Origin of the sequence: Desulfovibrio sp. X2, assembly GCF_000422205.1 — a bacterium.
Classification (GTDB): domain Bacteria; phylum Desulfobacterota; class Desulfovibrionia; order Desulfovibrionales; family Desulfovibrionaceae; genus Alkalidesulfovibrio.
Window position 1 is genome coordinate 55,029 of the sequence record NZ_ATHV01000065.1, and the last position, 57,289, is coordinate 112,317.

At 67.7% G+C, this 57,289-nt stretch carries 46 protein-coding genes, 1 tRNA gene and 1 pseudogene (2 of these 48 only partly in view); 22 read left to right on the plus strand and 26 right to left on the minus strand.

Annotated elements, in window-relative coordinates; all coding sequences use genetic code 11:
• The 5 genes from DSX2_RS17775 to DSX2_RS15990 all read right to left on the minus strand — a co-directional run.
• On the minus strand, positions 1 to 1,388 hold the start of the coding sequence (locus DSX2_RS17775) for an ATP-binding protein (RefSeq protein ID WP_052014819.1). Its footprint begins 1,531 nt before the window's first position; only the first 1,388 of its 2,919 coding nucleotides appear in the window; it begins with the start codon at positions 1,386 to 1,388; its stop codon lies beyond the left edge, outside the window.
• A 696-nt stretch (positions 1,389 to 2,084) separates the two neighbouring features.
• A complete protein-coding gene (locus DSX2_RS15975; protein ID WP_020882037.1) occupies positions 2,085 to 2,870 on the minus strand; it encodes a PolC-type DNA polymerase III in 786 nt (261 codons plus the stop codon).
• 34 nt (positions 2,871 to 2,904) lie between these two features.
• A complete protein-coding gene (locus DSX2_RS15980; protein WP_020882038.1) occupies positions 2,905 to 4,824 on the minus strand; it encodes a putative nucleotidyltransferase substrate binding domain-containing protein in 1,920 nt (639 codons plus the stop codon).
• Positions 4,825 to 4,903: 79 nt separating this feature from the next.
• Positions 4,904 to 6,679: a sodium:solute symporter family protein gene (locus DSX2_RS15985; protein WP_020882039.1), complete on the minus strand. Its 1,776-nt coding sequence runs from the start codon at positions 6,677 to 6,679 to the stop codon at positions 4,904 to 4,906.
• Positions 6,680 to 6,682: 3 nt separating this feature from the next.
• Entirely contained in the window at positions 6,683 to 6,934 is a 252-nt protein-coding gene (locus DSX2_RS15990) for a DUF4212 domain-containing protein (protein ID WP_020882040.1), read from the minus strand.
• Between the two features lie 361 nt (positions 6,935 to 7,295).
• Here DSX2_RS15990 and DSX2_RS15995 point away from each other — a divergent pair, with 361 nt between their 5' ends.
• From DSX2_RS15995 to cmk, 6 genes are all read left to right on the plus strand, one after another.
• On the plus strand, positions 7,296 to 7,832 hold the full coding sequence (locus DSX2_RS15995; RefSeq protein WP_020882041.1) for a CvpA family protein: 537 nt from the start codon (positions 7,296 to 7,298) through the stop codon (positions 7,830 to 7,832).
• Positions 7,833 to 7,926: 94 nt separating this feature from the next.
• Complete coding sequence (gene mazG / locus DSX2_RS16000; RefSeq protein WP_020882042.1) at positions 7,927 to 8,727, plus strand: nucleoside triphosphate pyrophosphohydrolase; 801 nt, start codon at positions 7,927 to 7,929, stop codon at positions 8,725 to 8,727.
• Positions 8,728 to 8,824: 97 nt separating this feature from the next.
• Complete coding sequence (locus DSX2_RS16005; protein WP_020882043.1) at positions 8,825 to 9,241, plus strand: ferritin family protein; 417 nt, start codon at positions 8,825 to 8,827, stop codon at positions 9,239 to 9,241.
• A 19-nt stretch (positions 9,242 to 9,260) separates the two neighbouring features.
• A complete protein-coding gene (locus DSX2_RS16010; RefSeq protein WP_020882044.1) occupies positions 9,261 to 9,584 on the plus strand; it encodes a hypothetical protein in 324 nt (107 codons plus the stop codon).
• 84 nt (positions 9,585 to 9,668) lie between these two features.
• On the plus strand, positions 9,669 to 10,781 hold the full coding sequence (gene hisC, locus DSX2_RS16015; protein WP_020882045.1) for a histidinol-phosphate transaminase: 1,113 nt from the start codon (positions 9,669 to 9,671) through the stop codon (positions 10,779 to 10,781).
• Positions 10,774 to 11,460: a (d)CMP kinase gene (cmk, locus tag DSX2_RS16020; protein ID WP_020882046.1), complete on the plus strand. Its 687-nt coding sequence runs from the start codon at positions 10,774 to 10,776 to the stop codon at positions 11,458 to 11,460. Before hisC ends, cmk begins: the two co-directional genes overlap by 8 nt.
• A 143-nt stretch (positions 11,461 to 11,603) precedes the next feature.
• Here the strand turns inward: cmk and DSX2_RS16025 are convergent, their stop codons facing one another.
• The 9 genes from DSX2_RS16025 to murJ form a co-directional block, all read right to left on the minus strand.
• Positions 11,604 to 12,356: a hypothetical protein gene (locus tag DSX2_RS16025; RefSeq protein ID WP_020882047.1), complete on the minus strand. Its 753-nt coding sequence runs from the start codon at positions 12,354 to 12,356 to the stop codon at positions 11,604 to 11,606.
• Positions 12,353 to 13,228, minus strand: coding sequence for a CPBP family intramembrane glutamic endopeptidase (locus tag DSX2_RS16030; RefSeq protein ID WP_020882048.1), 876 nt, complete (start codon positions 13,226 to 13,228; stop codon positions 12,353 to 12,355). Before DSX2_RS16030 ends, DSX2_RS16025 begins: the two co-directional genes overlap by 4 nt.
• On the minus strand, positions 13,225 to 13,566 hold the full coding sequence (locus DSX2_RS16035) for a hypothetical protein (RefSeq protein ID WP_020882049.1): 342 nt from the start codon (positions 13,564 to 13,566) through the stop codon (positions 13,225 to 13,227). The genes DSX2_RS16030 and DSX2_RS16035 overlap by 4 nt, the downstream gene beginning before the upstream one ends.
• Complete coding sequence (locus tag DSX2_RS16040; RefSeq protein WP_035043198.1) at positions 13,556 to 14,539, minus strand: metallophosphoesterase; 984 nt, start codon at positions 14,537 to 14,539, stop codon at positions 13,556 to 13,558. Before DSX2_RS16040 ends, DSX2_RS16035 begins: the two co-directional genes overlap by 11 nt.
• 50 nt (positions 14,540 to 14,589) lie before the next feature.
• The gene (locus DSX2_RS16045; RefSeq protein WP_020882051.1) at positions 14,590 to 15,969 is read right to left on the minus strand and encodes an ATP-binding protein; all 1,380 of its coding nucleotides are present in this window, start codon (positions 15,967 to 15,969) and stop codon (positions 14,590 to 14,592) included.
• Positions 15,969 to 16,424 carry a DUF3795 domain-containing protein gene (locus DSX2_RS16050; protein WP_020882052.1) on the minus strand — a complete coding sequence of 152 codons (456 nt, stop codon included), beginning with the start codon at positions 16,422 to 16,424 and terminating at the stop codon, positions 15,969 to 15,971. The genes DSX2_RS16045 and DSX2_RS16050 overlap by 1 nt, the downstream gene beginning before the upstream one ends.
• Entirely contained in the window at positions 16,421 to 18,052 is a 1,632-nt protein-coding gene (locus tag DSX2_RS16055) for a glycosyltransferase (RefSeq protein ID WP_020882053.1), read from the minus strand. The genes DSX2_RS16050 and DSX2_RS16055 overlap by 4 nt, the downstream gene beginning before the upstream one ends.
• Before the next feature lie 72 nt (positions 18,053 to 18,124).
• Positions 18,125 to 18,961, minus strand: a complete 837-nt coding sequence (locus DSX2_RS16060) for a methyltransferase (protein ID WP_020882054.1) — start codon at positions 18,959 to 18,961, stop codon at positions 18,125 to 18,127.
• On the minus strand, positions 18,958 to 20,499 hold the full coding sequence (murJ, locus tag DSX2_RS16065; RefSeq protein ID WP_035043076.1) for a murein biosynthesis integral membrane protein MurJ: 1,542 nt from the start codon (positions 20,497 to 20,499) through the stop codon (positions 18,958 to 18,960). Before murJ ends, DSX2_RS16060 begins: the two co-directional genes overlap by 4 nt.
• A 478-nt stretch (positions 20,500 to 20,977) precedes the next feature.
• Here murJ and DSX2_RS16070 point away from each other — a divergent pair, with 478 nt between their 5' ends.
• Positions 20,978 to 22,972, plus strand: a complete 1,995-nt coding sequence (locus tag DSX2_RS16070) for a methyl-accepting chemotaxis protein (RefSeq protein WP_020882056.1) — start codon at positions 20,978 to 20,980, stop codon at positions 22,970 to 22,972.
• Between the two features lie 241 nt (positions 22,973 to 23,213).
• Here DSX2_RS16070 and DSX2_RS16075 read toward each other — a convergent pair whose 3' ends face one another.
• The 7 genes from DSX2_RS16075 to DSX2_RS16105 form a co-directional block, all read right to left on the minus strand.
• Positions 23,214 to 24,437, minus strand: coding sequence for a tetratricopeptide repeat protein (locus DSX2_RS16075; RefSeq protein ID WP_020882057.1), 1,224 nt, complete (start codon positions 24,435 to 24,437; stop codon positions 23,214 to 23,216).
• 9 nt (positions 24,438 to 24,446) lie between these two features.
• Positions 24,447 to 25,283 (minus strand): bifunctional DNA-formamidopyrimidine glycosylase/DNA-(apurinic or apyrimidinic site) lyase, encoded by an 837-nt coding sequence (gene mutM, locus DSX2_RS16080; RefSeq protein ID WP_020882058.1) that lies wholly within the window; start codon positions 25,281 to 25,283, stop codon positions 24,447 to 24,449.
• A gap of 27 nt (positions 25,284 to 25,310) precedes the next feature.
• Positions 25,311 to 26,507, minus strand: coding sequence for a ChaN family lipoprotein (locus DSX2_RS16085; RefSeq protein ID WP_020882059.1), 1,197 nt, complete (start codon positions 26,505 to 26,507; stop codon positions 25,311 to 25,313).
• Between the two features lie 165 nt (positions 26,508 to 26,672).
• Positions 26,673 to 27,938 (minus strand): phenylacetate--CoA ligase family protein, encoded by a 1,266-nt coding sequence (locus tag DSX2_RS16090; RefSeq protein ID WP_020882060.1) that lies wholly within the window; start codon positions 27,936 to 27,938, stop codon positions 26,673 to 26,675.
• A 183-nt stretch (positions 27,939 to 28,121) separates the two neighbouring features.
• Positions 28,122 to 29,825 carry a glycosyltransferase gene (locus DSX2_RS16095; RefSeq protein ID WP_020882061.1) on the minus strand — a complete coding sequence of 568 codons (1,704 nt, stop codon included), beginning with the start codon at positions 29,823 to 29,825 and terminating at the stop codon, positions 28,122 to 28,124.
• A gap of 13 nt (positions 29,826 to 29,838) precedes the next feature.
• A complete protein-coding gene (locus DSX2_RS16100; RefSeq protein ID WP_020882062.1) occupies positions 29,839 to 30,714 on the minus strand; it encodes an ABC transporter permease in 876 nt (291 codons plus the stop codon).
• Between the two features lie 16 nt (positions 30,715 to 30,730).
• Entirely contained in the window at positions 30,731 to 31,735 is a 1,005-nt protein-coding gene (locus DSX2_RS16105; RefSeq protein WP_020882063.1) for an ABC transporter permease, read from the minus strand.
• A gap of 541 nt (positions 31,736 to 32,276) precedes the next feature.
• On the opposite strand from DSX2_RS16105, the gene DSX2_RS16110 reads away from it, so the two are divergent.
• From DSX2_RS16110 to DSX2_RS16120, 3 genes are all read left to right on the plus strand, one after another.
• The gene (locus tag DSX2_RS16110; RefSeq protein ID WP_020882064.1) at positions 32,277 to 32,918 is read left to right on the plus strand and encodes a TetR/AcrR family transcriptional regulator; all 642 of its coding nucleotides are present in this window, start codon (positions 32,277 to 32,279) and stop codon (positions 32,916 to 32,918) included.
• Between the two features lie 125 nt (positions 32,919 to 33,043).
• Entirely contained in the window at positions 33,044 to 33,562 is a 519-nt protein-coding gene (locus tag DSX2_RS16115; RefSeq protein ID WP_020882065.1) for a carboxymuconolactone decarboxylase family protein, read from the plus strand.
• A gap of 239 nt (positions 33,563 to 33,801) precedes the next feature.
• A tRNA-Ala gene (locus tag DSX2_RS16120) sits at positions 33,802 to 33,877 on the plus strand.
• A 153-nt stretch (positions 33,878 to 34,030) separates the two neighbouring features.
• Here DSX2_RS16120 and DSX2_RS16125 read toward each other — a convergent pair.
• The 4 genes from DSX2_RS16125 to DSX2_RS16135 form a co-directional block, all read right to left on the minus strand.
• Positions 34,031 to 35,155, minus strand: coding sequence for a site-specific integrase (locus DSX2_RS16125; RefSeq protein WP_020882066.1), 1,125 nt, complete (start codon positions 35,153 to 35,155; stop codon positions 34,031 to 34,033).
• Between the two features lie 237 nt (positions 35,156 to 35,392).
• Positions 35,393 to 35,617, minus strand: coding sequence for a helix-turn-helix domain-containing protein (locus tag DSX2_RS18945; protein WP_152512994.1), 225 nt, complete (start codon positions 35,615 to 35,617; stop codon positions 35,393 to 35,395).
• Positions 35,618 to 36,334: 717 nt separating this feature from the next.
• Positions 36,335 to 37,288 (minus strand): phage integrase N-terminal domain-containing protein, encoded by a 954-nt coding sequence (locus DSX2_RS16130; RefSeq protein WP_020882067.1) that lies wholly within the window; start codon positions 37,286 to 37,288, stop codon positions 36,335 to 36,337.
• Positions 37,289 to 38,312: 1,024 nt separating this feature from the next.
• Positions 38,313 to 38,579 (minus strand): hypothetical protein, encoded by a 267-nt coding sequence (locus tag DSX2_RS16135; protein ID WP_020882068.1) that lies wholly within the window; start codon positions 38,577 to 38,579, stop codon positions 38,313 to 38,315.
• Positions 38,580 to 38,929: 350 nt separating this feature from the next.
• Between DSX2_RS16135 and DSX2_RS16140 the strand changes: the two are divergent.
• Positions 38,930 to 39,325: pseudogene (locus DSX2_RS16140) on the plus strand (serine hydrolase); the annotation flags it as partial.
• 123 nt (positions 39,326 to 39,448) lie between these two features.
• Here DSX2_RS16140 and DSX2_RS18120 read toward each other — a convergent pair.
• Entirely contained in the window at positions 39,449 to 40,570 is a 1,122-nt protein-coding gene (locus DSX2_RS18120; RefSeq protein ID WP_020882070.1) for an acyltransferase, read from the minus strand.
• 878 nt (positions 40,571 to 41,448) lie between these two features.
• Between DSX2_RS18120 and DSX2_RS16150 the strand changes: the two genes are divergently transcribed.
• The 11 genes from DSX2_RS16150 to DSX2_RS17795 all read left to right on the plus strand — a co-directional run.
• On the plus strand, positions 41,449 to 42,270 hold the full coding sequence (locus DSX2_RS16150) for an ABC transporter permease (RefSeq protein ID WP_020882071.1): 822 nt from the start codon (positions 41,449 to 41,451) through the stop codon (positions 42,268 to 42,270).
• 1 nt (position 42,271) lies between these two features.
• Positions 42,272 to 43,735, plus strand: a complete 1,464-nt coding sequence (locus tag DSX2_RS18435; protein ID WP_020882072.1) for an ATP-binding cassette domain-containing protein — start codon at positions 42,272 to 42,274, stop codon at positions 43,733 to 43,735.
• Positions 43,736 to 43,840: 105 nt separating this feature from the next.
• Complete coding sequence (locus tag DSX2_RS16160; RefSeq protein WP_020882073.1) at positions 43,841 to 44,971, plus strand: acyltransferase family protein; 1,131 nt, start codon at positions 43,841 to 43,843, stop codon at positions 44,969 to 44,971.
• 185 nt (positions 44,972 to 45,156) lie between these two features.
• Positions 45,157 to 46,017, plus strand: coding sequence for a hypothetical protein (locus tag DSX2_RS16165; protein WP_020882074.1), 861 nt, complete (start codon positions 45,157 to 45,159; stop codon positions 46,015 to 46,017).
• Positions 46,018 to 46,281: 264 nt separating this feature from the next.
• On the plus strand, positions 46,282 to 47,712 hold the full coding sequence (locus DSX2_RS17785; RefSeq protein WP_020882075.1) for a methyltransferase domain-containing protein: 1,431 nt from the start codon (positions 46,282 to 46,284) through the stop codon (positions 47,710 to 47,712).
• A 16-nt stretch (positions 47,713 to 47,728) separates the two neighbouring features.
• On the plus strand, positions 47,729 to 52,390 hold the full coding sequence (locus tag DSX2_RS17790; RefSeq protein ID WP_020882076.1) for a B12-binding domain-containing radical SAM protein: 4,662 nt from the start codon (positions 47,729 to 47,731) through the stop codon (positions 52,388 to 52,390).
• Positions 52,390 to 53,499: a glycosyltransferase gene (locus DSX2_RS16180; protein ID WP_020882077.1), complete on the plus strand. Its 1,110-nt coding sequence runs from the start codon at positions 52,390 to 52,392 to the stop codon at positions 53,497 to 53,499. Before DSX2_RS17790 ends, DSX2_RS16180 begins: the two co-directional genes overlap by 1 nt.
• 61 nt (positions 53,500 to 53,560) lie before the next feature.
• Entirely contained in the window at positions 53,561 to 54,484 is a 924-nt protein-coding gene (locus DSX2_RS16185; protein ID WP_020882078.1) for an NAD(P)-dependent oxidoreductase, read from the plus strand.
• A 44-nt stretch (positions 54,485 to 54,528) separates the two neighbouring features.
• Entirely contained in the window at positions 54,529 to 55,515 is a 987-nt protein-coding gene (locus DSX2_RS16190) for a GDP-mannose 4,6-dehydratase (RefSeq protein ID WP_020882079.1), read from the plus strand.
• A 33-nt stretch (positions 55,516 to 55,548) separates the two neighbouring features.
• Complete coding sequence (locus DSX2_RS16195) at positions 55,549 to 56,268, plus strand: sugar phosphate nucleotidyltransferase (RefSeq protein WP_020882080.1); 720 nt, start codon at positions 55,549 to 55,551, stop codon at positions 56,266 to 56,268.
• Positions 56,269 to 56,414: 146 nt separating this feature from the next.
• A protein-coding gene (locus tag DSX2_RS17795; RefSeq protein ID WP_020882081.1) for a glycosyltransferase family 2 protein crosses the window boundary here: on the plus strand, positions 56,415 to 57,289 show its 5' portion. The gene runs 97 nt beyond the window's last position; only the first 875 of its 972 coding nucleotides appear in the window; the start codon lies at positions 56,415 to 56,417; its stop codon lies beyond the right edge, outside the window.

The window sequence follows — 57,289 nt, forward strand, 5'->3', positions numbered from 1 at the left end:
CGCAGCTCATGGCTCATGTTGGCCAGGAACTCGGTCTTGGCGCGGTCCGCGGCCTGGGCTTCGTCGCGCGCCTGGGTCAGCTCCCGCTCCATGCGCATGCGCTCGGTGAGGTCCTGGATGATGCCCACGACCACGCTCTCGCCGGACAGGGGCAGGTCGGCCGCCCCCTTCCTGATGAAGAGATGGCGCGTGCGGCCCTCACCGTCCTCGACCTCGGCGTCGTAGCCGAGCGGCAGCCGCGTGGACAGGACCTGCATGTCCTTCTTGCGGAAACGGTCGGCGAGCTCGGCGGGCACGATGTCGAAGTCGCTGCTGCCGATGATGCGCTCCCGCGGCATGGCGAAGAGCGTGCAGAAGGCCTCGTTGACGAGGACGAAGCGGGATTCTGCGTCCTTGACGAAGACCGGCAGGGAGATGGTCTCCAGGACCTGGCGCACGAACTCCGAGCTGCGCGTGCTGGCACGTTCCGCGGCGCGGCGCTCGGAGATGTCCATGATCGAGACGATGACCCGCGCGAGGCTCTGCTCGTAGCCCTGGGGCACACAGACCTGCACCTGGGTCTCGAAGACTCGCCCCCTGCGGCTGCGGTGCCTGGCCTCGCCCGAGAACACCGTCGCGCCCGAGGCCAGGGCGGTCATGCGCGCGGCGAAGCCCGCCATGGAGGGCTCGTCCAGGAGGCGGTGCAGCCTGCCGCGCAGCTCCTCGCGGCTTTCTGCCTCGAAGATGGCGAGCGAGGCCTGGTTGGTGTCCAGGACCACGCACAGCCGCGCGCAGTGGCGCAGGTCCTCCGGATGGGCCGTGAAATGCGCCGCGAAATCGCGCACGCCCCGGCCGCGCAGCTCGTCGAAGAATTCCTTGACCGCCGAGAGGTCCTCCTCCCACAGCGAGATGGGGCTGTGCTCGAAGAGGCTTCGGTAGCGCGCCTCGCCCTCCGCGAGGGCGGCCTCGGCCCGGGCCTCGGCGGTCACGTCGAGGATCACGCCCTGCAGCAGGCCGACGCTCTCGCCGCTTTCCGGGTCCTGGACGGTGGAGCCGTCGAAAGGGGGCCAGATCTGCAGATGCGCGTGGCGCACCTCTCCGTTGCCGGCCAGGAGGCACAGGCGCAGCGTCTGCTCCTGGCCGCCGCGCGCGTGGCCCAGGGCCTGTTCGAGCCTCGTCTTGTCCGGGGGCGCGACGATGTCCATGAAGCGCAGGCCGTCGGGACCGAAATCCGCGCGGCAGTAGCCGAAGCGCGAGACGTTGCCGCTCACCAGGCGCACGGGCAGGTCGGGCCGGTCCTCCCAGAGAAAGGCCACGGCCGGTCCCTTCTCCATGATCTCCCGAAGCCCCTTGGCCCGGAGCCCGCCTGCGGAAGCGGACTCGTCCGGCGTGTCGCTGCGCTCTGCCATCCCTTCATCCATGAGAGTGTCCCTGGAAGTGTCTGCGGAAATGTCCGGGGGACGCGGGGGATCGGGCAGGCCCTCCGCCTGCCGGAAAATCCCTCCCGTCGGCCATTACCGATCCCCGCGGCGCTTGTCCACAACGCACGGAGGTCATCTCCGGCGCCCCCGGGCGAGGCCGCGCCGCTCGGCGCCGCACAGGTCGCGCAGCACGCGGGCAAGAGCCCCGGGCCGCAGGGGCATGGGGGAGGCAGGTCGGCGCGCGGCGGACACGCTCGCCGTCGTAGGAACTGAACCGTGATTCAACGACTATATCCTCGCCTCGAAGGCATCTGCCGAGGGGATCGGCAAAGAGCTCGGAGAAGTCCTCGAGCCCTGGGACATCGAACAGTCTCCGGCCCACGACCTGCTCGCAACCAAGTTCGATGGCCGAGCAGAACATGCTGTCAACATCCTGGAATACAAAATTTTCATCGAGAATTGCGGAGATTTCCACGTCCCCTTTCCGGGGATCTGGCTCCGCTGTTTCAGCGGCATCCGCGACGGCGGAAGGCATTCCCGCGGCAACCGAATCCTGTCCAGTGGTGTGTGATCCGGCAGCCTGTGCGGATCGCAGATCACTCTTCATCCTCCCCCCCAGGAAGACACGAACGGCACAAGAAATGAACAGATGTTCAAATCAACTACACGAGATCGGAAAGCGTGTCAAAAATACCAGCGCCAGGCGCGCCCGGCCTCGAACAGCTGGCGCAGGGTGGTGATGCCGCCGCCCGAGAGCTTGCGCACCAGGAAGACGAAGAGGTAGGCGGTCTGCAGGGCGTCGGTCAGGGCGTTGTGGGCGGGAAAGCGCGGCAGGCCGTGTTCCGCGGCCAGGTCGGCCAGGGAGTAGGAGACGCGCAGGTCGTAGCGGTCGTAGAGGTTCTCCCAGTTCTGCGCGCGCAGGATGCGGGCCATGTGCATGGTGTCCAGGCAGGGATTGCGCAGCCTGCCGCCCATGAGCGAGAGGCAGGCCCTGTTCAGGAAGCCCATGTCCAGCCCCACGTTGTGGCCGATGATGAGCGAGGTGCCCAGGAACTCCACGAACCCGGGCAGGACCTCGGGCAGGGGGGCGGCCTCGCGCACCTGGGACGGGGTCAGGCGATGGATGAGGGTCGAGGCCTTGGGCAGCTCCCTGCGCGGACGGACCACGCAATAGAAGGTCTCCTGCGTGCGGATGGAAAGGCCCGCGAGGCGCACGGCGCCCAGGGAGACGATCTCGTCGCCGCGCGGATCGAGCCCGGTCAGCTCCGTGTCCAGCACGGTGAAGGAGCACTCGGACAGGGGAATGTCGTGGTCCACCCGGGCAAAGGCGTCGCGGTTGGCGCGCAGGAGCGGGTGCTCGCGCGCGGCCCCGGGCAGGGGAATGCCCAGCGCCCCGCACAGCCCGGCCATGCGCCGCGCCCAGCCGCTCCCGGCTCCGCCGCTTCCGTGGTCAGGTGCCATCGCCGTCATGACGTCCTCCTCATCCGCCCTCTGTCCGCCCGCATCAGCCGGGCAGATGGAACTCCTCGCGCACCAGCGACTGCATGGCGCCCACGAGGCCGAAGGCCTCCTTGAGCGTGCGGCGCTCGAGCTCGCTGAGCGAGGCGGGGTCCACGTGGTTGTCCGGCTGCCTGCCCTGCTCCATGAGCCGCAGCTGGTGCACCAGCCGCACCTGGGAGAGGAACTCGAAGGCCTGGGAGAGGTCGGCGTGCAGGCCGGTGGAAACGAGCCCCGCGTCGCGCGCCAGCGCCAGGCGCGAGAGGGTGTTGCTCTCCACGGCCCCGAGCTTCAGGGCCATGAGCCGCGCGAAGTCCACGAAGGGCAGGATGCCGCGCTCCTTGATGTCCAGGGTGTTCTTGTGCTCGCCGTTCTTCTCCACCAGGAAGCCGCGGAAGAAGGAGAGCGGCGGCCGGGCGCGCAGGCAGTCGCGCGCCATGAAGCCCAGGAAGACCTCGTTGGCCGCCGCGGCGCGGCAGGCCGCCTCCTTCACGGACTCGCCCAGCTCGAGGAAGCCGAAGCCCGCGCGCATGTCGAAGAAGATGGTCGCCTCCATGACCTGCTCGGGCTCGGGCGCCGCGATGATGCGCCTGAAGAAGGCGTCCCAGTCCGTCGCGCTCCTGTTGCAGCGCGGCTCCGAGGCCATGATCCCGAAGGGGCACGGCGGGAAGCCGCAGCGCTTGAGGTGCGTTATGGCCGCGCGCCCGAAGTTCAGGAAGTAGTCGCGCGCCAGGGCCGCCGCCTCCGCCCCTCCCGCTGCCCCCTCGGGCGGCTTGTAGACCAGGGCGTTGTCCTGGTCCGTGCGGAAGGTCTGCTCGCGGCGGCCCTCGCTGCCGAGCAGGAGCCAGGAGAAAGGCGCGGGCGGCGGCCCCAGCTCCTCCTGCAGCAGGCTCAGGATGCGGTCGAGCAGGGCCTCGTTCAGGAGCGCGATCATGCGCCCCACGCTGCCCGCCCTGGCCCCCTCCTCCACGAGCGGCCGGATGACCAGGGGCACCTTGGCCGCGAGCTGGTAGAGGCCGTCGAAGCCGCGCTCGCGCTCTATCTCGCTGAACAGCCCGAAGGGCGAGCGGCCCTGCAGGACCATCAGGTCGTGCGAGGTGATGACGCCCGTCACGCGGCCGCCCTGCTCCACGGCCAGATGGTGGATCTGGTGCTTCATCATGGAGAGCAGGGCCTCGAAGCAGTCCTGCTCCGCGGGCACGGTGCGCACGGGCGCGGACATGACCTCGGACACGGGCCAGTTGTAGTTGAGCCCCTGGGCCACGACCTTGTAGCGCAGGTCCTTGTCCGTGACGATGCCCGCCACCCCGCCCTGCGCGTCCACGGCCAGGATGGAGCCCACGCCCTCCTCGGCCATGACCTCGGCCGCGCGGCGGATGTCCGCCGAGGCGGGCAGGGTGACCGGCGCGCGGCGCACGGCGTCGCCCACGCGCACGGCGAAGAGCGGCAGGCTCGACTCCGCGCGCGGCGGCAGGCGGCGGCGCCTGAGCTCCGCAAAGGCCTTGGCCACGTAGGACTCGGAGAAGTTCTTGAGGAAGTACCTGGCCATGGCGGGCTGCGTGGCCAGGAGGTCGCGGAAGACCTGGGCGGGCAGGCGGAAGACGAAGGTGTCCTCCACCGCGGCGGCCGAGAGATGGGCCGGGCCGCCGCGCACGGCCGAGAGCACGCCCACCACGCCGCCCTCCCCCCTGAAGTCCGCCAGGGTCTCCACGCCCGCGTCGTCGGCGAGGAAGATCTTCACCGCCCCGCTCTGGATGACGTAGACGTCGTCCGGCGCCTTCTGGCCCCGGCTGAGCAGCACGGAGCCGGAGGGAAAGAAGTCCACCGCGCACTGCGCGGCCGTGCGGGCGAGCACGTCCGCGGGAAGCTCGGAAAAGGGCAGGGTCCTGCCCAGGAATTCGGCCGCCACGTTGCTGTCGTCGCTCACGCTGCACGCTCCTTGCGGACCGGGTTCCCGCGCCCGCCGTCCCCCTTCCGGAAGACGGCGGAGCGGGCACCCTCCCGTGCTAGTGGTCCACCGCCGTGCCCGCGCCCCTCGGGATGCGCACGGACTCGACGAGCTCCTGGATCTCCTGCGGCGGGGGCGGCGTCACGGCCGAGACGAGGAAGGTCACGGCGAAGTTGACGACCATGCCCACGGCGCCGATGCCCTCCGGGCTTATGCCCATGAACCACGGCTTCATGCCCAGGAACTTGGTCTGGATGATGTATACCATGGTGAAGCCGATTCCGGCGACCATGCCCGCGATGGCGCCCTGCCTGTTGACCCGCTTGGAGAAGATGCCGAGCACCAGGATGGGGAAGAAGCTCGACGCCGCCAGGCCGAAGGCCAGGGCCACCACCTGGGCCACGAAGCCCGGCGGGTTGATGCCGAAGTAGCCCGCCACGAGCACAGCCAGGGCTATCATCACGCGGCCGAGCATGAGCCGCTGCCGTTCCGTGGCCTTGCGGTTGACGATGCGGTAGTAGAAGTCGTGCGAGATGGAGCTGGCGATGACCAGCAGGAGGCCCGAGGCCGTGGACAGGGCCGCGGCCAGGCCGCCCGCCGCCACCAGCGCCACCACCCAGGCGGGCAGGTTGGCGATCTGGGGGTTGGCCAGCACCATGATGTCGTTGTCCACGTAGAGCTCGTTCCCCGAATCCGTGGGCGCGTTGGCCAGGAGCTTCTGGCCGAGCGGCCCGGTCTCGCCCGTGAACTCCGGCTTGCCCGCGAAGGGCGCGCCCGCCCGGTACTCGATGAGCCCGTCGTGGTTCTTGTCCATCCAGGCCACGAGGCCGGTCTTCTCCCAGTCCTTGAACCACTGCGGCGCATCGGCGTAGGGCTTGCCGTTCAGCGTGTCGATCATGTTGTAGCGCGCGAACACGGCCACGGCCGGGGCCGTGGTGTACAGCAGCGCGATGAAGAGCAGGGCGTAGCCCGCGCTGAGACGCGCCGCGCGCACCGTGGGCACGGTGTAGAAGCGCACGATGACGTGCGGCAGTCCGGCCGTGCCCACCATCAGCGCACAGGTGATGGCCAGCACGTCGAGCATGGATTTCTGCCCCGCGCCGAAGCCGGACGTGTAGCGCGCGAAGCCGAGATCCTTGTTGATGGCGTCCAGCGTCTCCAAAAGGAAGCGCCCGGCGTGCGGGCCGGAGGCGATCTTGCCGCCGAAGCCGAGCTGCGGCAGGGGATTGCCCGTGATCTTCATGGAGATGGCCACGGCCGGGATGATGAAGGCCAGGATGAGGACCACGTACTGCGCCACCTGGGTCCAGGTGATGCCCTTCATGCCGCCCAGCCCGGCGTAGAAGAAGACGATGCACATGCCGATGATCACGCCGGTGTTCACGTCCACTTCCAGGAAGCGCGAAAAGACGATGCCCACGCCGCGCATCTGCCCGGCCACGTATGTGAGCGAGACGAAGATGGCGCACAGCAGGGCCACGATGCGCGCGGTGCGCGAGTAGTAGCGGTCGCCCACGAAGTCCGGCACCGTGAACTTGCCGAACTTGCGCAGGTAGGGCGCGAGCAGGAGGGCCAGGAGCACGTAGCCGCCGGTCCAGCCCATGAGGTACACGCTGCCCTGGTAGCCGTTGAAGGAGATGATGCCGGCCATGGAGATGAACGAGGCCGCGCTCATCCAGTCCGCGCCGGTGGCCATGCCGTTGGCCAGGGGCGGCACGCCGCCGCCCGCCACGTAGAAGCCCTTGGTGTCCTTCACCCGCGATGCCCAGGCGATGAACATGTACAGGGCGAAGGTCACGCCCACTATGATGTAGGTCCAGGTCAGGATGCTCATGCCCTACTCCTCCACGTCATGCTCTTTGTCGAGTTTCCGCATCCGGGCCACATAGATGAAGATGAGCGCCACGAAGCAGAGGATGGACCCCTGCTGGGCGAACCAGAAGCCCAGGGGGAAGCCGCCGATGTGTATGGTGTTCAGCACGTTCAGCAGCAGAATGCCGCAGACGTAGGAGACCAGCGCCCATACTGCGAGCAAGACGACCATCAGCCGGAGATTCCTCCTCCAGTATTCCTGCACGTTTCCCTTCATGACCGCCTCCTCGGGCTTTCGGGGTTTGCGTCCGCGGCCCGGCCGGGCATTCCCGCCTTCCCCGCGCCCCGGCATCCGAACGGACGGAGCCGGGCAGGACCGCACGCCCCCTGTCTAGGGGCGGCCGGAGGCAGGCGCATTTTTTTTTCGGTGAACGGCAAACGGGCCTCCCCCTGCCCCTTTTCACGCTCGCGCAGGACGGAAGATCGCCGTTGACCCCGGGCACTTCGGCCGTTCACCCCCCGCCCCGGCCGTTCACCCGGAGACGGCGGACGGCCGTGACGGCGGGAACCCCGGGCCTTCAAATTTCCGGCCCGTTCTGTTAGGCAGAGCGAAACCGTTGCGCCGGACCACTATCCACATGAATACCCTGGACATAATCTTCCTCATCATCCTCGGCCTGTTCTGCCTGCGGGGGTTCATGAACGGACTGGTGCGCGAGGCGGCCGCCCTGGTCGGGCTGGGCTTCGCCTTCTACGCGGCCAACCTGCACGGCGACGCCCTGGTCCCCCTGCTCACGCCCCACATGGGCGACGGCGCCGCGGCCCACACGGCCTCCTACCTGCTCGTCTTCGTGGGCACGCTCTTCGTGGTCTGGATAGGGCTTCGCCTCGTCTCGAGCCTCCTGAAGCTCCAGGTCCTGGCCCTAGCGGACCACGCCCTGGGCGGGCTGCTCGGCTTCCTCAAGGGCGGGCTTCTGTGCGCGGTGATCATCCTGGTCATGGCCACCTTCCTGCCGAACTCCGCCTGGCTGACCGGCTCGCGCCTCGCGCCGCAGATCGCCAAGGTGGCAGTGCACATGGTCCGCTTCCTGCCCGAGGACATGCAGCGGAGCCTGCGCGACCAGCAGAAGAAGCTCGAGGGCATGCACTTCCGCATGCCCGACCTGCCCCTGTGAGGCCCGCGAGGCAGCCGGTCCTCCCCTTTTTTCCCGAAACTTCCCGCCCGGACCGGGTACGCCCCGGCCGGAACCACCCTTTCCGGAGAACGCCATGCGCAACGAAGAGGCCCTTTCCTCACTGATCCAGGTCATCAAGAGCCTGCTCGCGCCCGAGGGCTGCCCCTGGGACCGCAAGCAGACCCCCGAGACGCTGTGCGACTACGTCATCGAGGAGTCCTTCGAGCTGGTCGAGGCCATCCGCGCGGGCAGCGCGGAGGAGACGCGCGAGGAGGTCGGCGACGTGCTCTTCCTGCTGCTCTTCATCAGCGAGCTTTCCGAGCGGGCGGGCCGCTTCAGCCTGGCCGACGCCCTGGAGGAGAGCGCGGCCAAGATGATCCGCCGCCACCCCCACGTCTTCGCGGACACGAAGATCTCCTGCCAGGAGGAGCTCCTGCGCAACTGGGAGCGCATCAAGCGCGGCGAGCACAAGGACGCCGAGGGCCGCCCGGCCGGGGTCTTCGACTCCCTGCCCAAGGGGCTGCCGCCGCTTTTGCGCGCCTACCGCATGCACTCCAAGGCGGCGCGCACGGGCTTCACCTGGGCCTCGGACGAGGACGCGCGCGGCCAGCTCGACGCCGAGTGGAAGGAGCTGGAGGAGGCGCGCGCCGGAGGCGACGCCGAGCGCATCGAGGCCGAGTTCGGCGACTACCTCTTCACCGTGGTGGAATGGGGCCGCCGCCTGGGCGTGAAGGCCAACGCGGCCCTGGACAAGGCCAACAACCGCTTCCTGGCCCGCTTCCAGGTCATGGAGGAGCTGGCCCGCGAGCGTGGCCGCGACCTCGCCGAGCTGGACCTGGACGCGCAAAACGCCCTGTGGGACGAGGCCAAGGCCCGGGAGAACCCGACCTCTTAAGGATACAATATCTCGGCAACATTGACTTTTCTCCTGCTCCCCACCATAGAGGGAACCACATCCGGCGGCCGTCGGCGGCCGCCCCAAGGAGAACGCCATGCCCGAATTCGCCTCCCCCTTCGCCGTGCTGGCCGGCGACAGGAAGCTCAGCCATTCCGAGCTCGTGCGCGCGGTGCGCTACATGATCGCCGCGGAATACGAAGCCATCCAGCTCTACACGCAGCTCGCCGAATCCACCGACCATGCCCTGGCCAGGCGCGTCCTCGTGGACATCGCGGACGAGGAGCGGGAGCACGTTGGCGAGTTCCTGCGCCTCCTGCGCGAGCTCGACCCCATGGAGGAGGCCTTCTACGAGCACGGCGCGGAAGAGGTCGAGGAGATGATCGAGGAGCTGCGTGAGGCCAATGCCAAGAAGGCCTCGGCCGCCAAGGCCAAGGCCCCCGCGGCCAATAGCGCCAAGACCGCCAAGACCGCCAAGACCGCGAAGAAAAGCCCGAACAAAGGGCGCGCCTAGGAAAATCCGGGCACCGGCCGTGCGCATCCCGACCCGTCCGTTCCCGGCCCTCGCCCTGCTTTTTCCCCTGGCTCTGGCCCTGGCACTGGCCCTTGCCCTGGCCCTTGCCCCGGGCGCGGCGCAGGCGCAGGGCCAGGGCGGCCGGTCCGACTATTTCGACAAGGACTGCTACGCCTCCTGCGCCAACCTCGATCCCGGCCCGTGCCGGGACATGACCGACGACGACCAGTACCGCCGCTGGCTCGAGCGGGAGCGCGAGCACGACAGGTGCCTGCGCGACTGCGAGCACGCCTTCTGGGAAGCCCACGACAAGGCGGGCTACCGCCAATTCAAGTACAAATAACCCTGCCCCTCCCGCGCCAAAGCGCTTGACCCGTCGGCCTTTTGCGGCTGAAATGGAGTGCTTGCGCCAAGGAGTGAGGACGACATGAACGCGCTCTACGAAGTCAGGCCCGAGGCACGCGAATTCGACGCCTACGTCCCGGGTCTCTCCATCGAGGAAATCCGCCAGAAATACGGCCTGGCGAACATCATCAAGCTGGCCAGCAACGAGAATCCGCTGGGCGTCTCGCCCATCGTGGAAAAGGCCCTGCGCGACCACGCGCCCGAGGCCTTCCGCTATCCGCGCTGCGGCAACCCCGAGCTCAACGCCCGCCTCGCCGACCATTTCGGCGTGCCCGTGGAGCGGGTCGTCACCGGCAACGGCTCGGACGAGATCATCGACCTGCTGGTGCGGGTCAAGGCGCGTCCGGGGCAGGACAACGTGGTGGCCTTCAAGCCCTGCTTCAGCATGTACGAGCTGTGCTCGCGCATGTGCGGGGTGGAGTTCCGGCAGGTGCCCTTGGCCGAGGACTTCTCCTTCCCCTTCGACGAGCTCATCGACACCTGCGACGAGAACACGGCGCTGGTCTTCATCACCAGTCCGGACAACCCCACGGGCTACACCGCGACCTCGGCCGAGATCCTGGACCTGGCCGCGCGCCTGCCCGAGCGGGCCATCCTGGTGGTGGACGAGGCTTACGTGGACTTCGCCGACGAGCCGGAGCAGCGCAGCGTGCTGCCGCACCTGGCCGAGCTCGAGAACGTGGTCATGCTGCGCACCTTCTCCAAGGCCTACGGCCTGGCCGGGCTCAGGCTCGGCGCGGGCGTGGTGCCGGGCTGGCTCGGCGAGATGATGCGCGCCTGCCAGATCCCCTTCAGCGTGAACATCCTGGCCGTGTACGCCGGGCTCGCCGCACTGTCGGACCGCGTCTTCTACCAGGAGACGCTGCGCGTGGTGCGCGAGGGCCGCGCGAACCTCGCCAAGGGCCTTGCCGCGCTCGGCTGCGAGGTCTCGCCCTCGCAGGCCAACTTCCTCATGTTCCGCCTGCCCGAGGGCTCGCCCGAGGCGAGACAGGCTTTCGAGGGGCTGCTCGCGCGCGGCGTCATCGTCCGGCCGCTGGCCAGCTACGGCATGCCGGACAGGATGCGCGTCAGCGTGGGCACGCGCCGCGAGAACGACATATTCCTGAAGACCCTCGGGGAGGTGCTGCATGGCTGAGAGCTGCTCCGATCATCTGGTCATCACCCTGGACGGCCCGGCAGGCGTGGGCAAGACCACCCTGGCCCGCCGCCTGGCGGCCGAGCTGCACCTCGCCTACCTGGACAGCGGGGCGATGTTCCGCGCCATCGCCCTGCGCCTGGGCGAGGGCTCCTGGGAGTGGCCCGCCGAGCGCATCGCCGAGCGGCTCTCCGGCATGGGCTTCAGCGTCACGGGCGAGGGCGCGGACACGGTCATGGCCGTGGACGGCAAGCCGCTCGGCGACGAGATCAGGAACGAGCGCGTGGGGCTCATGGCCTCCAACCTGGCCACCCTGCCCGTGGTGCGCGACTTCCTGAAGAAGGCGCAGCAGGACATCGGCCGCGTCTGCCGCCTGGTGGCCGAGGGCCGGGACATGGGCACCGTGGTCTTCCCGGACGCGCCGTGCAAGTTCTTCCTGGACGCCACGCCGGACGAGCGGGCGCGCCGCCGCCAGCTGCAGCTGAAGGAACAGGGCGAGGACGTGGACTTCGACACCCTGCTCGTGCAGATCAAGGTGCGCGACGCCCAGGACCGCAACCGCGCCGTGGCGCCGCTCCGCCCCGCCGAGGACGCCGTCATCGTGGACACCACCAAGCTGTCCATCGAGGGCGTGTTCCTGGAACTGGTGAAACATGCCCGCACTTCCTGCATGAAGTAGCAGGCGGCTGAAAAAGCGCCGTCTGGGGACAGGGAAGAACAGGGGCGGATAGGGACGGCGCGAATCGCAAGAGGCCTGAACGGCCCTTGGAAAAAACTGAAGAAGGCCCGCTCGCGGGCCTTTTTTCGTGGCCCGCGCCCGGCCTACTCCAGGGAGGGCACGGAGGCGGGGTCGTATTCCGGCGCGGCCTCGCCGCCCTCCCCGCCGCTCTCCTCACCCGCGCCTTTCAGCAGGCGCAGCTCCACCCCGTGCTCGCGCGAGGGCGAAAGCCCGTAGATGCGATCGGCCTTGAAGCTGAAGCGGTCCAGGCTGTGGTGGCTGATGATCAGCACCTGCAGCCCGAGCTTTGCCGCCACGGCCTGGATCACGGCCACGAGCTGCGGCACGAGCTCGGGCTTGAGCCAGCAGTCCTGCTCGTCCAGGACCAGGAAGGGCCTGTGCCGCGCGGGGTCGAGCTGGGCGAGGGTGATGAGGCGGAGCCCCACGGAGAGGATGTTGCACACCGAGCCGCCCTGGCCCGTGAGCACGTCCTCCACGCAGCCGCCCTGCTCGATCTCGAACTGCACGTGCAGCCGCCCCGCGCGCGACTCTCGCCGGGCGCGCACCACCCGCTCCTGGCCGAGGATACCCCTGATGGCCTGGGTCAGGGTCTGCTCTATCTCGGAAAGCAGCTCGCCGAAGAGCTCCTGGGCCAGCTTCTCGAGCAGTGCCTCGGTGGCCGGGGCGAGGTCGAGGAAGGCGCGCACGCGGGCAAGCGCCTCCCCGGCCGCGAGCCGCCCCGCGTGCCGGGCCGCGGCCTCGGCGTCCAGCCGGTCCAGGCGGCGCGTCAGCTCGCGCGGGCTGGGCAGTTCCCGGATATCCGGCAATTCGGGAGCGCCGTACTCGTCGCCGTTCATGCGGCCTCCGCCAGCGGCGCGAGGCGCCCGCTCATGACGATCCACAGCGCCAGTCCGCCCAGCGGCACGAGGCCGAGCCAGCCGAAATAGGCCACGGCCACGCCGCCTGCGTCCGCCCCTCCGGCCAGGGCCAGGGCGACAAGGGAACCGCCGATGGAGTTCGTGGCCGCGTGCGCCAGGCTCGCGCACCAGATGGAGCCGGAGCACTCGCGCAGCCAGCCGAAGATGATCGAGAGGCAGACGAGGCTCGCCGTGAAGGCGATCTGGCCGGAGACGGGATGGCCGGGAAAGTTGTAGCCGCGCAGGTTCAGCGGCAGGTGCCAGAGCGACCAGACGAGCCCGGTGACCACGGCGGCGCGAAGCGGCCTGCCCGGGGCGATGCGCTGCTGCAGCCAGCCGCGCCAGCCGAACTCCTCGCCGAAGAAGACGAGGCTCCCGGCCAGGGAGGCGAACAGGGCGCTGCCCACCACGCGTGCGGTGCCCGCGCCCTTGAGGTAGGCCCCCGCGTCGGGCGCGCGGGAGACCAGCTCGGCCACGCCGCGCGCGAGCGTCCAGTCCGGCTGCGCGAGCCCCAGGACCTGGCCGAGCCAGAGCACCAGGGCCGCGGCGGGCAGGGGCAGGAGCCAGGCCGCGAGGTAGTACGGCCAGGAGCGCTTGAGGCGCGGCCTGAGCCCGGCGTCGGCAAAGCCCTCGCGGGTCACGGCCGTGCGCACCACCACCGCGGCCACGGCCGGGGCGAAGGAGGCGCACAGGGTGTAGAGCGCCACGCGCGGATCGCCCGGCCCGAAGCCCCGGGAGGCCAGGACCTCCCACACGGTCCAGGCCAGGCCGAAGCTGATGCCCAAAAAGGCGAGGACGCCCCTTGGGATCACCGGCCCGTCCCGCCCGCGTTTCCGCTGCCGGACGCACCGGTGCCGGACGCGGACTCGACCGCGGCCAGGGCGGCGCGCACGGAGTCCACGTGGCTCTTGTACTCGGCCACCAGCCGCTCGTTCTCGGCGCGGCGCTCGGCGAGCAGGGCCTCGAGCTCGGCCGGGTCGGCGGTGCCGTACTCGGCGCGGGCGCGCTCCTCCAGGTCCGCGAGCTGCGCCTCGAGGTTCTTCAGGTTCTGCTCGGTGCGCACGCGGTCCTCGCGCAGCCGCTCGTACTCGCTCTTCAGCGCGGCGAGCTCACGCTCGATCTGCTGGTCGCGCGCATTCTCAGGCGTCATGGTCCACGACCTCCTTGTAGAGTTCCCAGACGAGCCGCGCCTCGGGCAGCTCCGGGTTCAGGTTCGCTTGGAGAAAATCCTTGAGGCCCGCGCCCTCGCTCGTGCGGCGCCAGGCAAGCCGCTCGATGCCCTTGAGGAATCCGGAGCCGGGCTCCTTTAGCGTCTCGCCCGGGGCGGGCTCGGGCGGCAGCTCCTGGTCCGGGAAGACCTGCCCGAAGGGCAGGTACGGCACAGGCAGAAGCTCCAGCTCCTCCGCGCCCGGGCGCCAGACGGCGGCGGCCGGGACGCGCTCCTTGCTGCGCCGGGTGAACGTCAGGCGCGTCACGTTGCCCGGATTGCACCAGCGCGTCTCGCCCACGCGGATCATGGGCTGGGGCCGGTGGATGTGGCCGTTCAGCACCCAGTCCACGCCCGGGATCTCGCGCAGGGCGATCTGCCGGTCCTTGAAGTCCGGGAAGCTGATGCCGTGGTGCGAGAGCCAGACGACCTCCTCGCCGTCCTTGCCCGCGGGCTTCGAGCGCTCGTGCAGGCGCGGCAGCGGGGTGCCGTCGGGCGAGCCGCAGACGAGCGCCGCGCCCGATGAGCCGCGGATGCGGAAGGCGGGTCCGGCACGATCGATGAGGCGAACCGCCCCGGCCGCGGCGAGCACGGCCACGGAGCAGTCGTCGGTCAGCCGCGCCTGGTACTTGTCGTGGTTGCCGATGAGGCAGAACGGCCTGTGCGGCGTGAACAGCCCGATCAGGGCCACGAGCAGGGCGTTGGAGTTATCGCGCGGCCAGTGGAAGAGGTCGCCCAGGACCGTGGGCACGAGGCGGCGCCCGGCCGCCTCCTGCATGCAGAAGGCGAGCTTGTCGAGGATCTGCTCCGTGTAGCCGGGCAGCCTTTGCCCGGGCGGGGTGGAGGCCACGTGCGGGTCCGGGATGAGCAGCAGCCCCTCGGCCTCGATCTCCTCGATCCTTCTGGTCTCGCCCATCGAGGCATTGGAAGACGCGGCCTCGTCGAACAGCGGAAGGGTCGTCTCGTTCATCGCTCCCCTCCTCCGTTCTTCCCGGCAGGCCCGGACACCTCGCCGAAGCGGCCGAGGAAGGTGGCGGCGTCCAGGCGGTGGCCGCAGAGCGGGCAGTCGCCCGCGGTTGCGAGCGCCTCGCGCACGCGCGCCTCGCAGGCCTTCTCGGCGGCGGCGGCGCGCTGGCAGGCGGCCGCGGCCCGGGCCACTGCCGCGCGCGCCCGCGAAAGACCCGCCGCCCGCTCGGCCAGGGGCGCGAGCACGGCGGGCGCGGGCGGCTCGCCGAGCCCGGCAAGGGCTTCCATGCGTGCGGCGAGTCGTGCGCGCCGGGCCGCCAGGCGGCGAAGCTCGGCCCCGCTCCTGGCCGCTCCCGCGGCGTCCGCGAGCACGGGCGGCGCGGCGAGTTCCGCCAGCTCCCGGCTACGTACAGCGGCCTTGCCGCGCGCGCCGCGAAGCCGCGCGAGCTCGGCCAGGGCGCGACGCACCCCGGCGGTATCCGAAAGCTCGGGCGGACGGAGCAGCCCCGCCAGGGCGCCGCTTCGCTCCCTGGCCTCGCCGCGCGCCGCGTCCAGGCGCAGGCGCGCGGCCACGAGCGCGGCCAGGGGCCGCACCTGCGCGGGCGCGGGCGGCGCCTCGAGCCCGGCCAGGGCCTTCTGTCTCCCCTGCCCCTCCCCGCGCCTGGCCGCGAGGCCGCGAAGGGAGGCGCACAGGCGCGCCAGCCCCGGCACGGCGGAAAGGCGCACGGAAAGCGCGCGGTGCATGGCCTCGGCCTCCTCCACCCGAAGCGCGAGCTCCGGCAGGGGCGTGAAGGCCGCGAGCCCGGCGTCGAGCCCGGCCATGCGGGAAAGCACGGACTTCTCGCGGGTCTTCGACTCGCGCACGCGGGCCGCAAGCGCCTGCTGCATGGCCAGCAGATGCGCGGCCTCGGACGAGGAGGCGAGCAGCGAGGCCAGGACCGAAGGCGACTTGTTGAGCAGGAAGATGGGCTCGCGCTGGTTGCCGATGTGCACGTCGATGAAGCGCTCCGGCCCCTCCACCTCCACTGGCTCGAGGCGCAGCAGCGCGGCCACCTCCTCGGGCACACCGGACTTGCCGAGCTTGGCGAAGGTCTCGGGCTCCTCCTGCCCCGGGCGCACTATCTCGTAGAGCGCGTACTTCTCGCGGCGCACCCAGGTGAGGCGCACGTCGTCCTCGAGCACGGCCGTGACCCGCGCCTCCTTGGCGCCGTGGCGGATGTAGTGGCGCGGCGTGGGGTTGGTCGCAAGGCAGCGCAGGGCCTCCACCACCGCGGACTTGCCCGCGTTGTTGGGGCCGGAGAGCACGGTCAGGCCTTCGCCGAGCTCGATCTCGGTGCGGCCGTGGGCCATGAAATTCTCGAGGATGAGCTTTTTCAGCATCAGTAGCGTGGCTTGGTCAGAGACTCACGGTGAAAGTTTTCGGGCCCCTTCTCGGCCATGGCCCGGTTCATGGCGATCCAGCGCGCGCGAAGCGGCTCCTCGAGCCCGGAATCCGCGCAGGGAAAGTCCGCGCACCGGAAGCAGAAGTCCACGCCCCTCTCCCGCGCGCACGCGCCCACGCGGCAGCCGCCGTGCAGGCACTCGCCCGAGCGGCAGCCGCGGCAGCGCCCCTTGGCGAACCACCCGGCCAGGGCCTGGAACTCGCCGTAGTGGGCAAAGACCGGATCGAAGGCCGCGAAGCGCCCGGCGTGGCGCTCGAAATTGGTCAGGGCGTCCAGCAGCGCGGCGGCGTGCTCCTGCACGGGCCCGCCCACGAAGGCCAGGCAGCGGGCGCAGGACAGCCCGCAGGGCGCGAGGTCGCGCACGGCGTCTTCGCAGGTGTTCTCACAGGTCATGCAATGGCTCCGTTCTCCGCCAGGATCGCGTCCAGCCGCGCGGCCTTGGCGGCAAGGTCGTCCTCGAGGCGCTGTAGGTCCGCATCGCGGATGCGCGCGATCTCTTCCGCGGGGTGCAGGGCCTCGAGCTTCACCCGGTTGCCCCTGGCGTTGGCCTCGGCCGCGCCGCCCAGCCGTGCCGCGGTGCCCGCGGACTTCATGTGGCGCACGCTAAGGTGCCCCTGGTAGCAGCTGAAGCCTCCGGCAGCGGCCTGCCGGAGGTCGCGCTCGAGGTCGTCGAACTGCGAGGGCGAGAGGCGGATGTCGAAGCCGGACGCGGCCAGGGAGGAGGAGCGCAGCAGGTGGCAGCAGCCCGTGACCGAGACGCAGGGGCGCAGGTAGGCCAGGCCGCCCCAGTCCGGCTCCTGGCCGTGGGCCGTGGAGAAGCGGAGCCCCTCGCCGTCCGGCGCCACGTGCAGGTCGGCGTGCTGCACCACGTGGGGCGCCGCGGCGTCCACCACCCTGCAGCCCCAGGTCGATGCCTCGGGGCAGGCGGCCACGGCCGCGCCCAGGCGGCCGAAGGCGTCGGGCGGCAGCAGCGCGTCGTCATCCAGATAACAGACGAAATCGCGTGCCCTGACCTCGGGAAGGCTCGCCAGCCAGTTGCGCGCCGCGGCCGCGCCCACGTTCACGGGCAGGCGCACCGAGACGAGCCTGTCGCCGAGCGCGGCGGCGGCCCGGGCCAGGACGTTCGGCGTCTCGTCCGCGCTGCCGTTGTCCAGGACGGCGAGCAGCGCGTCCGCAGGCAAAGCGGGCAGGAGCGCGTCGAGCGTGGCGGAAAGATCGTCGGCCTTGTTCCAGGTGTAGCAGCACACGGCGAGCGGACCGGGCAGCGCGGCCACGGCCTGGTCGAAGCCCGTTGCCGCGTCGTGGGTCTTGGCCCAGAGCCTCGCCTCCCAGGGCCGGGCACGCAGCGCGGCCAGGAGATGGCCGAGCCCTTCCTCGCGGCGGGCAAGGCGCAGGCAGGCCTCGGCCAGGAGCAGACGCGGCCGCTGCCAGGGCAGGGAGCGGCCGCCGGAGGTCATGGCCTCCGCGGCGAGTCCGGCCAGGGCCGCGAAGTCCCCGGCGGCCAGGGCCCGTTCCGCGGCCAGCAGCGCGGAGACCGGCCCGGCCCCGCCTTCCGCGGCCGCCACGAGCGGCGCCAGGACCTCGCCGAGCCAGTCCGCCCGGGCCGCGAAACGGCCGAAATGCCAGGCCTGGGCCATCCAGAAGGGGGCGCCGGGGTCGTCCTTGCGCGTCTCTTCCAGGCGCGCGGCCAGGAAATCCAGGAGCTTGCCGCCCTCGCGGCGCTCGAGCAGGCGCTGGAAATAGGCCAGCCCCTTGACCGGGGGCCTGGCCGCGGCGCAGCGCCCAGCCCAGGCGGCAAGGGGCGTGCCCGAAAGGAGCGGCAGGGCCGCGGCGGCTGCCTGCGCGTCGCAGGGCGCGGCCTCGAAGGCGGCCAGCCGCAGGTCGGCGGCCAGCTCCGGCATGCTCCCGGCGCCCGCGGCCAGGGTCAGCAGGCGCGGCGCGCCCGCGGCGCCCACGAGCAGCGGCTCGCGCAGGCTTTCCGGAAGGCGGGAAAAGGGAGGTTCGGGCAGGGGGGCACGCATGGTGTGGCGAGTTTGGCCGAGGCCGGGGGAAAAAGCAATGCGCCCCCGCTCGGAACGAAACTCCCTCTCGGCTCAGGTCGTGGCCGCGAGCCAGGGGCAGAAGGTCCGGGCGGCCTCGGAGTACTCCCTGCCGTCTTGGCCGTGCAGCACGAGCGGGGCATCCACCGCGAGGCCCGGGCGGCCGTTCTTCAGCGCCAGCACCAGGGCCAGCCAGGCGGGCTCGGCGGGCCTGGGGTGGACCAGCAGGAGCCGCTTTGCGCCAAGCCGCGCGTCGGGCAGGACGGCGTAGAGGTCGGCCAGCCTGTTTGCGGCCACGGCCAGGCAGGCCGCGCCGCGCTCCCTGAGCGCGAAGGACAGGGCCGCGACGAAGTCCGCGAGCCCGGCCCCGCCTTCGGCCCGGGCCGCCTCGCGCGCCGCCTCGGGCGAGACGCGCCCCCTGCCCCTGCGCAGCCAGGGCGGGTTGCAGACCGCGAGGTCGAAGGACTCCGGCGCAAGGCGGCCACGCATCTCGCGCATCTCGCGCATCTCCCGCATCTCCCGCATCTCCCGCATCTGGCGGATTTCCCGCACATCGCCCTCGACCGTCGCGACCTGGTCGGAGAGGCCCAGGCGACGGGCATTCTCCGCCAGGCAGGCGGCGGCCCGGGGGTCCAGCTCCAGGGCAGTCAGGGAGAGCCGGGGCCGCAGCAGCAGAAGGCCGAGCCCCACGGGTCCCGTGCCCGCGCCGAGGTCCAGGAGGCGTTTCACGCGCGAGGGGGAGGCGGGCGCGGCACGGTGCGCGAAGGCGGCCAGGAGCAGCGCGTCCAGGGCGAAGCGATGGCCGGACCGGGGCTGGGCCAGGCCGCGCGGAAACCGCGCCCGGGCGTGGGACTCGGGAGGCTCCAGGCAGAGTTTCGGGTCGTCGCTCACTGCCGTCTCCGGCGCAGGCGCGAGCCGAGCAGCGAGACGAAGAGGTGCGCCTCGGGGAGCTTCAGCGCCCAGGCCGAGACAATGTAGAGCACCGCCCAGACCGGGATGAGGGCGAGCGCCCACTTGCCCAGGCCGAGGTGGATGCTGCCCAGGCAGGCCCCGGCCACGCCGAGCGAGAGCAGCAGCGAGCAGACCACGGTGCGGCCGATGCGCGGGCCGCGGCCTGTCTTGCGGCGCATGAGCAGGGCCAGGATGATCACGTTCAGGTAGCCCGCCGCGCTCACGGCCACGGCCAGCCCCACGTGGGCGTAGTGCTGCATGAGGCCGTAGCCCAGGGTGACGTTGCACAGCATGCTCACGAAGGCCGTGATCATGGGGATGCGCGTGTTCTCACGGGCGTAGAAGGCCGAGACGTAGGGCCTGACCAGGGCCACGGCGGGCAGGCCCGCGCCGTAGGCCACGAGCGCGGCCACGGTGGCGGTCACATCGTGGCCGGTGAAGGCCCCGCGCCTGAAGAGAAGCTCGATGATCGGGTGGCCCAGGGCGATGAGTCCGGCGGCCGAGGGCAGACTGATGAAGGTGGTGAGGCCCAAAGAGGTGTCCAGCGCCTCGGTGAAATCCTCGTTCATCCCGGCCGCGGCCAGGCGCGCCAGGCTCGGCAGCGCGGCGGTGGACACGGCCACGCCGAAGACCCCGAGCGGGAACTGCACCAGCCGGTCGGCGTAATAGAGGTAGGAGACGCTGCCCGTGGGCAGGAAGGAGGCGAGCAGCGTGGAGAGCAGGATGTTGATCTGGTAGACGGCCGCGCCGATGACCGTGGGCAGCATGAGCCGCGCCACGCGGCCCACGCCCGGATGGCGCCAGGACCACTCCCCGCGCCAGCGAAAGCCCCGAGAGTACATGGCGGGCTGCTGCATGGTCCACTGCAGCACGCCCGCGGCGAGGACGCCCCAGGCCAGGGCCACGGCCACGTTGCCGCCGCAGTAGTAGCCGATGAGCGCGGCCGAGATGAGGGCCACGTTCAGCGCGCAGGGGCCGAGCGCCGGGGTCAGGAAATGGCCCATGGAGTTCAGGATGCCCATGCACAGCGCCATGGCCGAGACGAGCAGGATGTAGGGGAAGCAGATGCGCACGAGGCGCACGGTCAGGTCGAACTGTTCGGGCGAGTCGAGGAAGCCCGGGGCGATGAGGCCGGAGAGCGGCCGGGCCAGGAGCACGGCCAGCAGGCAGATGCCGCCCACGACCACGAAGAGCCACATCTGCACCGAGCGCGCCAGGGCGAAGGCCGCCTCCTCGCCGTGCTCCTCGCGCAGCCGCGTGAAGACCGGGATGAAGGCCATGGTCAGGGAGCCCTCGGCGAAGAGCGAGCGCAGCAGGTTCGGCAGCCGGAAGGCCACGAAGAAGGCGTCGGCCATCCAGCCTGCGCCAAGGGCGAAGGCGGTGACGAGGTCGCGCACGAAGCCGAGCCCGCGCGAGAGCAGCGTGGCCAGGCCGACGACGGCGGCGTTTTTCGCGATGGTGCGGGAATGGGTGGACATCGGGGGGGCGGAATGCTCCTTCGGGGCGGCATACTGCCACAGCCCCATCGCCCCCGCAAGATGCCCCTCCCGGCCGGAGCGGCCTTTGCAGGATCGAAGCCCCGAACGGCTATTCATAAAACGGCCCAGTCCGCGAGGGACATATCGGTCATTGCAGGCCATTGTTCTGAAAAAAATATACGGCGCCTGAAAAATCATCAGACATCAAATTGCAGAGATCGAAACATCAGAAAATATTTTTTCTTTTTGTAACAGCCTATTAACGTTTATAGCTGAGCTTGGTGGTCTGAATTTTCCGTCGGTTGCCAGAAAAAAAACGATGCCATACTGAACAGAAAATCGGTCAACGCAACCGGACGCACTTCGCCTCCCCGGCGGCCGAGCCAAACGGCCGTCCCGGGGGCAACCGGCCTGCCACGTCCGGCGATCCGAATCCGCAGGCTCAACCGCGCCAAGGCGCGCACGAGGAAGGACGGTCATGCTCAAGAACATGAAGCTGCGCACCAAGCTGCTGCTGGGCTTCTCCCTGGTCCTGCTGCTCACGGCGGCGGTTTCCGCCGTGGGGCTCAGCAGCCTCTCCGGCGTGGCGGACAGGGTCGGCAAGGCGGAGAACGTCAACCGCCTGGTCAAGGACATGCTCGAGGCCAGGCGCCAGGAAAAGGACTTCATCATCCGCCGGGACGCCGCCTACGCCAAACGGGTGGACGACATCGTCGCCGGGATGCTCACGCAGGTCGCCACGGCCAGGGACAAGTTCGCCGATCCGGTGAACAAGGCCCAGATGGATCGGGTCGAAAAGAGCGTGACGGCCTACCACGAGGCCTTCACCCGCATGGTGCGGCTCGAGGCCGGGAAGGAGGAGGCCCTTGCGGGCATGGTCGCCGAGGCCGCCGAGGCCCAGCGCCAGGCCGAGGAGATTCGAGCCGACCAGAGAAAGGAGCTGAGCGCGATCATGGGCCAGGGCAAGGCGGACACCGCGGCGGTGAACGACAAGCTCGCCAAGGCCGATGCGGCCAACCGGATCGTCAAGGGCTTTCTGGCCACGCGCCTCGCATCCCGCGAGTTCATCGCCTCGGGCACGGCGGAGCTGAGGCAGAGCACGGAGCGTCAGTCCGGCGACGTCCTCGCCAAGGCCCAGGATCTGACCGAGCACTTCCGCACCCCCGAGAACATCGCCCGCGGCAAGGCCCTGCTGGCCTCGCTGGAGAAGTACAGGAGCCTGTTCGCGGGCTTTGCCGACAGTTCGGCGCTGCAGGCCGAGGCGGAAAAGGCCATGGTCGAGGCGGCACGCGACGCAGTGAAGGTCTGCCAGACGGCGCGCGACGACCAGAGGGCCAAGATGGAGGGCGAGATGTCCACGGCCCGCGTGCAGATCTGCGCCGTGCTCGCCGCCGCCCTTCTTCTCGGGCTCGGCATCGCCCTGGTCCTCACCCGGGCCGTGACCGGCCCCGTGCTCATGGGCGTTCAGTTCGCCGAGGCCATGGCCGGGGGCGACTTCACCCGCACCCTGCAGATCGACCAGAAGGACGAGATCGGCACCCTGGCCAAGAGCCTCAACGAGATGGTCGTCCGGCTGCGCGGCGTGGTCGCAAACGTGCAGTCGGCCACGGAGAACGTGGCCGCGGGCTCGGAAGAGCTCTCCGGCTCCGCGGAGAACCTCTCGCAGGGCGCCACGGAGCAGGCCTCGGCCGTTGAGGAGGTCTCGAGCTCCATGGAGCAGATGGCGGCCAACATCCGCCAGAACGCGGAGAACGCCCAGCAGACCGAGCGCATCGCCCTGCAGTCCGCCGGTGACGCCGAGTCCGGCGGCAAGGCCGTGGCCGAGACGGCCGGGGCCATGAAGCAGATCGCGGAGAAGATCCTGATCATCGAGGAGATCGCGCGCCAGACCAACCTGCTGGCCCTGAACGCGGCCATCGAGGCGGCGCGGGCGGGCGAGCACGGCAAGGGCTTCGCCGTGGTCGCGGCCGAGGTGCGCAAGCTGGCCGAACGCAGCGGCCAGGCCGCGGGCGAGATCAGCGACCTCTCGGGCCACAGCGTTGCCGTTGCCCAGCGCGCGGGCGAGATGATCACCAAGATGGTCCCGGACATCAAGCGCACCGCGGAGCTCGTGCAGGAGATCGCCGCGGCCTGCAGCGAGCAGGACGCCGGAGCCGCCCAGATCAACAAGGCCATCCAGCAGCTCGACCAGGTCATACAGCAGAACGCCTCCTCTTCCGAGGAGATGGCCTCCACCTCCGAGGAGCTCTCGAGCCAGGCCATGCAGCTGCAGCAGACCATGGGCTTCTTCCGCCTGGACAACGACGGCGCGCATGCCCGCAAGGCGCTTCGCGCCAAGCCCGCGGCCCAGGCCAGGCCGACGGCTGCTCCCGGGTCCCGAAAGGCCCTGGCAGCGGCCGCCTCGCCCGCCTCCTCGGGGATACGCCTGGACCTCGGCGCCGAAAGCGGGGACGAGGAGTTCGAGAGCTTCTAACCCGGCCGCGCGCCGGGGGGCATACGGTGGCGCGCCCAGAAGCGCTGCCGCGGCGCAGCACCCGACCTTCGGCCAGGCGGACGAAGGCCATGCCCTGCCCATCTCCCGGGTGCGCGAGGTGGCGGACATTCCCGAGACCGCCTGCCTCCCGGCGGCAACACTAAAAGACGGAAAGCGGCCGCCGCGCAGGAATGCGCGGCGGCCGCTCGCGTTTCAAAAGACGATGCCGAAGAGCGGCGGACTACTGTTTGGCCGCGTCGCCCTTGGCGTCCTTGGCGTCCTTGGCCGCGTTGGCCTTGGCGTCCTTGGCCTGCTTGATCAGCTCGTCGATCTCTCCGATCCGGGGGCTTTTCTCGCCGTAGAGCTTCACGGCCGAGGCGCGGGCGTCGCGCAGGATCTCCAGGGCCGAGTCGTAGTTGCCCAGCCGGGTGCGCACAGCGCCGATCGAGGCCATGTAGGGCGCGAGATCCGGGGAGTCCAGGCCGTACCAGTTGGCCGCCGAGACCAGGGCCGAGGCGTAGAGCTCCTCGGCCTGTTTGTACTCCTTGCGCATGTCGCGCACGAGCCCCAGGGAGCGCAGTGTCTCGGCCACCAGGGGGTTGTCCGGGCCGTAGCCCTTGACGAACACGGACAGGGCGGCGCGCAGGGCGGACTCCGCGTCGTCGAGCTTGCCCGCGCCGATGAGCGCGGTGCCGATCTTGGCCCGGGCCGTGCCGCTCTCGGGCGAGGACGTGCCCAGGACCTGGTCGTACATGGCCGCGGCCTCGGTGTAGACCTGCGCGGCGAAGGCGTCGTCGCCCGCGGCCAGATGGGTGTCGCCCACCCACTCGGCCAGCTCGGCGGCGAAGGCGGTCGCCCCGTGCAGCTTCTCCTCGCTCCGCCAGGCCTTGGAGAAGAGCGAGGCGGCCAGGCCGTAGTCGTCGACAAGATAGTGCATCTCGGCCACGGCCTCGAGGAAGCGCGGCGACTCCTGGTCGAGGGCCAGGGCCTGCGCGTAGGCATGGGCGGCGGCGGAATAGTCGCGCGCGAGATAAGCCACGCCTCCCAGGGCGAAGAGGACGTCGCCGCTCTTGTCGCCCGCCGCGGCGCCCGCCAGGGCCGTGCGCACCGCATCCAGCCTGCCGTCGCAGAAATCCTGCTGCACGGCCTTCCACGAGGCGCCGGTGGCGGCGAGATCCTTCAGGACCGCGGCCACGTCGCGCACCTTGCGCGCGCGCTCCCGGTAGGTGCGCTCGAAGATGTGCTTGGCCACCTGCCCCGTGGGCTCGAGCCGGGCAAGATACGCGTCCACGCCGCCGCAGGGCTCGCTCGTGAGAACCGGACGGGCCGGGTTCGCGGCCTTGGCCTTGGGCGCGGCCGCCGGGGCCGCGTCCCCTGCCAGGGCCGGGGTGCCGGGTATGAGCAGGACGAGGAAGAGGAACAGCGGAGAAAGAAGGCGGAAACGGATGCCGTGTATGGTATGCATGCCCCTCCTCTACCCTTTTTGGCAGCGGGGGCAATAGGTGCTCGTGCGGCCCGCGACGGTCACGGCGCGAAGCCGCCCCCCGCAGGCCACGCAGGGCTCTCCGCCGCGGCCGTAGACGCGGAAGCTGTTCTGGAACGCCCCGGCATCGCCGCGCGCGTCGCGGTAGTCGCTGATGCTCGCGCCGTTCTCCCGGATTCCCTGGCGCAGGACCTCCTGCACCTCGGCGAAGAGGCGGCGCAGGCGCGCGGCCGAGAGCGCGTCCGCGCGCGCCTCGGGCCTGATCCCGGCCCGGAACAGGGCCTCGTCCGCATAGATGTTGCCGATGCCCGCGACCACCTTCTGGTCCAGCAAAAGCGCCTTGATCCTGCCGCGCCGCCCCTCGAGCCGGGCAAGGAACTCCTCCGGCCCGATCTCCAGCGGCTCCGGCCCCAGGGTGCGGAAAAAGGGCATGGCAGCGAGCTCGTCGCCGGTCAGGCAGCGGCACCAGCCGAACTTGCGCACGTCGCGGAAATGGAGCTCGCGGCCGTTTAAAAGCCGCATCACCACATGGGTATGGACGTCGGGCCCGGTCCCCTCGGGCGGCACCCAGAGGCGGCCGGTCATCTTCAGGTGCACGGCCAGGAAGAGGCCGCCCTCCTTTTCCCTCGGCACGTCCAGGTCGAGCAGGAGCATCTTGCCGCGCCGGTGCACGCCCTCGACGGCGCGGCCCACGACACGGGCCGTGAAGAGCGCCGCGTCGCCGCCCACGGCCTTGGCGCCGCGCACCTCGGCCGCGACGATGCGCTGCCCGATGAGCTCGGGCGCGAGGCCGCGGGCTATGGTCTCCACTTCGGGAAGTTCAGGCATTGCTCGGGGTCCCCGCCCGCATTCCGCTCAGGGCCGGCCCATGGGCGGCAGGTCGATGCTCACGGGCACGCTCTTCCCGCCGCGCTCCACCGTGAGGCGCAGGGGCTTCCTGTCGCGCACGGCGGCGAAGCCCGCGGCGTGCAGGTCGCCCATGCCGGAGACCGGTTCGTCCCCAGCCCGCGTGACCACGTCCCCAACCGTGAGCCCGGCACGCGCGGCGAGCGAATCGGGCGCGACCTCCTGGACCACCACCCGGCCGCCCTCCTGCCGGAGCGTCATGCCCAGGCGGAAGCGGTGCACGAGGGGACAGACGTAGAGCACGTCCGCGTAGCCGCTGGGGATTGCGCCGTCGCCGCGCCAGGGCATGACCAGGAGCACGCGGACCTCGGGCGCGAGCACGTGGAGGCGGTGAGCGATGCCCCAGCCGTTCTCCACGTGGCCGCCGCCCGCGATCACGGCCACCGGCCGCCCCGTGGCCGCGTGCACGGACAGGGCCTCCTTGGCCATGGTCGTGTCCCACACGGACTGGGCCTCGGCGAAGCGGTTGAAGCGCGCTTCCATGGCCTTCTTCATGGCGGCATCGTCGTCCGTGCCTCCGGCACCGCGCATGGCGCCGTGCATGGAGAAGACCTCGCGCAGCTCGTCCAGCTGCGCCTGCTCGGGCGCGATGATCTTCTGCGGCAGGAGCGCGCGCTCCTCGGGCGAAAGCCCGGAAAGCCCCTTGTGGGCCACGGCGCGCACCACGGAATGCGGCGCGTTCAGGCCGTAGACCGGAAGGTCCAGCTCCCTGGCCGCGGCGAAGACGGGCTCGTACAGATCGAAGGGGTAGCCCCAGACCTCCTCCCAGTCGAGCGCCTGCGGCAGGTCGGCCAGCGACGTCTCTCCCCGGTTGAAGCGGGTGAGCGCCTCCTGTCCCGTGTAGGGGACCATCTCGAGCCCCACGGCCGGGGCCTGGGTCGTGGCCCACGGGCCGGACATGAGCCTGAGAAGCCTCGCCTGCTGCTCGTGGTCACAGGCGCTGTCGTGCGTCTCGCCGAGCAGGATCACGTCGGCCTTGGCCGCGAGGGCCGTGAACTCGGCCTCGTCGATGGGCCTGCCCGAGGAATCGAGCAGCGTGCCTGCGGGAGGAAGGGGCGCCGGAGCGGGTCCGGCCGGGGGAGCCTGCCGCCCGGCGCAGCCGGACAGGGCCAGGAGGCAGAGGGTCAGAAGCAGTGCGATGCGCATGGCATCTCCTTGGGAAATCGGGGGGCGGGCTTCAGGCGGCCTGGCCGGACCAAGCGGTCCCCCAGACGGCCGGGCTCGCCCCGCCGCGTCCGCGTCCTCCCGCCCGGCCCCGCGAGGGGGCCGGACAGGCGGCGCGATCTGCCGCAGCCCGCGCGGGCCGCGGACCTAGTCCCACTTGCGCTTGTCCTCGATGGGACGGATCTGGGGCGGCAGGGTGCCGGGCTCCAGGACCTTGAGCTTGGGACGCAGCTTGATCTTCTCGCGGAAGGTGTGCAGCAGCTCCTCCTCGCGCTTGAAGCCGGTGGCCTCGATGAACAGCGTCATCTCGTCGATGCCCTCGGGGTTGGTGACCTCGATCTGCCAGCGCTTGACCTCCTCGAAGGAGGCCATGACCTGCTCCACCTGGTGCGGGTAGACGAACATGCCCATGATGCGGGCAGTGGTGTCCACGCGGCCCACGATGTTGCCCAGGCGCGGCGTGGTGCGGCCGCAGGGGCAGGGGGTGCGGTCGATGTAGGAGAGGTCGCCGGTGGCCAGGCGGATCAGGGGGTAGGTCTTGTTGAAGGCCGTGACCACGATCTCGCCGACCTCGCCGTCCTTGAGCGGGATGCCGGTGTCCGGGTGGCAGATCTCCACGTAGCAGCGGTTGGCGATGTGAAGCCCGGTCTTGTGGAAGCACTCGTAGCCGATGCAGCCCACGTCCGCTGTGCCGTAGCCCTGGCGCATGATGCAGTCGAACTTCTTCTCGATCTGGTTGCGCATCTTCTCGGAGAACTTCTCGCCCGTGACGAAGGCGACCTCCATGAACATGTCCTTGCGCAGGTTGATGCCCGACTCCTCGGCCTTCTGGGCCAGGTGCAGGAGATAGGAGGGCGAGCCCACGTAGCCGGTCACGCGCAGCTTCTGCATGATGTCGAGCTGCGTGGAGGTCTGGCCCGGGCCCGTGGGCACCACGGCGCAGCCCAGGTTCTTCAGCGGCTCCTCGAACATGAGCCCGGCCGGGGAAAGATGGTAGGGCAGCGTGATCTGGACCACGTCGCCGGTGCGGAAGCCCGTGGCGTAGAAGCCCTCGGTCCATCCCCAGTAGTCGTCGTGGCGGTCTTCGGGATCGAAGATGGGGCCAGGCGAGAGGAAGACGCGGCGCAGCTCGCCCAGGTCCTTGGTCAGGAGCCCGCCCAGGCGGGGGCCCATGGACTGCAGGAAGATGAGCTCCTTCTTCTTGAGGATCGGGATGTGCTTCAGGTCCGAGAGGGACTTGAACTTCTCGATCTGGAACTGCGCGCGGTCGAAGCGCTTCTTCACGTCCTCCGAGTAGCGGTAGGCGTAGGAGAGCAGGTCCTTCAGCTGCAGCAGGTAGAACTGCTTGCGCTCGGATTCGTCGAGCACCTCGCGGCGCGAAAAGATGCCTTCGGTGCGGTCCTTGCGGGTCATGTCGGGAGTCCTCCGAAACAGGATGTCGCCCGGCAGGGCGGATTGGTCCAGCATATAGCGAAGAAGCGGACCAAAAAGCAAGATTTTTACCATTAATCCTGAAAATACGACATGATAGGTCGTAATACGAAACGTAGAACAAGGATAAGGGTGGTTCAGCGGGAGCGGTCGGGAAGAGGAAGATCAGCCCGGGAGTCCGAGCGCCTGCCGGATGGCGCCCGTGGTGTCGGCCGCGGCCACGGCGGCGGCGAAGAGACGCGCGCGACCGGCGGCGGCCGCGAGGTCGCGGGCCTGGGCCAGCTCCCCGATCCCCTCCTCCAGGCGGAAGCAGCGCAGGTTCAGGAGCCCCAGGCGCAGCGGATGGCGCCAGTCGGCTCGCTCGTGAAGCGCCAGCATGGAGAGCCAGCCCAGGCGCAGCCCCTCCATGCCGGGCACGGGCTCGAGCCAGAGGTCGAGGAGGCGCGCGCTCTCCATGTCCGTCTCGTCCAGGGAGAGCGCCCAGGCCAGGCACTCGGAGGCCGAGGCGGGAACGTCGCGCTCCGGGTCGAAGGAGATGCCGGGCGTGGCGGTGCGCCCCTGCCCGTGCAGCAGCCTGGCCCAGGCCTTGAGCAGGCCGGGCGGGTCGTGCGGCACGTGCTGCGGAACGTGGTGATGGGCGTGGTGATGCGCGTGAGGGCGGTCATGCCCCCCCTGCTCCGCCTGCATTCCCGTCGCCTCCAGGTGGCGCATCAGGAAGAGGCGCGCGGTGCCCTTCTCGCCCAGGCGCAGGGCCGCGGTGGAGGCGGTCAGGTCGAACTCCACGTTCCCGGCATGGGCTCCCCGGGCCAGGGACTCGGCCAGGAGGCGCGTCACCCCCTCGTGCTCCTCGCGCGCCAGGAGCAGGCGCAGCAGCAGCCCGGCCGGCTCCGGACCGGCCGCGAGCAGGGCCAAGGGCTCCTCGCAGGCGGCCGGGCGAAGCGGCAGGCGCCCGGCCAGGGCCAGGCGAGCGGCCGCGCACCAGAAGGCGCGGCGCGCCTCCTCCCCCGTGGCCGCGCCGCCCGCGGCAAGCCCCTTGGCGAAATCCAGCAGGCCGTGCGCGCGGTGCACGGGCAGGTGCTCGGCCTGCACGCGCGCCCAGGCCGCGCGGCCGAGCCTCTCGCTCTGCGCGGGGTCGTTGCGCAGCCTCTCCACGACGGCGGCGAGCTCGAGGCCGTCGCGGTAGAGCAGCATCTCGCGGCCGGGCTCGAAGAACGCGGCCTGCGCCCCGCCCAGGTCCTGGCCCACGACGCAGCAGCCCGCCGAGGCAGTCTCGAAGAGGCGGATGTTGATCTCGCCGAGGATCGATTCGTTGGGCGCCACGCGCGTGCGGCAGTAGAGCGGCAGGACCTCGGCCACCGGGATGTCCGACTCGATGCGCGCGGCGAAGCGCGCGGCCAGCATCCCGGTCATCCAGGTGCGCGGCAGCCGCGCGGGCGAGAGGCGGCCCACGAAGGCCACGGGCACGTCGCGCCCGTCGTGCGGGGAAAACGGCAGCCGCGCCCCGAACCACGAGAGCACGCCCACGCGCGAAAGCCCGGCCGCGCGCAGATACCCCACCCAGTCCGGCTGGGTGGTCAGCACGCCGTCGAAGCAGCGGCCGTAGTCCGTGACCCACCAAGCGTTCAGGTGCGTGTCCAGCGACCAGAAGATCTTCGGGCAGGCGACCTCCTCGAGGCCGGTGCAGAGCACGCGGTGGGAGAGGTTCTCCTGGTGCACCACGAGCTCGGGCGCGAAGCGGGCCTCGGCCAGGGCGCGGGGCAGGTCGAAGAAGGGGGCGCCGTCCAGCGGCGGGGAGAGCAGCAGCACCTCGTGGCCCAGCTCGCGCAGCGGTCCCTCGAGATAGCGCGACGCGACCAGGCAGATCTTCATGGAGCCCGCGTCCTCAGCGCTTCAGGCGCGGGTCCAGGATGTCGCGCAGCGACTCGCCCAGGAGGTTGTAGCCGAGCACCGTGACCAGGATGGCGAGGCCCGGGAAGACCGAGAGCCAGGGCGCGATCTCGAGCACGTCCTTGCCCTCCATGAGGATGTTGCCCCAGCTGGGATTCGGCGGCTGCACGCCGAGCCCCAGGAAGGAGAGCGAGGACTCCACGAGGATGGCCCCGGCCACGCCGAGGGTGGCCGAGACGAGTACCGGCGCGATGGCGTTGGGCAGGATGTGGCTGAGCAGGATGCGCGACGGGCCCGCGCCCGCCACCCGCGCCGCGAGCACGTAGTCGCGGCCGCGCAGCGACAGGGTCTCGGCCCGCACGAGGCGGGCCACGCCCATCCACGAGGTCAGGCCGATGACGACCATGATGTTCAGCAGCGAGGGCTGCAGGAAGGCGATGACCGCGAGGATGAGGAAGAAGGACGGGAAGCAGAGCATGACGTCCACGCCGCGCATGATGACCTCGTCCGTGAGCCCGCCCGCGTAGCCCGCCACCAGCCCGAGCGCCAGGCCGATGGCCACGGCCAGGCCCACGGCCACGAAGCCGACCCACAGCGAGACGCGCGCGCCGTAGAGCATGCGCGTGAAGACGTCGCGGCCGAGCGCGTCCGTGCCCAGCAGGTGGTGCAGCGAGGGCGCCTGGAGCAGCGCGTCGGCGTTGATGGCCGTGGGGCTGTAGGGCGCGATGAGCGGGGCCAGCAGGGCCAGGACGGACATGCCGAGCACGATGGAGAGCCCGGTGAGGAAGAGGCCGTTTCGCGGCAGGAAGCGCGCGAGGAAGCCATAGGGCGAGAGGCCGGAGCGGCCCGCCGTGGGCATCAAGAGGCCCATCCGACGCCTCCTTCCATCAGGCCCCTCCTCCGGCGTGGCCGGAGCTGCGCACGCGCGGGTCGGCCAGGCCGTAGCCCGCGTCGGCCAGGAGGTTGCCCGCCAGGGTGAGCAGCGCGCCGAGCACGAGGTTGCCCATGATCAGCGGGTAGTCGCGCGCCATGACCGCCTGGTAGAAGAGCTGGCCCAGGCCCGGCAGGGCGAAGATGGACTCGATGATCACGCTGCCGCCGATGAGCCCGGGCACGGACAGGCCGAGGATGGTGATGACCGGCAGGAGCGCGTTCCTGAGCGCGTGGCGCCAGATGACCAGGCGCTCGGGCAGCCCCTTGGCGCGCGCCGTGAGGATGAAGTCCTGGCGCAGGACCTCGAGCATGCTGGCGCGCATGAAGCGCGAAAGGCCCGCGAGGGAGCCGAAGGTGTAGATGAAGATGGGAAGGGTCAGGTGGCGGGCGATGTCCAGCATGCGCGGCCAGAACGCCATGTCCTCCGCCCCGAGGCTGGACATGCCGGAGATGGGCAGCACGGGCCAGACGATGCCGAGCCAGTACATGAGCAGCAGCGCCAGCCAGTAGCCGGGCATGGCGAAGCCGATGAAGACGAAGACGGTCATGGCCTTGTCGAAGGCGCTGCCCTGCCGCCGCGCCGAGGCCACGCCTATGGGCACGGCCAGGGCCAGGGTGAGGATGAGCGCGGCCACGTTCATGCCGAAGGTCAGCGGCAGCCGTTCCTTGATCTTGTCCCAGACCGGGCGGCGGTCGCTGCCGAGCGAGCGGCCGAAGTCCAGGCGCGCGAGATGGCCGAGCCAGTCCGCGTACTGCACGTGCAGCGGCCGGTCCAGGCCGTAGAGCTTGGCGAGCCGCTCGCGAGCGCCCGCCGAGGCCTGGGGGTTCAGCTCGGTCTGCAGGTCCGTGGGTGAGCCCGGGGCCAGATGGATGACCCAGAAGCTGACCAGGGTGATGCCGAAGAAGACCACGGCCACCCAGGCGAGCTTTGCGGCGAGACGTGCGAGGAGCGCGAGCATGGGCCGGACTCTACGGGCAATCGGCCCGGGAATCAACGCGATAGGGGGATGCGGAGCGGTCCGGAAGCGGAACAAGGGAAGTCGGGATGAAGGGGCGCGCACGCTGCATCAGAACCTTCGTTTTCAGCAGGAGATCAGGGCCCCTTCCCCCATCGGCATCGTCGCGATCCGGTGACGCCGCCGTGAAACCGCCCCCTGTGCCGCACCGCGGCGTCCCGTCTGCGGCATCCCGTCTGCGGCATCCCGTCTGCGGCGTCCCGTCAGCGGCGTCTCGTCAGCACCGTCCCGTGCCGCGTCGTCCCGCTCGTGCCATCCCCAGCCGCGCCGTCCGGCCCGCCCTCTGCCCGCCCCTCCGCGCCTCCGCCCCCTCCGCGCCTCCGCCCCCTCCGCGCCTCCGCCCCCTCCGCGCCTCCGCCCCCTCCGCGCCTCCGCCCCCTCCGCGCCTCCGCCCCCTCCGCGCCTCCGCCCCCTCCGCGCCCGTTGCGCGCCCGTTCCATTTTCTCTCTTGACACCACTAGACGACCGGTCTATTTCTCGCCCCATGAAACGCGACGCACGCCAGGCCATCCTGGACGCCGGGGCCGAGCTGGTCCACCGCCAGGGGTTCAACAACACCGGGATCAAGGAGATCCTGGACGCCGCGGGCGTGCCCAAGGGCTCGTTCTACTTCTATTTCCCGAGCAAGGAAGCCTTCGGCCTGGCGCTCATCGAGCACTACCGCGCCGCCTCGGCCGCGGCGAGCGGCAGGCTGCTCGCGGACGCGTCCGTTCCGCCGCTCGACCGCCTGCGGAACTTCTTCGCGGGCGTGCGCGGGCGCTTCGCGGACTGGGGCTGCGAGCGCGGCTGTCCCTTCGGCAACCTGGCCCAGGAGCTCGCGGACCTCTCGCCCGAGATGCGCAAGAGCCTGCAGGGCAGCCTGGACGCCATGTCCGAACGCATCGCGGGCCTGCTGCGCGAGGCGGCCGAGCGCGGCGACCTGCCCGCCGGGCTCGACCCGGACGATACCGCGGCCTTCGTCATGGACGCCTGGGAGGGCGCCATCCTGCGCATGAAGACCCAGAAGAACGTGGAGCCCCTGCTGCGCTTCGAGAGGCTCGTCTGCGGAAGCCTCCTCGGCATGCCGGTCCCCGGGAACGGCGCGGCCGGGCAGCAGAAGAGCGACAGAGCCGAGCCCGCGGGCTAGACGGAGCGGACAAAGCGCCGTTCGCCGCGCTGCTGCTTGCCGCGCCGACGTACGGCGCGATTTTTTCGGACAAGGCCCAAGACGACCGGTCTACTACCGGCAGAACCCGAACCAAGGAGTCATCCATGTTTCTGCTCGACACCCAGACGCGCGAGACCGCGCAGGGAACCGTGGCCGAGATCTTCAACGCCATCCCGGCGCAGATCGACATCCCCGTGCCTCTGCAGCTCATGAGCGCGAGCCCGGGCCTCATGGAGCGCCAGATGCAGACCATCGGCTACTTCCGCGGCCACGACCGCCTCTCCCCCGCCCTGCTCGCCTCCATCCGCTACGTGGTCTCCGAGCGCATCGGCTACGCGCCCTGCTCCATCTTCAACGCCGCCCTGCTGCGCGCCCAGGGCATGAGCGAGGCCGAGATCGCCTCCCTGTCCTGCAAGCCGTCCGAGACGCCGCTGGACGAGACCGAGGCCGCCCTGCTCGCCTTCGTGACCAAGAGCATGGAGGCGCCCGAATCCGTCACCCGCGCGGACATCGACGCCTTGATCGAAATGGGCTGGCGCCAGTCCGACATCCTGGACGCCGCCACCCAGGCCTCGAACATGATGGCGGCCGCCCACCTCAACCGGGTCTTCGTGCGCCCCTAGCCCCGGCGCGGGTACCTCCTCCACCTGCCCCATGCCCCCCCTGCCGGGCCGGACCGCACCTCGCGGCCCGGCCCGGCCTGGCCCGGCGAACCATGAGGGAACCAGGGCCGCCCAAGACCGTTCCCCGCAGCGCCTGTAATTCCAGCCTTTCCGGACAGCGTCCGAAAAAAATTCCACCTCCGGCAAATTCACGCTTGACTTCCAGGGCCAGATTTATCAAAAGGACTTCCTCGCAGCGTGGGGCTGTAGCTCAGTTGGGAGAGCGCTTGAATGGCATTCAAGAGGCCAAGAGTTCAATTCTCTTCAGCTCCACCACAAGAAATCAAAGGGTTTCGGCAGCTTGCCGGAACCCTTTTTTCTTGCCCAAAAGGCTGATTTAGCCTTCGTGTCCGCTATGTGTCCGTCGCTCCCGACGACCCCTTGCCCCTGCCTGATTCCAGCCATTCAGCCGCCAGACCTTCCAGCCCGTCAGCCGACCTTCCGCCCGGCCGCATACCGCTCGGCCAGGCGGTCCTGCACAGGGTTCTCCAGGATGCCTTCCAGGTTGCTGTAGCGGTTGGTCATGCGCGGGTCCTTGTGCCCGATCATGACCGATGCCTGCTTCAGCGTGCCGCCGACCAGCAGGATATTGGTGCAGTACGTATGACGGTGGTCGTGGAAGTGCAGATCCACGAAGCCGGCGGCCTTGCAGATCGTGTTCCACGCCTTGCGGATGCTCGCGAACGGGGTCCCGTCCATGTTTCCGATGACGTGATCCCCCTTGACCGCGACGCCGCGCGTCCGCCGATACCGGTCCAGATACTCCCGGCGCGCCAGCAAGGCGTCCCTGGTCCGGGGCATGAGCTTGTGCGTGCGGGTCACCCCGTTCTTTTCCCGATGGAAGGTGATGAGCCCCTGCCCTTCGTCGGGCCAGACGTCGGCCCACTGCAGGCCGAGGATCTCCTGCGTGCTGCAGCCGTGCTCCACGGCCAGCAGGATGGCCAGGGGCATGTAGTGTCGGGAATAGCCCTGCTCGGCCACGGCCAAAAGCCTGCCGACTTCCTCGGGCGTCAGATGCCGTGTCCGCTCATGCTTTTTTTCGCTCAGGTTACGGATGCCGGCAGCCACATCGTGCTCGATAAGCCCCTTGGCCTTGGCCATGGCAAAGACCTGCTTGATGACAAACAGCCGCCGGTTGGCCAGCACATTGCTTCTTGCTTCGGCCACGGCTGCCCGGTAGTCGCGGATGGTCTCGATGCTCAGGTTCTCCAGCAGAACATGCCGCCATTCGGCCAGAATGGGCTTCAGCAGGTACTCGTAGCCCGTGTAGGTCGTCATGGTCAGTTCGCCTTCCCTGCGCTTGCGGATCCATTCCGCTTGGCAGTATTCGGCGGCCTGGCCGAAGGTCGTGGCGACGCTTTCGCGCTTGCCCGCTTTCTCGGGCAGCTTGCCCGCATCGAGCATGGCCCGCAGGCGGTTGATCTCCTCCTGGGCCAAGTCCTTGCGCCTAAACGTCTTGTGGTAGACCTTCCGGCCGGTCTTGGGATCCAGGTAATGGACGACGTACGATTTGCCCTTCTGCAACGAACGGGTCGCGATGGTGACGGTAGCCATGCTATGTCTCCCTCGGACTTTCGCTCGCCGTGATGTCCCCTATTTGGCTGTCAACGATGCAGCATCGGTCCCCTACGTGGACCTGCCTGGATGATAGCTCGACGCAGCGAAGATCGCCAGCACCGCCCCGCAATGTGGGCAGCGTTCTTCGAGCCCCTGAAATAGCAGTTCTTTCCGGGAAGAAGGCGTGGATCCGACACGGGACGCAGCAGCCAAAGGACGAAATCCCGGCACGCATCATGGCTGCCCCCCAGTACGGGAGCCCACGCTGCCTGGGGCATTCATGGTATGGCCGTCGATGAAGACGCGTATGTCCTGCGCCCGGACCAGCCTTCGCCCGCCGATTGCGCAGTACGGCAGTTCGCCGGACTTGAGCAGGCGCGAAACGGTCGCTCGGTGGACGCGAAGAAGTTCTGCGACTTCCGCGATCGTGAGCAGCTTCAGATCAGAAAGGCCATCCATACAACGCACTACCCCCTACGTGTCGTGATTTCGACATCGCGGCTCCTGGGGTATGGTTGTTGGATGAAAATCTGGGCCTGCGGCACATGCATAAAAAAACATGCACGACTCGGGACCAATAATAACACATGAAGCCTGGCTGTCAACAGCAAATCGATATTCATTTAAACAAAACCAGCACAAATTGCGCTTTTCGGCGTCGTTTGCTGCTTTGCGGACGAGATACCAAGTGTGATTCGACCAAATAATGTATTACATTTCTATTTTCGATGCGTTCACGCAGCATTCAAATCCGTTTGCTTCGCGGTAAGGGATCGACCCTGCCAGTCGCCCGCACAGGCCGCGTCCTCTCCAAGATGGGGCTGGGCAACAAAATAAACCAACTAGTTTGTTTATCCATGACAACCAACAAGTTGGCTCAAGGTGAACTCCGCATATCCCTCGCCCCGTCGTGCTCGGAACGAAGCGCAGCGCAGTGACGAGCACTCGCCGAGGGGTGAATGCCGCCGTCAGGCGCCAGAGGGGGCTATGGCACGGAATGCCCCCTCTCCGGGAAGATGCGGGCGCAGCCCGCACCATTCAATCTGCCTGTAATCCGTTTGGCTGGCTGGCAAACCCGGTTAACCAGTTAACTTGCTGCTCACGGCTCACGCCAAAACAAAGCGGCCCCAGTGATTTGGGGCCGCTTTTCTTTGTCTTGCTCAACTTCCGCCATGCCTACCTAACCACGCTTCCAAGGTACTGCCCGTCAATGTCGGCGCGGTCCGGGGAATGGCCGAGCTCTTCACGGATGACAGCGCGGGCAAGCTGGTCGCGTTCCCGCCACATGTCGCCCGCCGCTGCCTGGGCATGGGCGATGTAATCGTCTTTCACGGCAAACAGCACTGGCGGCTTGAAGCCTGTCAGTCCTTCGTATCGCTCATGGGCGTATGCGTGGCGCAAGCCGTGCATGGTCGCGCCGGATTGGGCTTTCGTCAGCCCAAGGTCGTGCGCCAAGCCGTAGACGGTATTCCGCCAAGTGCGTTCCGAATGGTTTTTGGGGATGATCGTCGCGGAGGGCGAGCTGTAAAAACCGCTGTTTCTAGCGCGTTCGAGAAGATCCCGTTGTTCGTCCGTCAGCAAGGGGCACCAGCGGGGACGCCCGCCCTTGGTTCCCCGATGGATATGTACACGCTCCCCTTCGTCGTCGCGAATCGGGTTGAACTTCATGGATTCCTCGACACGCATGCCGAAAGTCCGCTGGAATTCGAGCATCAAGGCCATCCGCTGCCGGTCTTCCGCTGTCGAAGCCCGCAGCGTGGCCACGGCCTGTGCGTATACGTCCCGGGCCAGGGACTTGTCCCTGTTCGAGACGTAGACACGTCGTTCCATCCCGAAGGCGCCGTTGTCCTGGTGGATTGTGTCGTTGCCGTATGCCCGGCAGACCGACCGGACGCCTGCCACATAGTTCTTAATCGTCCCGGGACTGAGGTCCTGGTCCTGCCAGTACTGGACGGCGTCCGCCACATGGCGGTTGGTCAGATTGGTCCATTTCTGCACGCCGTAGCCGAGATCCCGCAGCACGCGGACGAACAGTTCCGCGCTCTTCTTGTTGTTCGTGATGGTCTTGCCGCTGCCGGTAAGCCGGGCACGGCGCAAGGCGTAGAGAAGGCTGTCCGATTTTCCAGCCATGATCGCACCTCCATGCGTATGGTGTTGAGGGTGAAGCCGACGAAGTCGGCGCGGCCGGATGTCTGAATCCCGAATTCGCTGATGTGCCCCAGCTGTGGGCTGGGCGCAGTGCTGGCTGGTTAATGGGAAGTGAGCCGGAACAGGCGTGCTGTTCCCCGCGCTAGGCGGCAAGGGCTCCGTCGCAGCAGCGTTGGACGGGCAACCGTATGGATACGGCGGACATCCGACCTTGGGCCGCACAGGGTGCGGCCGAAAGGCGGTTTGCTCGGCAAGGGAACGGATGCGGAAGTGGGCCGTCAGGTAGACGGCAATGTTGTCAGGCGTCCTGGAAAGCCAGGAAATACAGCGGGTTTGTCGTGCGTGGGGCAACCGTCAGGTTGGACTGCGCCATCCTGACGGTTGCGAAAGCCAGTGCACGAGCCAGAAGCCCGGCGCTGGAAATCCCAAGGTCATGCAGCCTAAAGTCGGTAAGTCATGATCCGGCGGCGGATGCCGCCAACGCTGCCGCTGCAGGACGCTTCCCATGCGTCCCGGCGGTATGGTGTCGCCCTGCGGGCGTTGTCGAGGAGGATGCGGCTGGTCATGCGGCGCGGAAAATTCACGCGCGCGTCAGCCGAGGCGAGAAAGGCACTAGGCGCATAGCGCCAAGCGGTGTGGGGTTACTTATCCTCAAAGATAGGCAAAAGCCCATCCGAAGCGGGGTTTTGTAGCCCTTATAGCACAGTCAAAAGAAAAAATCCAGTTGCGGAAAAGAGTCCCTCTCCAGATAGCGATAGAGCGCGGCAGGAGAGGTCATGGCAGACTTCTGCCGTATATCGTAGCGGGCCATCAAGGCGAGTTGCGGGACAGTATCGCCGATTTAGACAAGAGGCTTTCTGCGCATCCATAAAAGTGGCCTTTCGCGCCATGCATGCACGGGCGATTCGCTACATATACTTGAGGTGTTCAGCGATGGCATATTTTCCATGCCAGAGGGGAGAAGCGGCGCCGTAAGGCAAATCCGTCAGGAGCGGCTGGGCACCGCTTATTCATCCTCGGCCGAGGCCAGGAGCCATGCGCCCGCGGCAATGAGGAGGCCGAACAGAAAAATGCCCACGCTGGACCAGTCGGTGGCGTACCAGTGAGCCGCGAAGCAGGACGAAGCGCCACCCAGCATCATGTAGTCGACGCCCTGTCGCCGCTCCAGGTTGATGCGCAGATGGCGTCTGGCCGCCAGATGCAGGGTGAGGGCAAGGAAGAGGATGGCCGCGAGGACCGGCATACGGCTCTTGCCCGCCAGGTAGACCCGCACGGCCGAAGCAATGGACAGGGTCGCGAGCTCTCCACCTTCACGCCGCAGGCCGCGTCGTCCATGAGCCTCACCCCGAGTCCGAGCACGGCGTCGTGAACGTATTCCTCGAGCCAGCTCCCGCGCAGGATCCTGACGGATTCGACGTCCGAAAAGCGCAGCTCGCCATTGGCCACGCTGCAGACGCCGAGGGTCTCGAGGGAGCCAAGGCACTCTCGCAGTTCAGGCGACACAGAGCGGCCGAGGGAGGACAGGGCGACGACGAGGTTCGACTTGCCGAGATGCCGCGTGAGCCAGCTGAGCAAGCCGGCGAGCTGCGCGTGCGCCTCTCGCGCGACGCGCGGGACGGCGCGACCAGGCTCGACCGCGCCGAGCCCGAGCTGAACGAGGCCACGCCGGGCGACCCGCGCGACACGACGACGCCCGCGGCAGCCGCCGCGAGCCTTGCCGCGGTCGTGCTCGGCGACGCGCTCGCGCCCTCCTCCCGCGCCGCGGTCACGGACTGGATGCTGCACGACCAGGTGGCGGACGGCCTGCTGCGGGCCGCCCTGCCGCCGGACTGGCGGATCGCGGACAAGACCGGCGCGGGCGGCCACGGCTCGCGCTCCATCATCGCCGTGGTCTGGCCTCCGGAGCGAAAGCCCCTCGTCGTCGCCATCTACATCACCCAGACCGAGGCGCCCCTGCCGGCCGCCAACCTGGCCATCGCCCGCATCGGCCGGGTGCTCCGGGAAGCCGCGGACCGCTAGCCCTTCGCTCATTTTCCCGTCGTCCATCATGCCCTGAGCGCGAGCATGCCGTGGGGCATCTCGCAGGGGCCTCGAAATTCCCTCTTCCAAGGACAAGCGGGGCCGCTTCGCGGCACAGAAGGACTATTCGACGAGGATAAAGTTGGAAAATTTCCTGGAAATTTTGATCGCAATTTTTTCTATGACATAGAACCTTGCTGCAACCCAGAATGCCAAGACAGAACTGGTAGGTATGATGATGCACAGCACAAATAAACTGTTCATGTGAGAAATTTTGGTATAAAGATAGGATGAAAACGAGCATATGATCAGCAGATGCGTCAAGTAAAGGGGGAAGCTTATTGCACCAAGATATTGAGACAATTTCGTAGAAAACAAACAGCGCAAGCGCAGATTCATGATGACAGACAAGATGAACAAAAACGCGAAGAAAGCAGTGCGAGGATTCGTCCGCAATATTATGGGATTATCAAATACAAAAGCCCTAGAGAATGTTGCGTAGAACATGGACGAAAAGATGAAAAAAAAGGAGGTAATAGTACAGTATTTTTCTGATTCCGGTCGGTCACAAAATTCGATAACCTTATCCAAGACCTTGGCAAGAAACATCCCCAAAAAGAACGAAGGGAAAAAATCGTTAGCAAATACATAAATGGCAACAGGTATCATGAATATATAATATTTCTTCAATGGCAAAATCAGCAGACAAAGGCTGAAGACGAACAAACTGCCGAGAAATTCCACTCGCATGGTCCACAACACAGCGTTATATGCAGCAACATCCTTGCCATTGAAGAACACATCCCATGATATGAACTTGAATAATTCACTCATGCTCGGATGTTTGAGGAAAAAAGACCCGAGCCATGGATTGCCGCCCATCAAATTGGCAGCCTCCACATTGTAGAAAAGCCCTGTCCTGAGCAGAAAACTGCCCAGAAGCGTTGAAGCCGCGATAGGGACGAAAAGACGCAAGTATCGCCGGGCGAAAAGATGTCTGACGATGATTTGATCGTTGCTCCTGAAAAAATTTACCGAGAGAGCCATACCCGACAAAACGAAGAATATGTATACTGCAAAATTCCCATCAGTAACAAAGCTGAACAACTTGCTCTGCAGGAATGTATATTTGGGAGCTAAGAAACAGGCGCAAAGATGTGAATAAAGGACAGCAACAGCCGCCCATCCTCTGATCCCATCCAAAAAAACAATCCGCTTTTCATTTCTTGAAGAACAATTATTCATTTATGAACTTACTCATAAAAGCTACGAAGAACTCATGGCAAATACATGTCATCTGTCCGGACATTCACCATGATTCCGGCGTGGCTAAGATGCGGTCGCCGTTCATGCCGACCACTTGTTACAGTTTACCGTCATGTCTGGATTCAGCCGTACGTGCCGCGTCGGCATCTCTTTCCAGGCATCCCTGAATGTCGTTGCCAACGAGGTAGTACAAGAGTTCTTGTCCTGATGGCGAAAATTCGGTCAGCCTCGTCCCCCTCGGCTCACGAATGTGGACGAAGGCAAGCTGTGGCGTGGGATGTGTGCATTGTTTGAGGCTTCAGCCTTCTGCGCGTTCGGATCTTTTATTTTATATAAATGACCAAAACTGTCAATATAAGCTCTGCGCCCTCCGCCTCCCGGCGCGAGCGACAGCGCTCCCAATAATCGTTTTCATCATGGCCTAGGAGGGAATTCCACGTTCTGAAATATATGCCAGCCCACCAGAGAAGAAACGGTTTTTGCGCGCCTCATGTCAGCCTGAATATACTGTCAAAAACGAGGAGGCTTCATAGAGACGGCCGCTTGGGCATCCCGATCGTATTAATTATAGCCCCCCTACAACTCGGCAGGAAGGCGACCGGCGCTCCGCACGTTCCTTCCCGAGCTCTGCGGCTGGTAATCTGCCAATAAGAAAGACGATACGGCTCATCTGCTACCTAAATCCCCCTGAAACAGTATATTTTCAACTCCCTACTGTAAGAAAGCGCCCTGCACTGACGACTTGATCGGCATATGCAATCGGGCTAAAGGACTCTGCGTGGATTTCAGACAAGACGCCGCCTCGCGTCTTTTTCCAATGAATTCTCCAACCCATGCGCGCAATAACAGGTGGATACGTGGACTATGAATTGAAGCTGGCTCCGGGGAGTCACAGCAGGAATTATTGGCGAGATTTCCTGCTCAGCCATGAACTGCTGTACTATCTGACGTGGCGGGACATCGTCGTCAGATACAAGCAGACCGTGGTCGGGATCCTCTGGGCGGTGCTCCGGCCTTTCCTGACCATGCTGGTATTTACCGTCGTGTTCAGCTTCCTAGTGCGCGTGCCGGGTCCGGACGGCGTCCCCTACTCGCTGCTCGTCCTCTCGGGGCTGACTCCGTGGCTCTTCTTCGCCACCGCCCTCTCCGCCATCTCGGTCTGCCTCATCGCCAACAGCGCGATCATCACCAAGATATACTTCCCGCGCGTCATCATCCCGCTGGCGAGCCTTCTCGCCAACCTCGTGGACTTCCTGGTCTCCCTCCTGCTCCTCCTGGGCCTGCTACTCTGGTATTCCTACGTGCCGCCCTGGTACATCGTCGCCCTGGTGCCCCTGACGCTGCTCCTGATGCTCTTCGTCTTCGGGCTCGGAACATGGTTCGCGGCATTGACAGTCAGATATCGTGACTTTACACAGCTCGTTCCCTTTTTCCTCCTGCTCGGCATGTACATCTCACCGGTGGCCTACCCCATCGACCTCGTTCCGGAGAAATGGATGACACTCTATTCGTGCAACCCCATGGTCGGCATCATCCAGGGCTTCCGCTGGGCCATCCTGGGGAACATCCCGTTTCCGGAGCTTCCCCTCGAGATCTCCGGCGCCGCCACCGTGCTCATCCTCTACATCGGCCTGGCCTACTTCCGCGCCACCGAGCAAACATTCGCGGACTCCATCTAAGATGAAACCGATCATCAGCGCCCGTGGTCTGGGCAAGGAATACAGGCTGCCGCTGAGCGCATGCTCTGGCGGCTACGGGACGCTGCGCGAATTCCTCACGTCGCTGCCCAAACGCGTGTTCAGTCCGTCGCGGTCCAAACGGGGGACATTCTGGGCCCTGAAGGACGTGGATTTCGACATCTACCCGGGCGAGCGCGTCGGCCTGATCGGCCGCAACGGCGCGGGCAAGTCCACCCTGCTGAAGGTGCTCTCGCGCATCACCGAGCCCACGGCGGGCGAGGTCATCCTGCGCGGCAGGGTCGGCAGCCTGCTGGAAGTGGGCGCCGGCTTCCACCCCGAGCTGTCCGGGCGCGAGAACGTCTATCTGAACGGCACAATCCTCGGCATGCCCAAGGCGGCCATCACCAAGCGCTTCGACGAGATCGTCGACTTCGCCGAGATCGAGAAGTTCATTGACATGCCGGTCAAGCACTACTCATCCGGCATGTACATGCGCCTCGCCTTCGCCATCGCGGCCCACCTCGACCAGCAGATCCTCATCGTCGACGAGGTCCTGGCCGTGGGCGACACGGACTTCCAGCGCAAGTGCCTCGGCAAGATGGAGGCCATCAGCCAGAAGGACGGACGCACGATCCTCTTCGTCAGCCACTCCTTCGAGATGCTGCGCCAGTTCTGCAAGCAGGGCATGTTCCTGCACAAGGGCGAGCTGATCGCCAAGGGCGACTTCGCGGACGCGGAGACCGCCTACCTGCAGTCCGGCGCGGCCCCGCTGCAGATGTTCACGGGCTATGAGAACGTCATGGAGATCTTCCAGCGTTCCTTCGAAGAGCACCCGAAGCTCTACGAGAACGTCCTCGAGGCCCGCCTGAGCGACTTCAGCGACGAAAAGCTGCCCACCTACGCCTGCCCTGGCGACGAGCTGTACCGGACATCCGGGCACTGGAAGAAGATGCTGGCCCGCTACGGCTTCACGGCGAACTGCTTCTGCCGGGGGAGAAACGTGCTGGAGCTCGCCTGCGGGTGCGGCTGGGGGGCGACCATCCTGGCGCGCTACGCGCGCAGGGTCACCGCCGTGGACCCGAATCCGGCCATCATCCGCAAGGCGGCCGAATACTGGAGCGACGTGCCGGTCAGCTGGATGCGGGCCGAAGCTGCCCAGGCGCCGGGGCTTCTGCAAGGCAAGAAGTTCGACGTCGTCTTCATGGGAGACGCCCTCGCCTTCCTGCCCCTCGAGGAGCTCAAGGCGCTTCTCCCCGAGCTGTTGGGCCTCATCGCCCCGGGGGGCCTGCTGGTGCTGTCGTCCTACTATCCGGACATCGACAAGGAACGCAAACGCATCCAGGAAGAGAATCCGCTGCTCACAGGGCTGCTGCTCTGCTCCGAGCTGAAGGACCTTCTCTGTAGCGAACTGGACGACCACGTCATCCTCGGCAACCTGCTGTTCATAGGGAAAATGCCGGACTGACGAGCTGCTCCGGAGCGACGCAAACATACTGCATGCATTGGGGTCTTGCACGTCAGCGTCCCGTATATTTCCGCACTCGAATTTTTATTCAACGAAGAATGACATATGAACTTATATAAAAAATCAGCGGCAAGCAGCAGCAAAGCAAGAGACGACGTACTCGATTTCTACCGCGGGATCGCCATTATCGGTATTTTGGTCATCCACACCGCCTTCTGGAGTGGAGTCGCCTACACGCCCGTGTACTTCCAGTCCCTGATGCTTCTCGTCGACGTTCCCTTCTTCTTCTTCATAGCCGGCGCGAGCGCCACGTATTCGAGCCGTTCCGCGAATCCGTTCACCGGCATCATACGGATGTTCTCCTTCTTCCTCTTCATCGCCATCCTGTTCCTTGTCCTCAACTCCGTGGCGACGCTGCTCGAAACCTCCTCGGCCTTCTTCGCCAGCCTGAAGATCTGGACCGCCGGCGACCACGTCCGCAACATCCTGTCGGCCTTTTCTTTCGGAAAGCCAGACTATACCTATTTCCCGGTCCTGAACGGGAGTTTCTGGTTCGTTCCCACCTACCTCTCCGTCTTCCTGTTCGCGCAGATACTCATCAAGGTCGCTCCCAAGGCCCTCCTGCCCCTGGGCATGATTCTCGCCCTCGTATTCCTCTGCGGAGCCGAGGCAAGCAAGGCCTGGACCGGGATCGCGTTCCTGGGAACGCCGGCCGTGACGTTCATCTTCTATCTTTTTTTCGTTCTGCTCGGCTTCATTGCCTACAAGAAAGATCAAAGCAAGATCTTCAAACTCATATTCGGATCCGTATTCTTCTGCTGTCTCGTGTTCATGTTCACATGGCAGACCGACACCATTTCTCTGCAGAATTATAAATTCCCTCCACAGCGGCCATACTTCATCGCCTCGCTTCTCGCTCCGATGGGCGCGTTGCTGCTGTGGAACAGATGCCCGAAGATCGGCTGCATAGTGCGAATAGGCAGGAATCCGATCCCCTATTTCATTTCACAGGGCATGTCGTCGACCCTCCTCTTGCAGATCGCCCCCCATATCACTCTCCCCTGGCTCCTGAAATTTTTCGTCTGCTTCGCCATCAACCTGGGCTGCTCCCTCGTCCTGGCGGAAACGGCGCTTTCCTTGTTCGTGGCGACGAAATATGTCCTGAGAAAGATCTCTCGTCGGTTGTTGCCTCGGGAAAAAGCAGCAGGCTCGCTGGACAAGATTCCTGCGCCATGAGCCCTCGAACTTCGGCGTTGCCGCGGGTCCCGACAGGCCGTGCCGTGGACGTCAGTCAAGAGATGGCGGGACATGGCCCTGCGTGACCAGGGATCATGTCTCGGGAAATTTTTAGCCGGTAGTGACATCGTGATCATGCGCGATGGCGTTGCCGGAACAGCGCGTATCGATCCAAAGGGGACTGGATGGCCATCATAGCGACTTTTGTCGAGGAAATGATCGCGAGCCTCTCCGGCAGGGGACGGTCCGTCCTGGAATTCGGCGCACAGACGCTCATCAACCCAGGAGAGATACGCCAGCTCTTCCTTGCGCAGGGACGCGAGGTCGGGGACCGCGCCTCGTTCGATGCCCCGGCCATGTACAAGGCGCTGGGCTATGACTCGTACAGCTGCATAGACATCGACGGCTCGCCCCACTCGCTCCATTTCGACCTCAACTTTCCCCTCCCGAGTGAATTCCGGGAACAGTACGATCTCGTGACGGATTTCGGGACAACGGAGCATTGTTTCCACATCAGCAACGGCTTCGTTCTCGCGCACGGCTGCACGAAACCCGGAGGACACATCCTCTTTGCCCTTCCTTGCGGCGGATACTTCGACCACGGGTTCTACGCGATCCGGCCGCAGCTTCTCTTCGACATCGCGCTTGCAAACAAATATTCAATATCTTTTTCAAAGATCGTGAACATGGAAAACAGGACGAAGATGCCGTACAGTTTCGACAACTACACAGCCAATGCCCATCACAGACTTATCTTCTTCGTCTGCATGCAGAAAAACAGCGCCGCGGACTTCGTCATTCCAACAGACGGGACATACTCTCAGGACATCGTCTCATCCGCTGAGTCTGGTGAATACTCCCGAGATGAAGCATTGAACGAATACATAACCATCAAGAAGCAAGAACAGGAATTGGCGAAGTGCTATCGCGGCATCGAAGATCAGGCCGAGTACATCCGGCAGCTGCGAGAGCTCCTGGAGCAGGCGACCCAGAAACCAGCCAGGAAAAGCCTTTTCCAGAGGTATAAAGAAAAGATGTTCGGATGAAGCGACGGCAGGGGCGCTTCCTGAACCCCGGTGTGCGCCATGCGAGTCTGGACATGCGCGAAAGGCGAGAGTCGGCTCCTTGCCTGATTCCGCACCCCGGCGCGTCCCATCGAGGCGATTTCTTCCCTCGGGCGACTCTTGCCTGTGCGGCCCATGGCCCACAGGCAAGAGCCGATGCCGGCTCACGTCGTCCAGGCGGGAGGACCTGGATATTCGCCGGTTCGACGACATAAACGGAAACACTGAGCCAGGAGACCCTGTTCCATGCCCTATCTGGCCCCGAATGGCGACATCGAGGAGCTGACAGCCCGCATCGACGCACTTCGAGAAAACATCGCGAAGCTCGAGCAGGCTGTGGATCGCTACTCCAGGTGGGAAAGAGCATTCTTTCCGCCCAATGGCCTCGTGCGCAAGATCGTGTCGCTTTTCAGCCGCTCAAGGACCCGCGGCGCGCCCCCGGCGTCTCCGGCCGAGCCGGCGCCAAGTGCGGAGAGGGAGAACCACGAACGCGGCGAGCATCTGCAGATGGGGCCGGGGTGCACGATCGCGCAACAGGTCTTCTTCGACCACGTGGATGGTGGCTGCATCAAAATCGGCAGCAGCGTCGGCCTGCGCTTCGGCGTGCAGCTCTACCCATACGGCGGCAGGATCTCCATCGCGGACAACGTCATCATCGGGGCCTACAGCACGATATACGGGCATGGCGACACCTCGATCGGCGAGAACACCATCATCGCTTCGCACGTGGTCCTCATTCCATCGAATCACAGATTCAACGCGCTGGACGTCCCGATCTGCCATCAGGGCATCTCGGCCAAGGGCATCCGCATCGAGTCGAACGTCTGGATAGGCACACACGCCGTCATCCTGGACGGCGTGACCATCGGGACCGGGGCGATCGTCGCCGCCGGGGCCGTGGTCAACCGCGACGTGCCTCCCTACTCCATCGTCGGCGGCGTCCCCGCGAAGGTCATACGGCAGCGGGAGGAGAGCCTTCCTCCGCTGCACAGCTTCGGGCGGCGTGTCGACATAGAGCGTGTCCAGAAGAGGGAGGCATGGCTCCTGCGTGGCACGCTTGCCTCTCTGCTCGAGGCTCCTCCGGTAAAGGCGGGCGCCGAGCCCGACGCCGAAGAAGGCTCGCCCGGCGAGGAGCGTTTCCCCGGCCCGGACCGCGGGCTGCTCGGAAGCTCTCTGTTCGCAGGCAGCACCTTTTGCCGCAAGGCCCGCGTCCTCGACATCGGCTCCACCGACGGCTGGGGTCCCCGGCTCCTCGCGCTTTATGCCCGCGAAGTCGTCGCCCTGTCGCCTGCCACCGCGACGCCCGAACGCGCGAGGTCGTTCAGGAAGCAGGACAACATCCGCTGGCTGCAGGGCGATGCGCTCGCCCCCGCCACCGCCGGCCTCGCGGAAGGCAGCTTCGACGTGGTCACCGCCATGGAGGCCATCGAGCATTTCAGCCGCGCCGACGGCCGGAGACTGGTCGCCGCGGCCGCGGCCATGCTGAAGCCGGGCGGCGTCTTCATCGCGACATCCGCGTTTCCGGACACACGCGAGGAGGCGGACGCCCTGTGCGCAACGAACCCGCACCATCTGTACATCGTGACGAGCGGGGAGATGAAGGCGCTGCTGGCCGAGCATTTCTCGGAGTCCACGCTCATCGACAACATGTTCATCATTGCAATAAAAAAGTCATGACCCGAAAGGCCACCGCATGAAGATCCTCCTCGTCATCGCTCCGCCGCCAAGGACCGCCCCCTTCTCCACCAGCGAGAAGCGCCCGCCGCTGGGCGTGGGATATCTCATCTCCGTGCTGCGCCAGGCCGGGCACACCGTCCTCTTCGAGGATCTCTACCTGCGCTACGAGCCCATCTTCGAATCGCCCGACTATCTGCTGCGCAACAAGATCGACGCGGTCGGCATCTCCACGAGCAGCATCTGCTACGCCCAGGCCCTCGAGATCATGCAGGCCCTGCAGCGCTATCGCGAGCGCGGCATCTGGTCCGGGCAGATCTGGGTGGGCGGACCGCACACCTCCTTCGGCGCGCCGTCGATCCCGGAGTACGTGGACCACATCGTCATCGGCGAGGGCGAGCTGGCCACGCTGGACCTCGCCGACGGCAAGAAGATGGAGCGCGTCATCCGCGCGCCGCTCATCGAGGACCTCGACACGCTCCCGCAGCTGCCCTGGGCCGACTTCATCACCCGCCCCTACGACTGGACGCTCGAGGGCACCGCCTCCCCGGTCTACACCTTCAACACGAGCCGCGGCTGCCCCTTCTCCTGCACCTTCTGCTCGGTGCGCGGCATCTGGGGCAAGACGTACCGCTTCATGTCCGCGGAGCGCGTCCTCGACGACGTCGAGATGATGATCAAATACTACGGGCTGCGCTCGGCCTATTTCCGCGAGGACCACTTCACCCTGAACCAGAAGCGGACCATCGCCTTCTGCGAGGGCGTCCTGGCGCGCAACCTGTCCATCGAGTGGTCCTGCGAGACCAGGGCGGACAGCATCGACGATCCCCGCGTCATCGAGCTCATGGCGCGCTCCGGCTGCAGGCGCATATACGTCGGCGTCGAGAGCGGCAGCCCGAAGATGCTCAAGGTGTTCAAGAAGGGCGAGACCGTCGAGCAGTTCGAGAAGGTCATCGCCCTGGCGCGCAGGCACGGCATCAAGACCTACGCCAGCATCGTGGTCGGCGCCCCCGGCGAGACGCCGGAGGACGTCAAGCTGACGCAGGACTTCCTCGCCCGCACCAAGCCCGACTTCGTCGGCTTCAACGTCTACGTCGGCCTGCCCGGGTCGATCATCAGCGAAACCATCGAGCGACACGGGCTGGCCGAGTACACCGACCCCGTCACCTCCGTGACCTACCTGAAGGGCCACAACATCCGGGCCAGGAAGTTCTACGGCGCGAACACGGACCTGCTCTCGCCCGTGGAGACCCCGGGGTACGAATACCTCCTGCTCGACGAGGCGGAGCTGTCCGCCGACCAGGGCGACGTGGCCACCTTCGCGAGCCTCGGCGGCGCGAAGTCCCCCGCCGCCGCGCCCGCCCAGCGGGAAGCCCCGCGCACCGGCGAGGACGGCGGCCGCCTCTCCGTGCTCATGTCCGTGCATGACGGCGCGGCCCACGTGCGCGAGGCGGTCGAGAGCATCCTGGCGCAGACCTTCGCCGACTTCCGCTTCGTGATCGTCGACGACGCCTCCACGGACGCCACGCCCGCGATCCTGCGCGAGCTGGCCGACAGGGACGGCCGCATTGAAGTGCTCGTCAACGAGCACAACCTGGGGCTCGCGGCCAGCCTGAACCGCGGGCTCGAGCACTGCGACACGGTCTACGTCGCCCGCATGGACGCGGACGACGTCGCCTACCCGAGCCGTCTGGCCACGCAGCTCGACTACCTGGAGAGCCACCCCGAGGTGGCGGTCTGCGGCACCTGGGCCGACATCTTCCTCGACGGATGCGAGGAGACGAGTCTCCTGAAAATGCCCACGGGCGACGACGAGATCCGGGCGACCATGTTCCTGCGCAACCCGCTGAACCACCCCACGGTCGTCTTCCGCAAGGACGCCGTGCAGCGGGCCGGGGGCTACGACGCCACGATCCCCCACGCCCAGGACCACGAGCTGTGGTCGCGGCTGGCCGGCGACCCCGAGGTGCGCTTCGCAAACCTCGAATATTCCGGCCTGCGCTACCGGACCTACCCGGAAGAGGCGCGCGACCGCTACCGCGACAGCCAGCGCTCCGTGGTCATGGCCGTGAGCGAGCGCCTGCTCAGGGGGGCCGGCTTCCCGTTGCCGGACCACGAGGTGCCGCTGCTGCACGCGCTCGTGGCGCTGAACCGGCCGGAGAACACGGACAGCATGCTCCAACTCGCCGCCTTCACCCTGCGCCTGCTGGACTGGGGCCGCGCGAATCTGGAACGGGGGGCGTCCACCTTCGCGCAGAGCGTCGAGGAATCCATACAGGAGACCATCGGTCGCTATTGCGGCATGGCCGAGCTGCACGATGCCCTGCGCGAGCAGCAGACGGCCCTTGGGAAGTACGAGGAGGGCATCGCGTATTTCAAGCAGCAGCTCGCGAACCACCAGGAGCTCCTCGCCGAGTGCCGGCGCCGGGAGGAGGAGAACGCAGCCACCGGCGTCGTGCGCGCCGTCGGCAAGAAGCTCCTGGGGAAGGCGCCCGACGACAAGGTCTCCCTGTGGAAGAAGATCGACGTCAGGACGTGCGTGCTGCTCAAGAAGATGGCCGGCAAGCTCCATCCCGCCGGCCCCCGCTATGTCGAGAAGCTCGAATACTGCGTGCGGCACTGCGACATGGGGCCCATCAGGCGCTTCGCCTCCGCCCGGACGCGCAGGGTCACGGCCGGCGCCATGAACCTGAAGCGGCGCCTGCACCTGCTTCGGCCCTTCTCCCCCTCTCCCCTGCAAGACGGGCAGCCCCTCGTCTCCGTGATCATCCCCTGCTTCAACTACGGCCGCTATGTCGAGGAGGCCATCGACAGCGTCCTGGCGCAGACCCTGCAGAACATCGAAATCATCGTCGTGGAGGGCGGCTCCACCGACGGGGTCACGCGCCCCCTGCTCGAGGCGCTCCACAAGCCGAAGACGACCGTCCTCCTCCAGGACTCCCCGACCATGGTGGGGGAGAACCGCAACCTCGGCATCCGCCACGCCAGGGGCCGCTACGTCTGCTGCCTCGACGCCGACGACCTGATCCTGCCCACCTACCTGGAGAAGGCCGCCTACCTGCTCGAGACCTACGGCTACGACATCGTCTCCACGTCCTACGCCACCTTCGGCGAGACGCAGACGACCTTCGGCGTCCTCCCCGTGCCGACGCTGCGGGACATGCTCGAGGGCAACCACATCATGACCTGCGCCGTCTTCCGGCGCGACACCTGGGCCCGGACCCCGGGCGGCTTCGTGGACTCGGGCAAGGGGGCGGACCACGTCGCCGAGGATTGGCGGCTGTGGATCGAGCTCGCGGCGCAGGGCGCGCGCATGCGCAACATCGTCAACGAGCCGCTGCTGCTCTACCGCACGCACGGCAGCTCGCTCAGCACGGAACACAGCGTACGCAGCCTCAGCAGCCAGTGCGAGCAGATCTGCGCCGAGCTCGCGCCGGTCCTCACGCCGGAGGCCATCAAGCGCTCCGCCCGGGCGTCGCGGAAGTTTCGCTTCTGCTCGGTGCCCGGCGGGGCGATGGGCGCAAGGCGCTGCCGCAAGGCCCCGGACGAGGACGGCGTGAACAGGAAGCCGACCCTCCTCCTGTGCATGGGCCTGATCATCAACGGCGGGGCGGAGCGCCTGCTGTCGACCGTGGTCGGCCACCTCGCGGCGCAGGGCTGGCGGGTCGTGGTCGTCTGCACGGTCGACGACCTCACGGAGAACAGCCAGCCCATCTCCTGGTTCACGGCCCACACGCCCGAGGTCTACCAGCTGCAGCGCTTCCTCTCCGACGACGAGGAGCGGGCGGACTTCCTCCGCTACCTGATCGCCTCGCGCCGCGTGGACGTCGTCCTGCAGGCGGGCTCCGCCCTGCTCTACCGCATGCTGAAGGGGCTGCGCGCCGCCTGCCCGCACCTCGCGGTCGTGGATCTGCTCTTCAACACCGCGCCCGAGGGGCACATCGCCTCCAACCGGCGGCACAGGGCCGGGATCGACCACATCATCACCGAGAACAGCGAGGTGGAGAGCTGGCTCCTCGACCACGGCGAGGAGCGCTCGGCCGTCAGCCGTATCTTCTCCGGCATCAGCGTGCCCGACGTCGCCGCGGAGGACGCGGCCGCCCTGCGCGCCGCGCTCGGCATCCCGGCCGACAGCCTCGTCTTCGGCTTCTCCGGGCGGCTGTCGCCGGAGAAGAACCCGCTGGCCGTGGTCGAGCTCGCCTCCCGCTGCCGCGACATGGAGCACGTGTACTTCGTCATGACCGGAGGCGGGGCCATGGCGGACGCCGTGGCCCGGCGCAGGGAGGAGCTCGGGCTGCAGCGCCTACTCTTCATGGGCTTCGTGGACGATCCGGCGGTCTATCTCGCCATGTACGACGCGCTCCTCCTGCCCTCGGTGCAGGACGGCCGCCCGGTGGCGGTCATGGAGGCCATGCTGCTCGGCACCCCCTGCCTGGCCTCGCGCATCGGCGGGCTGCCCGAGATGGTCGAGGACGGCGTGACCGGCCTGCTGACGCCTCCGGGCGACGTGGGCGCGCTCGAGCGGGCCGTGCGACTCGCCGCCGCCGACCCGACGCGGCTGAAGGCGCTCGGCGCCGCGGCGCAGGCCTTCGCCCACGTCCACTTCGACCCCCCGGCCATGTGCCGCAATTACGAGGACGCGCTGCTGCGCGCGATCGCGACCCGCAGACACGTGGGCTGATGGTGTCCGCGCCTTCCCCGCGCCTGCGCGTCGCGCAGATCACCGCGTCCTCCGCGATCGGCGGCGGGCCGGAGCACGTCTGGCAACTGCTGCGCCACCTGCCGGCCGAGCGGATCGAGTCCTTCGTGGCCGCGCCGCGCCGCAGGCCCTACGAGGAGCGCTTCGAGGCGATCGTCGGCGGCGACCGCTTCCAGCCGCTGCCGCAGCGCCGCTGGTCCACGGTCGCCTTCGCGCGGCTGGTGCGCTGGCTGCGCGCGCGGCGCATCGGGCTGATCCACTCCCACGGCCGCGGCGCGGGCCTCTACGGCCGACTGGCCGCGCTGCTGACCGGGATACCGTGCGTGCACTCGTTTCACGGCATCCATCCGCCCGAAGGGGGGCTTCCCCGCGCAGCCTACCTGGGGATCGAGCGCTCCCTCGCCCGGGTGAGCCGCGCGAACGTCGCCGTCTCCCCGAGCGAGGGCCGGCTGGCCGCGGATCTCGGACTGGAGGGCCGGCGCCTGCTGGTCATCCCAAACGGCGTCGCCGTCGACGACCAGCCGGCCCCGGCCCCGCTCCGCTCCCCCTTCACCGTCGTGCACGTCAGCCGCTTCGACGCCGCCAAGAACAGCGGGGCCCTCCTGCCCATCGCGCGCGAGATGCGCGCGCAGGAGCTCCTCGAGCGCTGCCGCTTCCTGACCGTGGGCGAGGGGGAGGGACGCGCCGCGCTTACGGCCGCGCTCGCGGCCGAGGGGCTGCTCGACGCCTTTCGCTTCACCGGGCCGCTGGACGAGGTCCGCTCTCTCCTGCGGGGCGCGGGTTGCTATCTTTCGACCTCACGCGGCGAGGGGCTGCCTCTGGCGGTGCTGGAGGCGCAGGCCGAGGGCGTGCCCGCCGTGGCGAGCCGCGTCACCGGCAACGTGGACGCCATCGTCGACGGCGAGACCGGCTTCCTCTTTCCCCTGGACGACGCGCGGGCCGCGGCAGAGGGCATCCGCCGGCTCATGGACGACGCGGCGCTGCGCGAGCGCATGGGGCTGGCCGCACGGCGCCACGTCAGGGAGCACCACGACGTGCGGCGCATGGCCCTGGCCATGGCGGAGCTGTACGCGGCCGTCGCCGGCTCCTGAGGGGCGCCGCGCCGGCGCATTCCAGCGCGGCGCGGGGCATCACGGACGACGAGGAGAGGACATGCACGAAGGCACATGCGCCGTGGTCACCGGCGCTTCCGGTTTTCTGGGCGGCCATCTCGTGGCCGCGCTCGAGCGGCTGGGCGTCGTGGTCGTGACCATGGGCGTGGGCGCGGGCGGCGCGGCTCGCGCCCACCTGAAGGTGGACCGCCTCGCCGACGCGGCCGGCCAGCTGGCGCTGCTGCGCGGCCTGCCGCGCGCCCCGGCCTGGATCTTCCACGTCGCGGGCACCACGCGCGCGGAGCACATGGACGAGGTCAACGTGGCCTGGGCCGAGGCGCTGCTGGACGCGGCCGGACGCCTGCCCGCCCCTCCCACGGTGCTGCTCGTGGGCAGCGCGGCCGAGTACGGCCCGCAGCACGACAATCCCGGCTCCCGCTTCGGAAGCTGGGTGGACGAGGAGACGCCCTGCGCCCCCGCGAGCGCCTACGGCAGGAGCAAGCTCGCCCAGACCGAGGCCGGCCTGCGGGCCGCCGAACGGCAGCCCGTGGTGGTCTGCCGCCCCTTCAACATCCTCGGCCTGGGCATGCCGGAGCACCTGGCCCTGGCGAGCTTCGTGCGCCAGGCGCGCGCCCTGCCGCCGGCGGACAGCGTACAGGAGCGGCGCATCCGCACCGGCCCCCTGAACGCGGTGCGCGACTTCATAGACGCAGACGACTGCGCACACTCCATGGCGCGGCTCGCAGACGACCCGCGCGCCCACGGAGAGGTGGTCAACCTGTGCACCGGGGTCGGCACGAGCATGTCCGAGCTCGTCGCCACGCTGATCGATCAGCTCGAGCCTCCGGTGGAGCTCGTGTCGGCCGCGCCCGCGAACGACCGTCCGGACGTGGTCGTCGGCGCAACGGGCAAGCTTCGGCGACTTGATATTCAGCCGAGAAGATGCGATATTGCACGATGCATTCGCGACATGCTGAATGCATAAGAGAAAACACTACACTACAGTCACGTCGAATCGAGGACAATAACATGCTGCAGGGCAAGAAGGTCTTTGTCACAGGAGCAGGTGGATTCATCGGCAGCCACCTGACAGAGGAGCTCGTCAAGGCCAATGCCGACGTCACGGCCATGATACGCTACGGTTCGAGCGCGAACTGGGGCAATCTCGAGTTCCTGCCCCAGGACATCAGGCGCGAGATCAAGGTCGTGGCCGGCAACGTCGAGGACAGCGACTTCATGATGCACTCCCTGAAGGGGCAGGACATCGTCTTCCACCTCGCGGCGCTCATCGCCATCCCCTACTCCTATGTCGCGCCGCGCAGCTACGTGCGCACCAACGTCGAGGGCACGCTCAACGTCATGGAGGCCGTCCGCCGCCTGGGAATCGGCCGCGTGGTGCACACCAGCACCTCGGAGGTCTACGGCACCGCGCTCTACGCGCCCATCGACGAGAGCCACCCCCTGCAGGGCCAGTCGCCCTACTCGGCCTCGAAGATCGGGGCGGACAAGATCGCCGAATCCTACTTCCTCTCCTTCGCCACGCCGGTGGTCACGCTGCGGCCGTTCAACACCTACGGCCCCCGCCAGTCCGCCAGGGCCTTCATCCCCACGGTCATCTGCCAGGCCCTGGAGCAGCCGGCCATCCGCATGGGCTCCCTCGATCCGCAGCGGGACATGACCTTCGTGCGCGACACGGCGCTCGGCTTCATCGCCGCGGGCACGGCCCCGGGCATCGAGGGCGAGACCATCAACCTCGGCGTGGGCCGCACCGACAGCATCGGCGCCATCGCGGGCCGCATCCTCTCCCTCATGGGCTGCGACAAGCCCATCGAGCAGGACCCCTCGCGCGTCCGCCCGGCCAAGAGCGAGGTGCAAAAGCTCCTCTCCAACAACGCCAAGGCGCGGGAGCGCATGGGCTGGTCGCCGACGGTGTCGCTCGACCAGGGGCTCGCGGAGACCATCGAGTTCGTCAAAAAGAACATCCACCTCTTCAAGAGCAACACATACACGATCTGACGCCATGGCGTCGAAACGTGAGGGGAGACGCACATGAAGGCGATCATCATGGCCGGCGGCAAGGGAACGAGGCTGGCCCCCTACACCGCAGTCCTGCCGAAGCCGCTCATGCCGCTCGGCGACATGCCCATACTCGAGCTCATCCTGCGGCAGCTCAAGCACTCCGGCGTCACCGAGGTCATCCTCGCCGTCAACCACCTGAGCCACATCATCCGGGCGTTCTTCGACGACGGGCAGCGCCTTGGCATGCGCATCTCCTACAGCTACGAGGACCACCCCCTGGGCACGGCGGGTCCGCTCGGCGCGGCCATAGACGAGCTGAGCGAGCACTTCCTGCTGCTGAACGGCGACCTCCTGTGCAATCTGGACTTCGGCCACTTCGTGGCCAGCCACCTCGAGCACGGCGCGCAGGCCAGCATCGCCACCTACGTGCGCGAGATCAGGAGCGACTTCGGCGTCCTCTCGATCGACGGGGAGCGCAACCTCGTGGGCTACAGCGAGAAGCCCGTCTACCGCCACGAGGTCAGCATGGGGCTCTACGTCCTCTCGCGGGAGGCAGTGCGCGGCCACGTGCGGCCGAACGAGTACCTGGACATGCCGGATCTCATCAAGCTGATGATCGAGGCCGGCCAGCGCGTCTACGCCTACGAGGCGTCCGGCCTGTGGCTGGACATCGGACGGCCGGACGACTACGCCAAGGCGCAGGACCTCTTCGCCGCGCAGCGTGGGACCTTCCTGCCCGAAGGCGCCTGAGGCGGCGGACGGACGGACGGACGAGCGGATGGCCGATCGGATGTCCGGACGGATGGCCGACGTGGAAGATGGCTGACGTGCCGCAACAGCGCAGGATGCGCGTCGTCCTCGCGGACATTTGCTCCAGGATAGGGGCGTGCCTTCGCATGGGCACGCTGCGCCCCCTGTGGCGGCTGGCCCTGTTCCGCTGGCGGCTGCGGCGGGCGAGGACGCGCCTCGGCCGCGCGACGGCGGGCGACGCTTCCCTGGCCCGGCCCGCGGACTGCCCGCTCCCGCGCCTGAGCGCGAACGGTTCGGCGGATGACGCGGCGGGCAGGGAAAGCGGCGCAACAAGCGGGGGGGGGATCATGGACACGGGCGCACCCGTCGTCTCGGTCGTCATCCCCTGCTACAACTACGGCGCGTTCGTCCTCGAGGCCGTGGACTCGGTGCTGGCCCAGACCCTGCAAGAGATCGACATCACGGTCGTGGACGGCGGCTCCACGGACGCGGCCACACGCGAGGTGCTCGCACGCCTGGACCGTCCGCGCACGACGGTTCTCTTCCAGAGCGGCCCGAGCCTCGTCGGCTCCAACCGCAACCTGGGCATCGCGGCCACGCGGGGCCGCTACGTCTGCTGCCTGGACGCGGACGACCGCCTGAAGCCGACCTACCTTGAGAAGGCCGTGGCCCTGCTCGAGGGCTGCCGCTTCGATGTCGTCTCGGCCGGCTACGAGGTCCTGGGCAGGCCGGAAAGCGTGCTGCTGAACATGCCCGCCCCGCTACTCGAGGACATGCTCCTGGGCAACCACATGCTGACCTGTGCCGTCTTCTCCCGCGCCCTGTTCGCGCGGACCGGGGGCTTCGTGGACACGGGCAAGGGGCCGGAGCACGTGGCCGAGGACTGGCGGCTGTGGGTGCACATGGCCGCGCTCGGCGCGCGCATGCGCAACATCATGGAGCCGCTGCTGGAATACCGGGTGCACGAGGCAGGAGCGTCGCTCAGCCGCCTGCCCGGCGCGCCGCCCAAATGGCGGCAGGC

Excerpts from the sequence above, each read along its gene's own strand:
- DSX2_RS16180 (WP_020882077.1), top strand. The coding sequence starts at position 52,390 with ATGGTGTCCGCGCCTTCCCCGCGCCTGCGCGTCGCGCAGATCACCGCG.
- DSX2_RS18435 (WP_020882072.1), top strand. The coding sequence starts at position 42,272 with ATGAAACCGATCATCAGCGCCCGTGGTCTGGGCAAGGAATACAGGCTG.
- DSX2_RS16090 (WP_020882060.1), bottom strand. The coding sequence starts at position 27,938 with ATGACCCGCAAGGACCGCACCGAAGGCATCTTTTCGCGCCGCGAGGTG.
- DSX2_RS17785 (WP_020882075.1), top strand. The coding sequence starts at position 46,282 with ATGCCCTATCTGGCCCCGAATGGCGACATCGAGGAGCTGACAGCCCGC.
- DSX2_RS16195 (WP_020882080.1), top strand. The coding sequence starts at position 55,549 with ATGAAGGCGATCATCATGGCCGGCGGCAAGGGAACGAGGCTGGCCCCC.
- DSX2_RS16125 (WP_020882066.1), bottom strand. The coding sequence starts at position 35,155 with ATGGCTACCGTCACCATCGCGACCCGTTCGTTGCAGAAGGGCAAATCG.
- DSX2_RS16055 (WP_020882053.1), bottom strand. The coding sequence starts at position 18,052 with ATGCGTGCCCCCCTGCCCGAACCTCCCTTTTCCCGCCTTCCGGAAAGC.
- DSX2_RS16070 (WP_020882056.1), top strand. The coding sequence starts at position 20,978 with ATGCTCAAGAACATGAAGCTGCGCACCAAGCTGCTGCTGGGCTTCTCC.
- DSX2_RS17790 (WP_020882076.1), top strand. The coding sequence starts at position 47,729 with ATGAAGATCCTCCTCGTCATCGCTCCGCCGCCAAGGACCGCCCCCTTC.
- DSX2_RS16185 (WP_020882078.1), top strand. The coding sequence starts at position 53,561 with ATGCACGAAGGCACATGCGCCGTGGTCACCGGCGCTTCCGGTTTTCTG.
- DSX2_RS16005 (WP_020882043.1), top strand. The coding sequence starts at position 8,825 with ATGCCCGAATTCGCCTCCCCCTTCGCCGTGCTGGCCGGCGACAGGAAG.
- DSX2_RS16105 (WP_020882063.1), bottom strand. The coding sequence starts at position 31,735 with ATGCTCGCGCTCCTCGCACGTCTCGCCGCAAAGCTCGCCTGGGTGGCC.
- DSX2_RS18945 (WP_152512994.1), bottom strand. The coding sequence starts at position 35,617 with ATGGATGGCCTTTCTGATCTGAAGCTGCTCACGATCGCGGAAGTCGCA.
- DSX2_RS16050 (WP_020882052.1), bottom strand. The coding sequence starts at position 16,424 with ATGACCTGTGAGAACACCTGCGAAGACGCCGTGCGCGACCTCGCGCCC.
- DSX2_RS15995 (WP_020882041.1), top strand. The coding sequence starts at position 7,296 with ATGAATACCCTGGACATAATCTTCCTCATCATCCTCGGCCTGTTCTGC.
- mazG (WP_020882042.1), top strand. The coding sequence starts at position 7,927 with ATGCGCAACGAAGAGGCCCTTTCCTCACTGATCCAGGTCATCAAGAGC.
- DSX2_RS15985 (WP_020882039.1), bottom strand. The coding sequence starts at position 6,679 with ATGAGCATCCTGACCTGGACCTACATCATAGTGGGCGTGACCTTCGCC.
- DSX2_RS18120 (WP_020882070.1), bottom strand. The coding sequence starts at position 40,570 with ATGAATAATTGTTCTTCAAGAAATGAAAAGCGGATTGTTTTTTTGGAT.
- DSX2_RS15975 (WP_020882037.1), bottom strand. The coding sequence starts at position 2,870 with ATGACGGCGATGGCACCTGACCACGGAAGCGGCGGAGCCGGGAGCGGC.
- hisC (WP_020882045.1), top strand. The coding sequence starts at position 9,669 with ATGAACGCGCTCTACGAAGTCAGGCCCGAGGCACGCGAATTCGACGCC.
- DSX2_RS16035 (WP_020882049.1), bottom strand. The coding sequence starts at position 13,566 with ATGACGCCTGAGAATGCGCGCGACCAGCAGATCGAGCGTGAGCTCGCC.
- mutM (WP_020882058.1), bottom strand. The coding sequence starts at position 25,283 with ATGCCTGAACTTCCCGAAGTGGAGACCATAGCCCGCGGCCTCGCGCCC.
- DSX2_RS16165 (WP_020882074.1), top strand. The coding sequence starts at position 45,157 with ATGGCCATCATAGCGACTTTTGTCGAGGAAATGATCGCGAGCCTCTCC.
- cmk (WP_020882046.1), top strand. The coding sequence starts at position 10,774 with ATGGCTGAGAGCTGCTCCGATCATCTGGTCATCACCCTGGACGGCCCG.
- DSX2_RS16075 (WP_020882057.1), bottom strand. The coding sequence starts at position 24,437 with ATGCATACCATACACGGCATCCGTTTCCGCCTTCTTTCTCCGCTGTTC.
- DSX2_RS16115 (WP_020882065.1), top strand. The coding sequence starts at position 33,044 with ATGTTTCTGCTCGACACCCAGACGCGCGAGACCGCGCAGGGAACCGTG.
- DSX2_RS15990 (WP_020882040.1), bottom strand. The coding sequence starts at position 6,934 with ATGAAGGGAAACGTGCAGGAATACTGGAGGAGGAATCTCCGGCTGATG.
- DSX2_RS16100 (WP_020882062.1), bottom strand. The coding sequence starts at position 30,714 with ATGGGCCTCTTGATGCCCACGGCGGGCCGCTCCGGCCTCTCGCCCTAT.
- DSX2_RS16045 (WP_020882051.1), bottom strand. The coding sequence starts at position 15,969 with ATGCTGAAAAAGCTCATCCTCGAGAATTTCATGGCCCACGGCCGCACC.
- murJ (WP_035043076.1), bottom strand. The coding sequence starts at position 20,499 with ATGTCCACCCATTCCCGCACCATCGCGAAAAACGCCGCCGTCGTCGGC.
- DSX2_RS16190 (WP_020882079.1), top strand. The coding sequence starts at position 54,529 with ATGCTGCAGGGCAAGAAGGTCTTTGTCACAGGAGCAGGTGGATTCATC.
- DSX2_RS16160 (WP_020882073.1), top strand. The coding sequence starts at position 43,841 with ATGAACTTATATAAAAAATCAGCGGCAAGCAGCAGCAAAGCAAGAGAC.
- DSX2_RS16130 (WP_020882067.1), bottom strand. The coding sequence starts at position 37,288 with ATGGCTGGAAAATCGGACAGCCTTCTCTACGCCTTGCGCCGTGCCCGG.
- DSX2_RS16085 (WP_020882059.1), bottom strand. The coding sequence starts at position 26,507 with ATGCGCATCGCACTGCTTCTGACCCTCTGCCTCCTGGCCCTGTCCGGC.
- DSX2_RS16025 (WP_020882047.1), bottom strand. The coding sequence starts at position 12,356 with ATGAACGGCGACGAGTACGGCGCTCCCGAATTGCCGGATATCCGGGAA.
- DSX2_RS16110 (WP_020882064.1), top strand. The coding sequence starts at position 32,277 with ATGAAACGCGACGCACGCCAGGCCATCCTGGACGCCGGGGCCGAGCTG.
- DSX2_RS16095 (WP_020882061.1), bottom strand. The coding sequence starts at position 29,825 with ATGAAGATCTGCCTGGTCGCGTCGCGCTATCTCGAGGGACCGCTGCGC.
- DSX2_RS16040 (WP_035043198.1), bottom strand. The coding sequence starts at position 14,539 with ATGGGCGAGACCAGAAGGATCGAGGAGATCGAGGCCGAGGGGCTGCTG.